This is a genomic window from Paenibacillus campinasensis (assembly GCF_002272015.1).
Classification (GTDB): Bacteria; Bacillota; Bacilli; order Paenibacillales; family Paenibacillaceae; genus Paenibacillus_AQ; species Paenibacillus_AQ campinasensis.
Genome location: NZ_NPBY01000076.1, coordinates 1 through 57,671 on the forward strand (window position 1 = coordinate 1; position 57,671 = coordinate 57,671).

Annotated in this window: 54 protein-coding genes (1 of these 54 running past the window's edge); 14 read left to right on the top strand and 40 right to left on the bottom strand. The window is 45.6% G+C overall.

Annotation, left to right across the window (positions count from 1 at the left end; genetic code table 11):
* Positions 1–146: 146 nt before the first annotated feature.
* The 9 genes from CHH67_RS21520 to CHH67_RS21560 all read right to left on the bottom strand — a co-directional run bounded on the left by CHH67_RS21520 (position 147) and on the right by CHH67_RS21560 (position 10,978).
* On the bottom strand, positions 147–2,000 hold the full coding sequence (locus tag CHH67_RS21520) for a vWA domain-containing protein (RefSeq protein ID WP_095267436.1): 1,854 nt from the start codon (positions 1,998–2,000) through the stop codon (positions 147–149).
* A 226-nt stretch (positions 2,001–2,226) separates the two neighbouring features.
* The gene (locus CHH67_RS21525; RefSeq protein WP_095267437.1) at positions 2,227–3,111 is read right to left on the bottom strand and encodes a glycoside hydrolase family 43 protein; all 885 of its coding nucleotides are present in this window, start codon (positions 3,109–3,111) and stop codon (positions 2,227–2,229) included.
* A gap of 20 nt (positions 3,112–3,131) precedes the next feature.
* A complete protein-coding gene (locus CHH67_RS21530) occupies positions 3,132–3,902 on the bottom strand; it encodes a carbohydrate ABC transporter permease (protein ID WP_095267478.1) in 771 nt (256 codons plus the stop codon).
* Positions 3,903–3,958: 56 nt separating this feature from the next.
* Positions 3,959–4,846, bottom strand: a complete 888-nt coding sequence (locus tag CHH67_RS21535; protein WP_095267438.1) for a carbohydrate ABC transporter permease — start codon at positions 4,844–4,846, stop codon at positions 3,959–3,961.
* Positions 4,847–4,958: 112 nt separating this feature from the next.
* A complete protein-coding gene (locus CHH67_RS21540) occupies positions 4,959–6,359 on the bottom strand; it encodes an ABC transporter substrate-binding protein (RefSeq protein WP_095267439.1) in 1,401 nt (466 codons plus the stop codon).
* 121 nt (positions 6,360–6,480) lie between these two features.
* On the bottom strand, positions 6,481–8,226 hold the full coding sequence (locus tag CHH67_RS21545; RefSeq protein WP_244908290.1) for a cache domain-containing sensor histidine kinase: 1,746 nt from the start codon (positions 8,224–8,226) through the stop codon (positions 6,481–6,483).
* A 20-nt stretch (positions 8,227–8,246) separates the two neighbouring features.
* Positions 8,247–9,842: a response regulator transcription factor gene (locus CHH67_RS21550; protein WP_095267441.1), complete on the bottom strand. Its 1,596-nt coding sequence runs from the start codon at positions 9,840–9,842 to the stop codon at positions 8,247–8,249.
* Between the two features lie 255 nt (positions 9,843–10,097).
* Positions 10,098–10,601, bottom strand: a complete 504-nt coding sequence (locus CHH67_RS21555; protein ID WP_176475588.1) for a DUF2569 domain-containing protein — start codon at positions 10,599–10,601, stop codon at positions 10,098–10,100.
* A 56-nt stretch (positions 10,602–10,657) separates the two neighbouring features.
* Positions 10,658–10,978: a hypothetical protein gene (locus tag CHH67_RS21560; protein WP_095267443.1), complete on the bottom strand. Its 321-nt coding sequence runs from the start codon at positions 10,976–10,978 to the stop codon at positions 10,658–10,660.
* A gap of 595 nt (positions 10,979–11,573) precedes the next feature.
* Between CHH67_RS21560 and CHH67_RS21565 the strand changes: the two genes are divergently transcribed.
* Positions 11,574–12,047: a MerR family transcriptional regulator gene (locus tag CHH67_RS21565; RefSeq protein WP_095267444.1), complete on the top strand. Its 474-nt coding sequence runs from the start codon at positions 11,574–11,576 to the stop codon at positions 12,045–12,047.
* Positions 12,031–12,465 (top strand): hypothetical protein, encoded by a 435-nt coding sequence (locus CHH67_RS21570; RefSeq protein WP_155618385.1) that lies wholly within the window; start codon positions 12,031–12,033, stop codon positions 12,463–12,465. Before CHH67_RS21565 ends, CHH67_RS21570 begins: the two co-directional genes overlap by 17 nt.
* Positions 12,466–12,703: 238 nt before the next feature.
* Here CHH67_RS21570 and CHH67_RS21575 read toward each other — a convergent pair whose 3' ends face one another.
* The 5 genes from CHH67_RS21575 to CHH67_RS21595 are packed head-to-tail and all read right to left on the bottom strand — an operon-like array spanning position 12,704 to position 15,411.
* The gene (locus tag CHH67_RS21575; RefSeq protein WP_095267445.1) at positions 12,704–13,438 is read right to left on the bottom strand and encodes an MBL fold metallo-hydrolase; all 735 of its coding nucleotides are present in this window, start codon (positions 13,436–13,438) and stop codon (positions 12,704–12,706) included.
* 59 nt (positions 13,439–13,497) lie between these two features.
* Positions 13,498–13,845, bottom strand: a complete 348-nt coding sequence (locus tag CHH67_RS21580) for a DUF952 domain-containing protein (protein WP_095267446.1) — start codon at positions 13,843–13,845, stop codon at positions 13,498–13,500.
* 35 nt (positions 13,846–13,880) lie between these two features.
* Entirely contained in the window at positions 13,881–13,958 is a 78-nt protein-coding gene (locus CHH67_RS27235; protein WP_413773624.1) for a hypothetical protein, read from the bottom strand.
* A 23-nt stretch (positions 13,959–13,981) separates the two neighbouring features.
* A complete protein-coding gene (gene asd / locus CHH67_RS21590) occupies positions 13,982–14,788 on the bottom strand; it encodes an archaetidylserine decarboxylase (protein ID WP_176475586.1) in 807 nt (268 codons plus the stop codon).
* A complete protein-coding gene (locus tag CHH67_RS21595) occupies positions 14,785–15,411 on the bottom strand; it encodes a TetR/AcrR family transcriptional regulator (protein ID WP_095267447.1) in 627 nt (208 codons plus the stop codon). The genes asd and CHH67_RS21595 overlap by 4 nt, the downstream gene beginning before the upstream one ends.
* A gap of 118 nt (positions 15,412–15,529) precedes the next feature.
* On the opposite strand from CHH67_RS21595, the gene CHH67_RS21600 reads away from it, so the two are divergent.
* From CHH67_RS21600 to pssA, 3 genes are all read left to right on the top strand, one after another.
* Entirely contained in the window at positions 15,530–16,225 is a 696-nt protein-coding gene (locus tag CHH67_RS21600; protein WP_095267448.1) for an SDR family oxidoreductase, read from the top strand.
* Positions 16,226–16,288: 63 nt separating this feature from the next.
* On the top strand, positions 16,289–17,368 hold the full coding sequence (locus CHH67_RS21605; protein WP_095267449.1) for an MBL fold metallo-hydrolase: 1,080 nt from the start codon (positions 16,289–16,291) through the stop codon (positions 17,366–17,368).
* 56 nt (positions 17,369–17,424) lie between these two features.
* Positions 17,425–18,105 (top strand): CDP-diacylglycerol--serine O-phosphatidyltransferase, encoded by a 681-nt coding sequence (pssA, locus tag CHH67_RS21610; RefSeq protein ID WP_095267450.1) that lies wholly within the window; start codon positions 17,425–17,427, stop codon positions 18,103–18,105.
* A gap of 482 nt (positions 18,106–18,587) precedes the next feature.
* Here the strand turns inward: pssA and CHH67_RS21620 are convergent, their stop codons facing one another.
* Positions 18,588–20,084, bottom strand: coding sequence for a serine hydrolase domain-containing protein (locus tag CHH67_RS21620; RefSeq protein WP_095267451.1), 1,497 nt, complete (start codon positions 20,082–20,084; stop codon positions 18,588–18,590).
* A 636-nt stretch (positions 20,085–20,720) separates the two neighbouring features.
* Here CHH67_RS21620 and CHH67_RS21625 point away from each other — a divergent pair.
* Genes CHH67_RS21625 through CHH67_RS26895 form a run of 3 tightly spaced genes read left to right on the top strand, consistent with a single transcriptional unit; the run spans position 20,721 to position 22,654 of the window.
* The gene (locus tag CHH67_RS21625; protein ID WP_244908292.1) at positions 20,721–21,683 is read left to right on the top strand and encodes a tyrosine-type recombinase/integrase; all 963 of its coding nucleotides are present in this window, start codon (positions 20,721–20,723) and stop codon (positions 21,681–21,683) included.
* Positions 21,683–22,033, top strand: coding sequence for a site-specific integrase (locus CHH67_RS26890; RefSeq protein ID WP_244908293.1), 351 nt, complete (start codon positions 21,683–21,685; stop codon positions 22,031–22,033). Before CHH67_RS21625 ends, CHH67_RS26890 begins: the two co-directional genes overlap by 1 nt.
* A 21-nt stretch (positions 22,034–22,054) precedes the next feature.
* The gene (locus CHH67_RS26895) at positions 22,055–22,654 is read left to right on the top strand and encodes a tyrosine-type recombinase/integrase (protein ID WP_244908294.1); all 600 of its coding nucleotides are present in this window, start codon (positions 22,055–22,057) and stop codon (positions 22,652–22,654) included.
* A gap of 58 nt (positions 22,655–22,712) precedes the next feature.
* Here CHH67_RS26895 and CHH67_RS21635 read toward each other — a convergent pair whose 3' ends face one another.
* The 9 genes from CHH67_RS21635 to CHH67_RS21675 all read right to left on the bottom strand — a co-directional run bounded on the left by CHH67_RS21635 (position 22,713) and on the right by CHH67_RS21675 (position 32,840).
* The gene (locus CHH67_RS21635) at positions 22,713–23,732 is read right to left on the bottom strand and encodes a tyrosine-type recombinase/integrase (RefSeq protein WP_095267452.1); all 1,020 of its coding nucleotides are present in this window, start codon (positions 23,730–23,732) and stop codon (positions 22,713–22,715) included.
* A 1,765-nt stretch (positions 23,733–25,497) separates the two neighbouring features.
* On the bottom strand, positions 25,498–26,361 hold the full coding sequence (locus CHH67_RS21640; protein ID WP_425320450.1) for a nucleotidyltransferase domain-containing protein: 864 nt from the start codon (positions 26,359–26,361) through the stop codon (positions 25,498–25,500).
* Positions 26,362–26,577: 216 nt separating this feature from the next.
* Positions 26,578–27,450 (bottom strand): SDR family oxidoreductase, encoded by an 873-nt coding sequence (locus tag CHH67_RS21645; protein WP_095267453.1) that lies wholly within the window; start codon positions 27,448–27,450, stop codon positions 26,578–26,580.
* Between the two features lie 147 nt (positions 27,451–27,597).
* A complete protein-coding gene (locus CHH67_RS21650) occupies positions 27,598–27,930 on the bottom strand; it encodes a winged helix-turn-helix transcriptional regulator (RefSeq protein WP_095267454.1) in 333 nt (110 codons plus the stop codon).
* A gap of 50 nt (positions 27,931–27,980) precedes the next feature.
* Positions 27,981–28,361 (bottom strand): DMT family transporter, encoded by a 381-nt coding sequence (locus CHH67_RS21655; protein WP_095267455.1) that lies wholly within the window; start codon positions 28,359–28,361, stop codon positions 27,981–27,983.
* The gene (locus tag CHH67_RS21660; RefSeq protein ID WP_217989081.1) at positions 28,358–29,101 is read right to left on the bottom strand and encodes an SDR family NAD(P)-dependent oxidoreductase; all 744 of its coding nucleotides are present in this window, start codon (positions 29,099–29,101) and stop codon (positions 28,358–28,360) included. Before CHH67_RS21660 ends, CHH67_RS21655 begins: the two co-directional genes overlap by 4 nt.
* Before the next feature lie 169 nt (positions 29,102–29,270).
* Complete coding sequence (locus CHH67_RS21665; RefSeq protein WP_095267456.1) at positions 29,271–30,455, bottom strand: MFS transporter; 1,185 nt, start codon at positions 30,453–30,455, stop codon at positions 29,271–29,273.
* Positions 30,452–31,279: a MerR family transcriptional regulator gene (locus tag CHH67_RS21670; protein ID WP_095267457.1), complete on the bottom strand. Its 828-nt coding sequence runs from the start codon at positions 31,277–31,279 to the stop codon at positions 30,452–30,454. The genes CHH67_RS21665 and CHH67_RS21670 overlap by 4 nt, the downstream gene beginning before the upstream one ends.
* A 685-nt stretch (positions 31,280–31,964) precedes the next feature.
* Positions 31,965–32,840 carry a LysR family transcriptional regulator gene (locus CHH67_RS21675; RefSeq protein WP_095267458.1) on the bottom strand — a complete coding sequence of 292 codons (876 nt, stop codon included), beginning with the start codon at positions 32,838–32,840 and terminating at the stop codon, positions 31,965–31,967.
* 97 nt (positions 32,841–32,937) lie between these two features.
* Here CHH67_RS21675 and CHH67_RS21680 point away from each other — a divergent pair, with 97 nt between their 5' ends.
* Positions 32,938–34,131 (top strand): MFS transporter, encoded by a 1,194-nt coding sequence (locus CHH67_RS21680; protein WP_095267459.1) that lies wholly within the window; start codon positions 32,938–32,940, stop codon positions 34,129–34,131.
* Between the two features lie 30 nt (positions 34,132–34,161).
* On the opposite strand, the gene CHH67_RS21685 is transcribed toward CHH67_RS21680, so the two are convergent.
* Together CHH67_RS21685 and CHH67_RS21690 are read right to left on the bottom strand one after the other, a co-directional pair.
* On the bottom strand, positions 34,162–35,163 hold the full coding sequence (locus CHH67_RS21685; RefSeq protein ID WP_095267460.1) for a zinc-dependent alcohol dehydrogenase family protein: 1,002 nt from the start codon (positions 35,161–35,163) through the stop codon (positions 34,162–34,164).
* A 135-nt stretch (positions 35,164–35,298) separates the two neighbouring features.
* Positions 35,299–35,700, bottom strand: coding sequence for a MerR family transcriptional regulator (locus tag CHH67_RS21690; protein WP_095267461.1), 402 nt, complete (start codon positions 35,698–35,700; stop codon positions 35,299–35,301).
* Between the two features lie 171 nt (positions 35,701–35,871).
* Here CHH67_RS21690 and CHH67_RS21695 point away from each other — a divergent pair, with 171 nt between their 5' ends.
* The 4 genes from CHH67_RS21695 to CHH67_RS21710 all read left to right on the top strand — a co-directional run bounded on the left by CHH67_RS21695 (position 35,872) and on the right by CHH67_RS21710 (position 39,898).
* Positions 35,872–37,278, top strand: coding sequence for an MFS transporter (locus CHH67_RS21695; protein WP_176475585.1), 1,407 nt, complete (start codon positions 35,872–35,874; stop codon positions 37,276–37,278).
* 322 nt (positions 37,279–37,600) lie between these two features.
* Complete coding sequence (locus tag CHH67_RS21700; RefSeq protein ID WP_095267463.1) at positions 37,601–37,795, top strand: hypothetical protein; 195 nt, start codon at positions 37,601–37,603, stop codon at positions 37,793–37,795.
* 288 nt (positions 37,796–38,083) lie between these two features.
* Positions 38,084–38,524 (top strand): Rrf2 family transcriptional regulator, encoded by a 441-nt coding sequence (locus CHH67_RS21705; protein WP_095267464.1) that lies wholly within the window; start codon positions 38,084–38,086, stop codon positions 38,522–38,524.
* A 189-nt stretch (positions 38,525–38,713) separates the two neighbouring features.
* Complete coding sequence (locus tag CHH67_RS21710; protein WP_095267465.1) at positions 38,714–39,898, top strand: MFS transporter; 1,185 nt, start codon at positions 38,714–38,716, stop codon at positions 39,896–39,898.
* Positions 39,899–40,152: 254 nt separating this feature from the next.
* Here the strand turns inward: CHH67_RS21710 and CHH67_RS21715 are convergent, their stop codons facing one another.
* The 11 genes from CHH67_RS21715 to CHH67_RS21765 all read right to left on the bottom strand — a co-directional run bounded on the left by CHH67_RS21715 (position 40,153) and on the right by CHH67_RS21765 (position 52,677).
* A complete protein-coding gene (locus CHH67_RS21715; protein ID WP_095267466.1) occupies positions 40,153–41,244 on the bottom strand; it encodes a HAMP domain-containing sensor histidine kinase in 1,092 nt (363 codons plus the stop codon).
* Positions 41,234–41,926, bottom strand: coding sequence for a response regulator transcription factor (locus CHH67_RS21720; protein ID WP_095267467.1), 693 nt, complete (start codon positions 41,924–41,926; stop codon positions 41,234–41,236). The genes CHH67_RS21715 and CHH67_RS21720 overlap by 11 nt, the downstream gene beginning before the upstream one ends.
* Before the next feature lie 34 nt (positions 41,927–41,960).
* Entirely contained in the window at positions 41,961–42,518 is a 558-nt protein-coding gene (locus tag CHH67_RS21725; RefSeq protein ID WP_095267468.1) for a class I SAM-dependent methyltransferase, read from the bottom strand.
* Positions 42,519–43,369: 851 nt separating this feature from the next.
* On the bottom strand, positions 43,370–44,575 hold the full coding sequence (locus CHH67_RS21730; protein ID WP_425320451.1) for a cytochrome P450 family protein: 1,206 nt from the start codon (positions 44,573–44,575) through the stop codon (positions 43,370–43,372).
* 27 nt (positions 44,576–44,602) lie between these two features.
* On the bottom strand, positions 44,603–46,180 hold the full coding sequence (locus CHH67_RS21735) for an MFS transporter (RefSeq protein ID WP_095267469.1): 1,578 nt from the start codon (positions 46,178–46,180) through the stop codon (positions 44,603–44,605).
* Positions 46,181–46,284: 104 nt separating this feature from the next.
* Complete coding sequence (locus CHH67_RS21740; RefSeq protein WP_341036260.1) at positions 46,285–46,863, bottom strand: TetR/AcrR family transcriptional regulator; 579 nt, start codon at positions 46,861–46,863, stop codon at positions 46,285–46,287.
* Positions 46,864–46,953: 90 nt separating this feature from the next.
* On the bottom strand, positions 46,954–47,640 hold the full coding sequence (locus tag CHH67_RS26900; protein ID WP_095267471.1) for a DUF6320 domain-containing protein: 687 nt from the start codon (positions 47,638–47,640) through the stop codon (positions 46,954–46,956).
* On the bottom strand, positions 47,637–48,917 hold the full coding sequence (locus CHH67_RS21750; RefSeq protein WP_095267472.1) for an alcohol acetyltransferase: 1,281 nt from the start codon (positions 48,915–48,917) through the stop codon (positions 47,637–47,639). The genes CHH67_RS26900 and CHH67_RS21750 overlap by 4 nt, the downstream gene beginning before the upstream one ends.
* 572 nt (positions 48,918–49,489) lie before the next feature.
* Positions 49,490–51,676, bottom strand: coding sequence for an NlpC/P60 family protein (locus CHH67_RS26590; protein WP_218832070.1), 2,187 nt, complete (start codon positions 51,674–51,676; stop codon positions 49,490–49,492).
* 25 nt (positions 51,677–51,701) lie between these two features.
* Positions 51,702–52,109, bottom strand: coding sequence for a DUF6075 family protein (locus CHH67_RS21760; RefSeq protein ID WP_095267473.1), 408 nt, complete (start codon positions 52,107–52,109; stop codon positions 51,702–51,704).
* 121 nt (positions 52,110–52,230) lie between these two features.
* Positions 52,231–52,677, bottom strand: a complete 447-nt coding sequence (locus CHH67_RS21765; protein WP_244908295.1) for an RNA polymerase sigma factor — start codon at positions 52,675–52,677, stop codon at positions 52,231–52,233.
* 727 nt (positions 52,678–53,404) lie between these two features.
* Here CHH67_RS21765 and CHH67_RS21770 point away from each other — a divergent pair.
* On the top strand, positions 53,405–53,941 hold the full coding sequence (locus CHH67_RS21770; protein WP_095267474.1) for an RNA polymerase sigma factor: 537 nt from the start codon (positions 53,405–53,407) through the stop codon (positions 53,939–53,941).
* A 69-nt stretch (positions 53,942–54,010) separates the two neighbouring features.
* On the opposite strand, the gene CHH67_RS21775 is transcribed toward CHH67_RS21770, so the two are convergent.
* The 3 genes in view from CHH67_RS21775 to CHH67_RS21785 are tightly spaced (at most 40 nt apart) and all read right to left on the bottom strand, a layout consistent with a single transcriptional unit that may run on beyond the window.
* Complete coding sequence (locus tag CHH67_RS21775) at positions 54,011–56,341, bottom strand: VirB4-like conjugal transfer ATPase, CD1110 family (RefSeq protein ID WP_095267475.1); 2,331 nt, start codon at positions 56,339–56,341, stop codon at positions 54,011–54,013.
* Positions 56,334–56,696: a PrgI family protein gene (locus CHH67_RS21780; protein WP_036623479.1), complete on the bottom strand. Its 363-nt coding sequence runs from the start codon at positions 56,694–56,696 to the stop codon at positions 56,334–56,336. The genes CHH67_RS21775 and CHH67_RS21780 overlap by 8 nt, the downstream gene beginning before the upstream one ends.
* A gap of 40 nt (positions 56,697–56,736) precedes the next feature.
* A protein-coding gene (locus CHH67_RS21785) for an RES domain-containing protein (RefSeq protein WP_095267476.1) crosses the window boundary here: on the bottom strand, positions 56,737–57,671 show its 3' portion. The gene runs 355 nt beyond the window's last position; the window shows 935 of its 1,290 coding nt (coding positions 356–1,290); the start codon falls outside the window, past its right edge; the stop codon is at positions 56,737–56,739.

Genomic DNA, 57,671 nt, shown 5'->3' on the forward strand with positions numbered 1-57,671 from the left:
AACAGGCGGGGCTGGGGGAACGGGCGGAAATATGCTGCATGTTTCGGGGATATACACAGATGCCGGCGGAAAGGATTGACTCATGACCAGTCCTGTCTCCGTCCAGATGGCAGCCGCATTCAGATTCGTCCTCATATCTGGAATCCCTATCCTATTATTCGAAATGACACCCTGGTTTGCCGCGAGTTGAAATTGCAGGATGCTTCTGTAGTATCTGCCTTCCCCCGCTGCCGCTGCTTCCGCTGACCACAGGTCCCCCACGACAAAAGAATGTCATAGCTGTTGGGTTGAAATGATACGGATACAACATCGCTGCTGTTAATATCGACAGGCTGATAGATGACCGGACTGGCGGGCGTTTGGACATAAGCGACCCGGAACGAGGTTAGATCCAGCTCGAAAGTCCCGTCATTTTGAATCGTGTATGGTGATGAACGACGAGGAACACGATCGGTGATGACTACATTTTCAGTAATGGTGTATATTTGTCTGGCGGACGCCACCATTTCATCGCGCAACGCAACCTGCGCGTTGCTAATATCACGCGGAACGATGTAAGCCTGGCCAGAGGAAGCCGTTTGGTCCAAATATTCGGGCAGCCGGACTGCCCCGCCGATCCCAATCGTATTGATCACAATGCCATTCGCACGTGCGGCATCCGCCGCAGCAATCATGAAGCGCTTCGCAGCATTGCTTGCGTACACGTTGCGGCTGGTTAACTCGTAATAATCGATCTGGCGGGTCTGAGGAATTTTTTGATCCGTAGCAAAAATCATAAGTTCGGTCTCAGAGTTATCATACGTCACGGTATCCAGCGACTGGCCCACAATGCTCTGCGGAAAAAATGGATCCGTATATACAGGCTCAAGCGGCACCCCCGAGGCCGACTGGGAATACTGCCATATTCCGTTGACCTTGGCGAAAAAGGGGCTCTGCTCGTAGTAATAATAATTCGCAGCGAAGCCGATCCGCCCGTTGGACCAGTAATACCCATTCAGCGTCACATCATCCAGCATATTGGGAACGGCAGGCACACGTGTGATATTGTCCGCATTTCTTCCGTCAAAGTTATGCCATTCCCCTGCAAAAGGATTGATCGTTAACTGGCCTGCAGTCGCTTCGAAAAATTCCACACTTCTGCTCAAGGCACGCAATTTCAGTCTGACGATTTGCAGCGGTGTAAATGTGGCAGGATCATAATTGTCCGGGTCGATCCCCTCCCGAACCAGGTCTTCACTCGTCACAAGCGCCTGAATCCCGTTATACACAGCGTACAAAAGCGCCCCTTCCTGAACAAGCGAAGCGGCATGGATGTGAGCCGGGATATTCGCTTCATTGTAATAAGCATAGAAAGTAGAAGATGCCGCGCTTTCCCCATCCGTGATGAAGATGATCAGCTTATGGGCATGCTCCGGAACACCCTCCAGCAGCTCGTTTGCGAGCAGCAGCCCCGATTGTGCATTGGTATTGCTGTAGCGGCTGATGTTGTTGACCATGGAAAGAATATCATTCTCATCCTGATAGAAAAATTCCGTTTTATCCGCCACGCTCTGGAAATTGGCGAGTGCGGTTGCTGCTTGTGAAGGGCTGTATGCATTGGCGCCGATATAATAATCCTCGACGGGCGCACCGCCGCCGGCCGGCAGCGTCGAGGGAGCGGGGTTGACCAAGCCGCTGAATTGGCCTTGACCATCGGCTTGGGTGACATGCACACGGGCTCCGTTGCCGAAGGTGACGAGCGCAATATTTTTCTCAATGGCCGCATACTCCTCCGAGAATATGATATCCAGAAATCCTTGTATCGCTTGTGCCGTCACCTGAAAACGAGTGGCCGTGTTGTTGTTAATATCCTGTGTCCCCATGGAAGAGGTAGCATCGACGACAAACACGAGATAAAGAGGTGTGCCTGTTAGGATCGAGCTGCCCTCAGCCGACAACGTTACGGTAAAGGTACAGGGATTATTGGGATTGCTACTCGCTGTTTTTTCAATATTTAGCACGGCATGCAGTCCTCCTTTCTCTGATATTGTCCTTATTTGCCGGTCATTAGGCCTTATAATAGGCATCTTATGTAATAAGACATCTTCACGAGTTGGGTTACCTGCTCATTTTTACCATAAATATACACCCGCCTATGAAACACTCGAAAGAACGCCATCCGAACATGTATCGACTCTACACGTTTAACAAAAAAACCGCCCTTAACGGGCGGCTTATGCGCAATCTTCAAGTCATAACCACTTTCTCAATCTTGCCGCCACCAATCTGCATCCGGTCGATGCAGAGCTGGCGGTGACCCGGCTCGGTGTCGCCGATGATCCGGCGATGGTAGACGATCAGCCATTCGTCGGTATCCGGCAAATGCAGATAACCGTGGTGGCCAGGGCCTTCGGCAAGCGGCTCCTGTCTTTCCAGAATCGTGCCTTTATTCTCGAATGGGCCGAGCGGATTGTCACTTACGCCATAGGCTACACGATATGTTCCGTTCGTCCATCCGCCCATCGACCACATTAAGTAATACAAATCGTCCTTCTTAATCATACAAGGGCCTTCGACATACCCTTCCGGCGTGATCGACCGGAACACCTCGTCGCTGTCCTCCGTGAGCGGAACAAATCCCGTCATATCCTCGTTCATGCGGGCGACATTGCAGTGCCCCCACCCTCCGTAGTACAGATAGATCGTTCCGTCCTCGTCCTTGAACAAATGCGCGTCGATCGGCTGCGCCTTGTGAATGAATCTATCCACCAGCGGTTTGCCCAGATAACCTTTGTACGGCCCTTCCGGACGGTCAGCCACCGCGATCTCCAGCCCGCCGATTTCATCATCGGACTGAATGTCGTTCGACGCAAAGACGAGATAATATTTACCGTTATGCTCGATGTGGGTCGGAGCCCATACAGCCCGCCATATCCACGGAAAATCCGCCATATCGATAATGCCTTCATGCTTCTCCCAGTGAATAAGATCATCTGAGCTGAACGCATCCAGATTCATCTGCTGCGTGTATTCCGTGTATGAGCGGGTCGCATAAATCCAATGCTTCCCCTCATACGTCCGGGCCTCAGGATCTGCATACCAGCCAGGTATGATCGGGTTCTTAATATTCAACTACACGTCCCCTTCCTTTCTTATCCCTTCAGCCCGGTCAACGTAATGCCTTCCAGGAAGTAGCGCTGCCCGACCAGAAATACGATCACGCAAGGAATCACCACCATCGCCGAAGCAGCCATCAGAAGATCCCACTGGGCCGTATACGTGCCCTGGAACATCTGCAGGCCCAGGGCCAGCGTGAACAGCCTGTCGCTCTTCAAATAAATGAGCGGTCCCATGAAATCATTCCAGGAACCCAGGAAGCTGAACAGTGCAACGACAATCAGCGCCGACCGGCTAAGAGGAAAAATAATTTTGCTGTAAATCTGGAAATAGGAAGCACCGTCCACAAAAGCCGCCTCATCGAAATCTCTCGGAATCGTTAAATAGAACTGCCGCAGCAGGAAAATATTAAAGATGCCGCCGCCAAAATAGGCGGGCACTATCAGCGGATAGAACGTATCGTAGAAACCGAGCATTTGCCATCCGAGAAAGCTTGGAATCATCGTCACAGCAAATGGCAGCATCATGCTCGTCATCAAAATGGCGAACACCGTGTCCCGCCCCTTCCAGGAAATCCGCGAAAATCCGAAGGCGGCAATGCTGCTCGTGATGACCGTCCCCACGAGAACGCTTACGACGATGATCATCGTATTGGTGAAAAAGACGTCAAAAGGCAGCGCGGTCAGAGCTCTGTGAAAATTCCCCCACTGAAATGGCTTCGGAATCCATTCGGGCGGCATCGTAAAGATCTGCGATAAATCCATCAGCGAGCTGCGCACCAGCCATACAAAAGGAATAATAAACATAGCCGAAATGACGATAAGAGCCGCGTACCCTCCGGCAAGCGCTAGCTTCGATTGTCTCACGGGCGCTCCCCTCCTTCATAATACACCCAAGACTTGGAGGTTTTAAAGACGATATAAGTAAATATCATAATAATCACGAACAATACCCACGCCAGAGCGGATGCATACCCCATCTCGGTGTCCCTGAACCCGGTTCTCCACAGATAGAATACATAGAACAAGCTTTGGTTATTAGGCCCTCCCTGGGTTAAAATATAAGCCTCATTAAAGACCTGGAATGAGTTGATCAACGTCATGATCGCATTAAAGAACAGCGTTGGCGTAATCATCGGTATCGTAATTTGGCGCAGCTTGCTGAACCAACCTCCGCCGTCCACTTCAATCGCTTCATAGTACGACTGAGGAATGCCGGCAAGACCCGCCAGAAAAATAATAACCGTGCTTCCGATCCCCCACAGCGTTGTCAATACGACCGAAGGAATAACACTGCCCTCCGAGTACAGCCAGTTGCTTGTCGGCAGATTCAACCACTCCAGCATCGAATTCAGCAGCCCCAGATCCGGGTTCATGAGCCACATCCAGATCATCGCTGACGCGACGGCCGGCACAATGCTCGGAAGGTATATAATCGTACGGAAGACCGCTCTTCCCTTCACGTTCATGTTGAGCAATAGCGCGACGGCGAACGAAATGATGATGACCGCCGGCACACGCAGAAGCACAAAATAGAACGTAACTCCTAAAGATTTATAGAACAGATCATCTTCTCCGGAGAACAGCTTTGCATAGTTGGCAAAGCCGACAAACGAAGTTTGATCTTTAAATACATTGTAGTCCGTTAAACTGAGCACTAGGCTGGCGACCATCGGCCCCAAGGTGAATATCAGAAAACCGAGTATGGCCGGTGCCGTGAACAGCAATCCGTACCAGAGTCCCTTGCGCATCTATGCCTCCTATCCCGAATGAGAAGAGGACGGTCTGTGAACAGAATGCCGTCCCCCCCTAATCGTAACTCCCTAAGTCTCTTGGCTGCTTGCCTTACTTGCCTTACTCGCCTTACTTGACGTCCCGGCGTCCCTGCACTTGCTCCTGCGCTTTGGCGGCGATAGAATCCATCGCTTCCTGCGCGGTTTGCTGTCCAAGCCATACTTTATCCAAGGCAGGGTTCACGATATCCATAATCTTGTTGAAGTTCTTCACGTAGCCGGTAGGCGTCTGATGGCCATGGGTCAAAATCACGTCAACGACAGCATCCTTATACCCCGATGGCCGCGCATCCAGATTCTCTGTCCATCTGGCCAACAGTTCCGGCTCAGTGTACCAATCTTTATAAGACGGCATCCAGGTGCCGCTCGTAATCATCTCTAGCGAGGCTTCCGGATCGATCAGCGCTTTCATCAGCTCCCACGCCTCTTGCGGATGCTCGGTGGACTCGAATATCGAGAACATCGCACATACGACCGTGGTCACCGGTTCTTCCAGAACAGGCATCACCCCGACGTTAAAGTTGAATTTGGACTGTGCCAGCCCTGCGCTTGCCCATTGGCCGTCAATGACCATTGCAACCTTCTTCGTTTGCAGCGCTACGTTCGTAGCCGGAATGTTCTTGGCTTGCACCGGCGACGGCGCGACATGATGCACGTTCATCAGATCCGACATTTTCTGAAGCGCATCTACTGCAGCGGGTTCGTTCAGCGTGAAGCGCGTGCCGTCCTCAGACACAAAGTCTCCGCCGTTGGAGTAAATAAAGTTGCTGTATACGCCCCACCAGGTGGAGACACTTACGCCATATTGCTTGATATTCTTCGGATCGAAGTCCGGATCATTGGCTGTCCGGCCTTTCGTATCAATCGTCAGCTTCTTGGCCACTTCTACAAATTCATCCCATGTCCAGGCTTCCGATACCTTGGTTGGCGGAGGGGCAACGCCCGCTTCCTTGAAGATGTCCTCGTTATAGAACAGAACGAAGGACTCCGGCCCTGGCCCGATACCGATCACGTTGCCCGGTTCAAGCGAATACGTAATGTTCGGGACGAAGCTGTCCACGTTGATATCCGGATCATTATCCAGGAACTGTTGCAGATTCAGAAACTTGCCCTGCTCAGCAAGCGGATAGGCAATACTGCCTGATTCCATCATGGCGATATCAGGAACGTCGTTACCGGCAACCATCGTCGTCAGCTTGGTGTCATAGTCAGCGGCGATGTGCTGCAATTCGACCTTTATATGCGGATGTTTCTCTTCAAAACGCTGGATTCCGAACTTGTATGCGTCCACTTCTTCCGGTGCACCCCATACGGTCATGCGCAGCGTAATCTTATCTTTGGAACCGCTTCCGTCCGAATTCGAAGAAGACTGGCTGCTGCCTGAATCGGACCTCACGCAGGCTGACAATACGCTGACAAGCATAAGCATCATAGCGAAGAGAACCACGATCGATTTGTTGGACCTTTTCATTTTGCCGAACCCCTCTCGATTGCTTCTTTTTAGTTCATAGCTGCAGTCTATGATATAGTTTGATTATAGATGGTGGGTAGCGCTTACATAACCCGAAACTCTTTGGAATGGTGGACTAATATTAGGAATGCAGCGGCAGCTTGATCAGGACGCTCGTCCCCTTGCCGGGCATGGAACGGATCGTAATCCCGTACTCCTCGCCATACATGAGCCGGATACGATCAATCGTATTTTTGATCCCCACGGAGGAAGATTCGCTATACATAATCGCGTTGACTGTCTCAGGACTCATTCCCCGGCCATTGTCGGCAATCTCGTAATACCGTAAATCCCCTTCGATCCAGCCGCGAATGCTGATCAGCCCGCCAGTTTCGGTCTGGTCAAAGCCGTGCAGTATAGCATTTTCAACAAAGGGCTGAAACAGCAGCCGAGGCACTTTATAATCGTATAACCGTGGGTCGATCTCATATCTGACGGTGAAACGGTCTTCAAAACGAACAGCCATAATGTAAAAATAGTTGCTCATCCATTCGGTTTCCTCCGACAGCGACACGGCTCCCCAGTGCTTGCGCGACGTGTAGTGCAGCATGTTGGATAGACAAGCAAGCATTCGGCTCAGCTCATCCTGCCTGCTCTCGATGGCCATCCAGTTCATCACGTTCAAGGTGTTGTAGAGGAAGTGGGGATTGATCTGCATCGTAAGCGCCTGAATTTCCGCCTCCTGCTCCTTCAGCTTGATTTCATAATTCTCCGTGACAAGATAGCGGATTTGTTCATTCATGCGATTGAAGCGCTGCAGCAATATGCCGAACTCATCATTCGTGCGCATCGTAATCTGGGTCTGAAAGTCACCCTCCCCTACCGATCGCATGGCGCTCAGCAGCTTCTTCATCGGTTTCGTGATTCGATCCGCGATAAAATAAGCAAACACCATGGCCATAATGCCCATGATGACCGCAATCAGCAGGCTTGACGTCTGGATTACAGGCACGAGGCTGCTGACCAGCGCCGACTCCGGTATCCACACGACCGACAACCAGCCAGTGACGGCAGAACGGTCAAAACAGACAATAACGGCCTCTCCGTTCAGATTGATCCGCAGCGTTCCGCTGTTCTCCAGTTGCAGCTCCTCCAGCCAATCCTGTCTGTACACCGTCGTTACCAGATCCGGATTGCTGCCGGCTACCACCCGATAATGCTCGTCTACAACCAGATAGCTTGAGCTATCAGGAAAGCTCTCTTCATACAAGGCGTTCAGCGCATCCGACTTGAAGCTGATCGTAAGCACCGGGCGCTCCACATCCGCATCCATTTTCTCAAGCGTTGTATCATTCAGATGGGAGAAATCCAGCAGCCGCGTCGCCGAGAATAAATGACGAAACTCCAGCCGGCCATCCTGCAGATAAGGCTGATTGAACATGTCCACGAAATCATAGGTGGGATACCACACAATTTTGCCGCCGGCCTCCTGCGCCTTGCGGTATATGTCCGACTGCGTAGGGTCGCCTTGCGGCAGCCTTTGCCCAAAATTGAAATAGGATGTCCAGAGCTGGTAAGCATAGACATCCTCATTTAAAGAGAAATATTTTCTAAGGACTGACGAGACCTGACGATCCGCTTCGAAAATATCCGCTTGGTTCTTCGGGTCCAATTGATTGAATATTTGAAATAAATCCTTATCCACGAACAGCGCCATGCTGTTCTGCTCGATCATGCCGAGCTTCATGTCCATAATCGCATTGTTCTTCTTCACGATCTCATACACATTCCGCTGCGCTTGCTCCGTAACAACCTGCAGACTTGTTCGGTAATACAAGAGCCCCAGCACAATTAGCGGAATAGCAACCAGGAAAATATAACTTGCCAAAATTCGAGAGCGAAACGTTGTCATCGCTTGCTGTTCCTTTCCGGTAGAGATGTATGCTTATACGCTTCTGGCGATATGCCGTAATATTTCTTGAATACTCGGCAGAAGTATTTCGTATCCTGGTAGCCGCATTCCGCGGAGATATCGTAGATTCGAAGACGGTGGTCAGCAAGCAGCTCCTTGGCGCGCCTCATCCGGACGGCCGTGACATGCTCGGAGAAGGTGCGTCCTGTCTTATTTTTAATGAAGGTGCTGAAATACGACGGATTAAAGAAAAAATGCGCAGCCGCCCGCTCAAGCGTCAGCTCCTCCTTCATGTTGTCTTCTATCCATCGCAAGCAGTTGGCCACAACAATTTCGTGTTTGTCCTGCTGGGTCTGCGCAAGCGTGCTATGCGCTTCCTGGAGGCTCGCTTCGAGCAGCTCAAGCAGCTTCGCATACGAATCGCACTCCTGCACGAGCACGGCTGCCCCTTGCGCAAGCTGGCCGCTCACCTGCCGCTCACCCAGCTCGCGGAGGGTGCTTTTCATGCTCATCAGCAGCAGCAAGGCTTGCTCCTTCATTAGCGCCGGTGCGGCGTATCCATCATCGGCCAGCTGCTCGAAAGCGCTTTTACATTGATCCACCACAATCTGGATCTCTTGGCTCAGCAGCGCCTGAACGAGCTTATCCGTGTCGATCGGTACAGGGCGATGGGAAGAGCGGAGTTCATCATAAAAAAACACCCCCTCCCAGCGTTCGAAGAAGTTTTGCTCGTTGGCCTTTTGAGCTGCCCGATATGCCTGCGGGGCCCCGATAGCCAGCTGCTCGCAATATGGGCCAATCCCGTGTACAAGCCGGCCCGCCGCCGACATTTCCCTGGAAAGGGAATCGGCTAGCTGGCATATCTGTTGCTTCGCCTCCCGTGTAACCGGAGCCGTACTTACGACCGTTATCGCATGCATCCGGCGGTCCTGAATCCCGTTGTGGAGAACCGTCATCGCTTCCCCAAGCCGGGACCAGCTTTGCTCCAGACATTGGGCGAAGGCCAACCCGCTTGTTGTCTCTACATCCTTCCCTTCGTTGTTCAGTTCGGAATAAATAATGAGCCCCCCGCCCTGCAGCCACGCCTCCTTATCCATCTCTGCTTGCTCGGAGGGAGTCAGACTCCCGTTCAGCCAGGACAGGTACAGGCGGCTTCGGTATGCGGAAGAGGCGCGCACGAGCTGGTGCTTCATCTCTTCCTTTACCTTGCGCTGATGCGATTCACTGTTCAATTGAAGCTCAATCCGGTCTAGCAAATGCTTGACGTTCTCGATCCCGACCGGCTTCAGTAAATAATCGTAAGCGCCATGGCGAACCGCCGTCTGCGCATATTCGAACAGATTGTAAGCGGATACCATAATGACTTTGGTTGAAATGCCCTCTTCTTTCAGCTGCTCCAGGAATGCTAAACCGTCCATGCGGGGCATCCGGATATCCGTCAGCACCGCATCCGGGCAATCTGCCCGGATCTGCTCCAGCGCAGCGATCCCGTCCTTCGCGGCCATAACCTGGGCATTCGGTCGTAATTCACGAATCAGCCCAACCATACCCCGAAGATGTCTTGGCTCATCATCGACTACTATTATTTTCACTCGCCCACCCCCTGTTCACTTCTGCCTAACCACGACGAGGATTGTCCAGAGCCAATGGCCCATTTGACTTTCATTATATTATACGATCCCCGCTGATCAACAGGGCGCTTGTTTTGGATAGGTGGACTATTTTTAGATTTCATAAATCAAAAACCGAACCAGGCAAGAGGGAGGCCTCCGCCGGGTCCGGCTATGATGGGAAAGATGTGGATTGCTTTTATCTGACAACAGGTGGTTTACCCACTGTTACCTGAATTATCGTACAAATGTATTTTTGACTCGGACTGACTTCAGGAAATATGGAATCCAGATCAAGCTGGTAAATCCCGCTCTGATTAAAGCTTGAACAGTACTTCCATCTTCCGCTTCTCTGGCTAATGGGATCTGCATGACGAGAATATAGTCAAAGATGCCCAATAACAGGCTTCCTCCATAGAAAATGATCATGAGCTTGGGCACGATCGCTTTTCTGGCATAAAAGTCTATGAGAATAAAAACGCAAAAGGCACTGAGAATGATGCCATATGCTGTTTCATAAACGATAACAGGCCCCCACAAGTAATGATAATACTCGGATTCCTTGGAGGTAATCATATTCCATGTTTCAGGGCTGAATACAGGCATAGTCACCACCAATTCATATAATGCGATTATCAGTGTGGCATAGAGCCCGATCTGGACTAGAATAAGCCAGCCCCCGAGTCCTGATACCCCTGATCTTCCAGTCCCCGGTTGATTTCCTTGAAGCTTTGTTTCCAACAGGCAGCACTCCTTAAACGTCAATTTGTTCGATTTATACACTTTCAGTTATGTACTCATTTCTTATTTCGGTTGCTGCGCCCATTTTCGTTATCTTTCTCTAACTCTTCTTCTATTTCTTGGTTGGTGTTAGACATCCATTCTGAATCCTGATGTAACCTTCGATACGCTTGGATCCCTAGATCGGTCCTTTCCTCTTCACTCAGCAGTCCCAGCTTGCCTTTGATTTGCTTGATATCCTCACTCATTTGCCTGGTTTTTAGATATGTGCTAAAGACCAGTCCGAATAAAATAATGAAAAAGACAGGGATACTATAAGGCATTAAAAAAAAGGACAGTACAACAATCAATGTAGCGATTAACATCCCGGCGATCATTTGATTCTCTCCCTTGTCATTTCTGTTCATGTCATCACGCAAGCAGCGGATAACGTCAATATAGGCCTGATGCTGGAGAGCCTTCTCCCTCCCGCATACACGACGTGGCCCGCCTCAGATCGTTCTGATCTGCCACCCCCTATCCTCACAACGCCAATTAATTTCAAATCTGAAATCATATCACCATGCGCTGATAATTTCCCAGAGACATGAATATGAAGTTATGTACAGCATGAACGCAAATGAACCGATCAATGTCATGAAGGCGATAAACACATCTTCCAGTCCGTGGTGGCTACTTCGCCGATTTCAAACAAATCGTTCGTCAGGCTGGACAGTAAATGCCCTGTCTTATGGATGATGATAATCAGATCATTATCATATAGCAATAGGATATTTGCCATTCACACCACAAATGACTGCTGACTTCCTTCGACATTTGCTGAATTGTGTTCGTCTACTTGCCAATTCGGTTTCAGCAAATGCCCCTAATCTTCCGGTCTGATCAAGAAGAAAGACCGCGTCAATGGTATTCGATAACGACAATAATTCTTCTAGTTGACATTGGAGTTAACTCCAATGTTATTGTGAATGTATGGAAAAACAATATTCAATAACTGAGGTTTCACGGATGCTTGGTATTCCGAAGGATACGCTCCGGTATTATGACCGTATTGGAGTCGTATCGCCGTCCCGGGGACACAATTCTTATCGCAGGTATTCTAGGGACGACATCGTCGATTTGATGAATATTCAAATCATGCAGTATGCGGACTTTTCTCTCGAAGAAATCAAGGGGAAGTTTCAGTTTCACAGAATGCAGAGTGTTGATCCTGCTTATTTCCAGGAGGTCACTGAATTCCTTGATGCCAAGAAAGCAGAAACACGCAAGAAAATCACACATCTTGAAAAGGTCAGTCAGTTGCTCGACGTAGCAGTTAAAACGCTAAGGGACTTTAATCCTGAAAGTGACCAGCGGCTGGCAATGTTCGCTCGGGAGATTTACCGGGATCTTCACAAGAAGGAGCCTGAAATAACTAAGGAGGATTGTGATGGACATCAGATTTAAGAATTATTACTGTTTGATTGCCGGCGTTCTTGCAATACTTTTTGCTGTTACGCACGCATGGAACGGGCATTCCGCTGTATTGCCAACGCTCCTAGTGAATGATATCGCCTTGGATACACGGATAACATTTACGTATGTCTGGCACATTATCACCGCTGAGAATCTGGTTTTCGGCATAGTATTCATTATCCTGTCATTTCAAAGCGAGAAATCTAAGATCCGGTTTGCTGCGTGGATGATCGTGTCACTTCTGCTCATTCGTCTAGTGGTCATTCTCGGTGTAACCGCGTCTTATGATGTGTCGGCACTTACGAATACGTTAATCGATTCGATTGCCATCTTAATCTATTCCGTGTTCATTATACTTGGCACAAGAATAAAGAAAGAGAGTAAGGAGGTCAATCTAACGGGATACTAGTTCAGAAAAAACCGCCTAATGTGGCGGTTTTTCCTTTAGTTGCAAATCAACAATCAAGTCGTGCACCTAGCACGATCTCAACCAGCCGCACGGTGTGGGATGAATGGATGTTTCCCGGCAATCATTTCTTCGACTTTTCCTCCGGGACCGAAGCGGTTTGTCCGCCGATCCGTGAACACATTGTTAGCTGGTGTCGACCCTTCTATCGATGATCATGCTTAATTATCCTTAATTTCATTCACATATATTCTTTAATAAGCTGACGGAGTGCGCTCTTCACATCTCCTTGAAATAGTCCCCCATGATAACAAACAATTCGCGCAATATCATAAGTTAACAATCGTTGAACAGATCTAACTGCTTCATCTAGATCCCATACATATTGGGGATTAGCAATATTCAGTTTTCCATCTTCGATTACGATGGCATCTCCAGCAATAAGTGTTTTGTTAGCAGGTAGATACAAAGATATATGCCCTTCTGTATGACCTGGCGTATGTATAACCTTAATGCCTCCACACCAAGGTAAATATTCATTAGTATGTAACTTTCGATCAACATGAACGGGTTCGACTGACCGGAGGAAGTGAATAAAATGTTCAGCATTTCGTTTTTCTTCTCCTGTCATTTCGTGAAGACTTGACTCTGCTTGTACTAACCTCAACGGTTTTTTAGTGCCGTTAATGTACTGAATTTCCGCGTCAAATGCACTAATCTCAATGTGTGGGTATTTTCTTATTAGTGCTGCAGCCGAACCGACATGATCCACATCATGATGTGTCAGAATCAATTTGGTAATCGTATCAAATGTGATATTATTCTGTGTAACAGCTTCTTCAAGAAAATGCAAAAAGTCAGGATACCCGCAATCAACAAGAATTACGTCCGATTCATCATGAATAATGATAGGCCACAATGTTTGTTCTTGACCATTAAATTTAAATTGAATATCTAGTAGACGATAATTATACATATGTTCTCTCCTCTATCACATACATCGAGTGCGTTGTGCCTGCCAGTCTTATTCTATCTTTACTCTCCCTTTAACGCTGCTGGTAATTGAAAAAGTCCATTCGCTAGTGGCTTGAAATCATACGTATTTATTACTGCCTCTAAATTGAGGACTCCATAGATGTGAGGATAAAGTTCATTCAAGTTATAAAGATCTTCCCATATCACTTTTGCGTTCACCTTATCTTCATCAATCAGAAGGAGCAGCAAATTGCCTTGTCCTTGATATAAGTTGTTCGCCACCTTTAATACCTGTTCCGGTGAAGAACAGTGAATAAACCCTTCACTGGCTATACTATCATGATCATAATGCCCTTTGTCTTTTGCTTCTTTCCATTTCTCTTGTGTTGTGATATGCAGTATTTTCATATGGTTTTCCCCTTTACCAATGATAATCCGTGTCTTTAGCCCAAAGGCAGCCTGACTGTAAAAATTGAACCTCGATGAAGCTCGCTTTCTACCTCAATCGATCCTTCACACAAATCGACGATGCGCTTTACAAGTGTTAGTCCGAGACCGTTCCCCGCCGTTGTCTCAACGTGCCAAGTGACTCGCCCATGCGAACCTTCTTGCCCGGAATCAAATCTCCGCGAAGAGTAAATGTGTGATCCTCGGTGAGAAGCACCACGGTGGAGCCGAATTCGAAATAAGCCAGTTCCTGGCCTTTCTCGACATCCTTATTCAGCGGCTCCACGTATTTGATGCTGCTGACGTTCATAGCGCCTACCTTGATGACGGCGATCTCGCCGCCGGAATGGCGGATATAGGTTGTCAGTCGCTCATTGCGGCTCAGCACCCGCTTCGCGTGTCGAAGACCAAACTCGTTCACCGGGTAAACCTTGCCTTGGATGTGCACACGCTCGACGATCGTGCCGTCGACAGGGATATGAATCCGGTGATAGTCAGTCGGACTCAAATAAAGAACGAGATAGAAGCCCCCGGTATATTGGGCTGCCCGGGGAGAACAGCCCAGCAATTCTTCGATGGCGTAGTCCTGCCCCTTGATGTTAAATATCATGCCTGATTTCACCGGGCCCGCGCCCATAATCAGTGCGTCTACGGGACTGACAAGCGCAGCGGGATCGTTGTCGATAAGGCGCGCTCCGGGCTTTAGCCGCCGCGTAAAAAAATCGTTCAGGGAGCGGTATTCGTCAATCGGCTTCTCCGCTTCCTGAATCTGGATTCCATATATTCGAGCGAATGAAGGTATAAACCCCCGACTGATCCTAGACTGAGCCAGCTTCCCCGTTATACGGGAAATCCATTTGCGCGAACCGAGCTCGGTCATGGATCGCATCAGCCATCTCATCATAAAGGTTGCTCCCCGTCCTTCCTGCATTGATTCCACCCGCTGATAAGCAGTTTGGCAGCAACAGCTGAGCGTTTGGAGATCTGATCCTTTGTCAAATTCAACTGAGAGAAATAACCTTGATAAAACATATCTGCGAATCCCTGAACGAGAGCGAGCAGCGCTTCCATAAGCTCGAGCAATTCATTCCATGTTGCTTCAGGTGCGGCTTCCTGCGTTATTGTAAAAAGAAAATTGATCATCTCGCGACTTTGTTCATGGAATGCGGGTAGCCGAGATTCTCTGGCTGCAGAAAACAATTGAAAACTGACATTATGGTCAAGTGCATATTGGACATAGGCGCCAGCTACAGAAGCCACACGCTCAATTGGATCATTACCTGCTTCGGTTGCGGCAGTCCGCATTCTCGACGTGAGTTCCGTAAGAAAAACGATGCCGGTTTCCGCAAGCAAACTTTCTCGATTGGGAAAATGACGATAGGGAGCGCTGATCGCAACTCCTGCTTTTTTGGCGACCTTGGCCACGGAAAAACCTTGAATGCCGTGTTCAGCAATCATTTCAAGGGAGGTTCGAATTAGCGTTTCCTTTAAGTTTCCATGATGATAATTTCGCTTGTCACTCTGCATGTTTACATCCCCTTTTTTCATCATTATATCACAACAACAAATAATGTGATAGACGTATCACATTCGTTGTGTTATTATGTGATAGGTATATCACATTAAAGACGAGGAGTTGGTTGAATTGACAGTTACATTAATTACAGGTGGAAACAAAGGTCTGGGCTTCGAAACCGCGCGACGATTGATCGCATATGGTCACATTGTGTATATTGGTGCTCGCAGTGTAGAACGCGGCAAAGAATCGGCTGACAAGCTTGGCGCAAAGTTTGTACGGCTTGATGTGACCGATCATGCATCTATACATGAAGCAGTTGCCGAAATTAAACAAAATGAAGGACACTTGGATGTCCTTATCAATAATGCGGGAATAACAAGGGGACTCCTAGGCGCTGATGATGTGACTGCAGATGACTTCCGCACCGTTTATGACACCAATGTCTTCGGTATTGTTCGTGTGACACAAGCCTTTCTTCCTCTGCTGCACAAGTCGACGATGCCTGTTATCGTTAATGTCAGCAGTGGATTAGGTTCCTTTGCTCGTGTGACGAATCCTGAAAAAATTGAATCCCGAGTAAACGATTTGATTTACTCTTCATCCAAAGCGGCAGTCACGATGCTGACTGTGCAATATGCCAAGGCTTTGCCCGAATTCCGTATTAATGCCGCAGATCCCGGCCCGACAGCAACCGACCTTAATGGACATCGCGGCTTCCAAACCGTCAGTGAGGGTACAGATGTCATTGTGAAGCTTGCAACTCTTGACGACAATGGACCTACGGGTACTTTTATGGATCGGAGTGGGATAGTTCCTTGGTAAATCATCATCCGATATGTATAGAAAAGGTGCCATGTATTTCGTATTAGGAGAGGAGACTATGTTGTGAGTAGCTTTATTGCGGCAATGCTCCTGATGCTCTTTATCCCGGCGTTCGGTAGAAGGCCGGACAGAGAAACGCAATTACGCATAAAAGGATCTGTTCATTATAAAAATAACAAGTTTGTGAATGATATCCCTACTTCAACCAGAATGTCTATGCTCAACCAACTATCGGTTCTTTGGGATTTTGCTCGCGGAAAGCCTGCCGATGGCAGGCCTTCCTCGCCAATTGAGCTGGTTATGACGGATATCGAGAATACGAAACCATTGTCTGATTTCAATCAGGCCATCTGGTTCGGTCATTCCAGTGTACTCATTGATTTAGACGGCGAACGCTTACTATTCGACCCGATGTTTGGACGGTCTCCATTCCCTTTTCCTAAGCTGGGAAGCAAACGATTTAACGACAACCTGCCGATTGATGTTAAAAATATGCCTGCCATTGATGCAGTATTTCTTTCCCATGATCACTATGATCACCTGGATTATTATTCAATACAACATTTAAAAGATAAGGTTGGTCATTTTTTTGTCCCGCTGGGAGTTGCGGGCCATCTTGAACGCTGGGGTGTCCCTCGCTCAAACATCACCCAGATGGACTGGTGGGAGGAACTAGAGTGGGAAGGGTTAAAGATCGTCTGCACGCCTGCACGTCACGTGTCGGGGCGAAGCTTCTTGCATAAAAATCGAACCTTGTGGTGTTCATGGTCAATCATCGGGTTATCGGGAAGCGTGTGTTTTAGCGGGGACAGCGGGTATGGCCCTCACTTTCGTCAAATCGGGGAAAAATACGGACCCTTTCAACTTACTCTTGTGGAGTGTGGACAATATGACGAACGTTGGCCGGATCTCCATATGTATCCAGAAGAATCAGTACAAGCCCATATGGACTTAAGAGGTGAATTAATGCTTCCGATTCATTGGGCTGCCTTTCAATTAGCACCCCACGGGTGGCTTGATCCAATCCATCGTGTAATGATTGCGGCTAAAAAACAATCGATCACAATTACAGTTCCTCGTATGGGGGAATCTGTATCGCTACAAGGAGACAACTATCCCGTTAATGAATGGTGGAGTCAATAAATACGTATCACGGCTTAAAACGGACTGGAAAGAGGTGATGACTCATCACTAAAATCATACCGAGCCTACTTACTCTTGGTAATCTGAGCTTAGGTGTCATTTCTATCGTGCTAGCATTTAACAATAATACGGGCATGGCTACGCTTCTAGTTTTTGTTGCGATATTACTTGATGGCGCAGATGGATGGGCGGCACGTAAATTGCATGTACAGAGTGAGTTTGGAAAGGTTTTGGATTCCTTGTCGGACATGATTACGTTCGGCGCAGCACCAGCCTTTATTCTATATGAGGCAGCATTTCATGAGCTAAGTCCAGCGTTAGGCTTGGGGATCACGATCCTGTTTCCTGTTTGCGGTGCTTTGCGCCTGGCAAGATTCAATGTTGAGAACGGAATTAAACAATACTTTGTTGGATTGCCGATTCCTACTGCGGGCGGGTTGCTGGCTTTACTGTCTTTTTTCAAAGATGATATTCCCGTCATTGTATTATTGGCCGCCTCACTTCTGTTATCACTGCTAATGATCAGTTCAATTCGTTACCCAGGCTTTAGAAATTTTCATCCCTCCCGCAGAACGATTTGGGTTGTTCTTCTTATCCTGTTGATACTATCGGGGGGAGGATTTTTATTCGAAAAACAATTATATGAACTCTTGTTTGCTCCACTTTTTTTGTATGTGGCGTATGGCTTTATGACTTATATGGTGCACGGGTTTTCTGATAATAGGAAAAATAAATAGATAAATAGATAAAGGACGTGGAATGCCGGCTTGCTAAAGTCAAGCCGGCACTTTACTGAAGGTTATGTTAATTTCCGATGTTTACCAGCCAAATATATAACCGCCCTGTTAAGGGCGGTGTCGGAACCGAGGGCGAATGGCCCGATGCGTGAATACTGTAATATAGATTCTAATCGATTTATTCAAATGCAGAAATATATGCCTTGTCACAGGCATTGGTATTAATCCAGCTATTGTCTTATTTCCCCAATATTCAAGCAACCAAGCAGCCTCTTTCTTAACTGCATTTTGCTCTCTAAGAATATTAATCCTTCTTGCATCTACTTTGTTCCTAAATTCTCCTGGTAATAAATGAGCTACCATTTCTCGAGTTTTCCGTCACTTAGCATGTTGAATGTATCGATTGAATAAACTTCTTGGAAGTCCTTCTTAGCGATCAAGGGCGATTGCCCGCTGTAGGCATGCTGTGTTATCGAGTTTTTTTATTCACTGCTTCTAATGATCCCTATTTTTTTAATATTAATGATTATCGATAAAATACAATTGATAGCAGTAAGACCCATCCACATATATACTGAATATGACATCCATACCCCTATCATTACATAGTTATAGTTTAATAGATAAGGCCAGATCATGACCAACACCAAAAGCATAATGCTTAAGATTAGTGCGATCCTACTTCCTGTCATTTTTTTGAATCTTGTCTTTTCTTCTTCAATGTTTAGTTGTATTCCTCTAAAAAGTTTAATTACTTGGACACATAAGATCGCGACGGCTATGATTACCAAGAATGAAAATACCAAATCAATTAATAAATACACGTCAGCATAATTATATTTATGCATGTGATTTCCATTCATATTCTCATATAGGTTATTAGCAATTAGCGATGGTGCAGATGAATTCAAGTTAGCCAGAACAAATATGGCCTGCTGCTTCTCTAAATGAATCATAACGTGCGAGGAATAATTAGGATTACTTCCACTATGACTAACAACCCTATTGTTCGTATCAATACTCCATCCGAAGGAATAGTATTGATTTTCATCTTCGTATCCCGCCGTTTTGATGTCGACTTGATGAGATCGTTGTATCGCTTTCCATAAATGATTTGGTATGTCGCCTATCCCCATTTGAGCATTAATCCAGCGTTCTAAATCTTTTGAATTCGTTACCAGATATCCTGCAGCGATATTCCCATAATATCTAGGGGCATCATATTCTAAGCTTCTTCCAAAAAACACACGATATCCTTTGGTAAGTTTATCAGATTCCTTCTCCTGACCTGTTGAAAAATAACTGTCCGTCATTTTTAATGGAACGAGAATATTTTCAGTTACATAATCCTGATAACTATCACCTGTAACTTGTTCAATAATCATCGCTAAAACATCATAATTCACGGTTGCATAAGTATGTTCAGTCCCAGGATATGTATCTAATGCTATGTTTGAAATATTAAGTATGGTCTTTTCAAGCATATCCTCCGTGGTGCCTTCAGGAATTAACCGAATACTCCATGACGGAATTCCACTTGTATGTGCTAACAACTGATGAATCGTAATATTAACCTTCTCACCCTTAAAGGTTGGCTCAAACCAAGGAATATAATCTGAAACATTGTCTGAGTAAGATAAGTACCCCTCATCTGCTAACAAAATGACGGCCAAAGCCGTAAACGCCTTAGTAGTCGATCCCAATTCAAACAATGATTCTTCAGTAACCATTTTATGATTATTAACATCTGCATATCCGTAGACGTTATATTCTGTCTCGCCCTGCTCTGATACTACTATAGCCACTCCTGGAGTCGCTGATTTGGCCATTATAGTTTCCACCATATGATCCTCATCATCATAATTTCCTGCTTTAAGCAAAGTTCCGAGTGCATTCCAACACGCTATAGTAGTAATGATTGCGATAAGTAGGATAACACATACTGTTAATGTGCCTGTTGTACTTAGTATTTTCTTCAATGTGGTTCTCCCTAATTGTAATCTTTCCACTCATCAGATTTCATGCCATAAATCATTCTATCCAGATATTTACCATTGATATATTCATAATCCCTAAGAGTACCTTCATGTTTGAATCCTAGTTTCTCTGGAATGACCGAGGAGTGTATGCGACGACGCGTTTTACGATTCTTTTTTTATCATTTTTTCAACATTTTCACTTGTGATGTACAACCACCTAACTCCACTCATTCTATCCCTCCCTGTTTCTTCGAGAATTATCTTGTGCTGATTTCCGATAACGTTATTGTATTCACGAAACGATCCAGCCTTTAATAGATCTTATCTTAGGCTGGATCGTTTGTTGTCCTGAGCTTCTTCCATGATTATAGACCTGACAACCGAGGGGCATAGCCCAGATGCGTGAATACGGTGTTATACGAACCGGAAGGAGGTGACGCACACCCTCCGAAATGCCGATAAACCCTTATGTATCAAGGGATTATGGCGTTTGTAAAACAATCCCAATCAACTGCAAATATCCCGGTTTTTCGTGAAAGTTATACGAAACCGTATATCCCGTAGTTATACGAAACCCTCCCTCCTACTTCGTATATCCGTTTTGGTTCGCATAACTTCATAAGGAGGATATGCGAAGTGCAAAACCAAGATCACTTCATTATGAACGTCAATTGGAACGATGCTGTGCAGTTCTTTCTTCAGGATTGCAAATCTCGAAACTTAACCAAGGAGAGTATTCGTCGTTACCGCAACGGTTTGGAAAAGTTCCACCAGCATCTGGTTACTCAAAAATTGCAATGGTCTGATCTGGCACCCACAATCCTTACCCATTACATCATACCGAGCATGCTGGAAGAAGGTCTTTCGCTTCGGACAGTCAATTGCAATCTATGCATTTACAAGGAGTTTTTCAAGTTTCTCTACGAAGAAGGACTGGCAAAGGCCAATATTGGAATGGGGTTAAAGCCGTTTAAGCTTGAACCTTCTATGGCTCATACCTTTACGGATAAGCATTTGCATCGATTGCTTTCCCAACCGGATCGGGCTACCTTTACCGGCTTTCGCAATTATGTCATGATGCTGACGCTGCTTGACACCGGAATCCGACTGAAAGAATTGGCTGGTCTTCAAATCACGGATTTTTTACCGGAAGAAGGCGTACTCCGAGTCCAGCAAGCCAAAGGCAGGAAAGCTCGACTGGTCCCGATTCAACGTGTTGCCGCCGATGCCCTGCAACGCTATTTACTTGAGCGAGGGGCATTGAGTCACAATTATATTTGGGTCACCTTGGAGAATGAACCTTTTCGAGCTGGCGGCATCCGAATCATGATTTCCCGCTATTGCGATACGGCCAAGATTAAAGGCATTCAATGTTCTTGTCATACGTTCCGACATACGTTCGCCAAAAAATACATCTTGAATGGCGGCGACATGTTCACGCTAAAAAGCATCTTGGGGCACGAACGAATCGAAACCACTGAAATGTATGTGGAACTGTTTGCGCGTGACTTGAACATCCAGCACGAGAAGTTTAGCCCGATCGAACATTTGACCGATGAACTCTCCTTTTATATGGAGGAAAGCGAGGTGCAAGTTTAATGAGCACCAAGCGTCGGCAAAATATTCTCACCAGTGTAGAACACTCAAGCACCGTAAAGCAGCAATTGAGCTTCGACGATCTGCTTCAATCATTTATTCTCGACTGCAAGGCCAAAAACCTTTCGCCATTGACACTTCGTTTTTACCAGGACAGTGTCCGTCAAATGAAAGAAGCTTTTCAGGAGCAACAAGTCCCACTGGATATGTATACGATATCGGTCCGCGACATTAAGAATTATTTTATTGCTTACCTCTTCGATCAGGGGAAATCGGACAATACGGTGAACGGACGAATTAAAGCTGTGAAGCAGTTTTTGAAGTATTTGTACGAGGAAGGCTGGCTCAACTAAAACATCGCCGAAGAGCTTCATGTGGTCAAAGCTGAAAAACTTATGCTGCAAACCTTTACCAAAGAGCAAGTCGCCGCTTTGCTGGAACAACCGGATCGAAAAACGTTTACCGGCTACCGCGATTTTACGATGATGACGGTACTTCTGGAAACGGGTATGCGCATCAGTGAGCTTTGCCATTTAAAAATAAGTGATATTTTCTTCAGAGAAAAGGAAATTCGGATTACGAGAGGAAAGGGCGGCAGAGCGCGGAGAGTACCCTTTCAACAAACATGCGCCAAAATCATTCGCCGTTATTTGGACATCAGGGGCGATCTGGAGACGGACGCCTTGTTCGTCAACATCAATGATGAGTCGATCAGTACTCGCGCATTGCAAGATAAAATGAAAGCTTACGGTCACGCCGCAAACATTTCGGGAGTCAGGGTTTCTCCTCATACGTTCCGGCACACGATGGCGAAGTTTTACATTTTGAACGGAGGCGATCCGTTCACTCTGCGGCGCATTTTGGGACATGCCACCCTCGGTATGGTCGATTACTATGTCGAGTTATTCAGCAGCGATATCAAGCAGCAACATAAAAAATATAGCCCGGTGGAAAACATGAAACGCATCATCTAAAATGGCAATGAGAAGGCAAAAAAGGCACTTATACAAATCGTGCCTTCTCATTTCTTGATTACAACACTCTTCCCTTGTACAAATGCCGCATAGGAGAAGATTTCGTATGCTTGGACCGCATTTCTGGCCGCCACAGATTAACATAGCGTTTTACCATATCTTGTGACGTGTGGCCAAGTATGTCCTGTAAGCTATAAGGATCTCCGTCATTTAAAATATACATCTTGGCAAACGTATGCCTAAGCGTATGCGGACTCACGCGTACGCCCGTAATGCCTGCGTCTTCACCATATTTACGAAGTGAAGACTGAAACGCACGCACGCCCAGTGAACGCCCGTCTAATGTAACAAAGAAATACTGTGAGGACAAATTCCCTCTTGCTTTGATATACCGGATGAGCAACTTACGAACGTCATCACAGAACGGGATGTCCCTCGGCTTCTTGCTTTTTCCAATGACCCCGAGGAGCTGACTCTCCTTAATGTCCACCTGATTGATTTTCAGCTTGGTCAGTTCCCCGACGCGCAAGCCACAATCCAAAATGAGGGATAACATAACGAAATCTCGAAATCCCGTAAACGTGCTTTGATCTGGTTGCTTAAGCAATGCCACCACCTGCTCCTCAGTAAATGATGGTATAGTAGGTCGGTGGCCTTTTCGCAATTTTAAGTATTCCGCCGGATTATAAGGAATCCAACCTTCATCGAACAAAAACTGATAAAATCGCTTAATCGCTTTAATTCGGTTATTGATGGTGTTAAGTTTATAGCCTTTTTCCTCTACCATAACCATGATAAAATGATTCCGTAAAAAATCCGGCGTCACATCATAAATTTCTGCTTCAACTTCCTGCTCCTGCAAAATTCGCTGATAGCTTCTCAGACTGCTTTGCTCGAATTTGATGGTATCGTCACTTGATGTTTCCGCTCTACGAGCCTGAAGGAAAAGCTTGACCGCCTCTTCCCAAGTTAACCGGTAGCCAGAACTTGAGAATGACGCTACGTCATATAGCTCATTGCTGCGCCTCGTATTTCCAGAATCACTTTTGCGAAAAAGGCTGACAACATTTCCATTCATCCGTATCCCCTCCAATCTTGTATGGGTCAGCTTCCTAAAAAATGAACGAAGACAAAACACCCGTCTATTATCTATTTCATTTACAATAAAAAATCGGACCCTTTTGGGCGGAATACGGCTCCCCTTCGTCTTATTATCACGATCAGTGTAATAAGAGTTAAGCAGACCAACAATTGTGCGAATCAAGAAGTCAGGTCTGAAACGACATCCTATTCCTTCATGGTTTTGCTTTTGATAAGAGTAAACTCTTTTTCCGTAATCAGTGACCGAGCTAATTCGACTCATCATAAGCCCCCGTTTGGTTCATTACAACTAAAATAGAGATGCGACAAAGACCGATCACCTTATACGCATCTCTGTTCTTCCTTGTTTTGGTTGTATCGCATAAATCCAATTCCAACGGTCGGTGGTTAACGGCCTCATAGGTATACTCTCCCAGGATCGCTGCAAGCCGCCCTCATTGCGTGATCTGCCTAAAAGCAGAGCTGTGACAGGACGGAAGTATCATTATCCCCCCCGCATGGGTCATCGCCTTAAATGGAACCACCAATTATTATTGCACGGACAAACACTGCTCTTACCCTGCTACTTCAAACACAGATCGAAAGAACAAGCAGAGTGGTCTTGGCGTACCTGCAATTTGACTTTCCTAGACATGCGGGGAACGTACTGGAATGGATGATCTTTAATTTTCAAGGTACGGAAAAACAGCAGGGGACATACCCCTCTATCATCCGTTTCATTTTGAGGTCAAGATCGGCCTTACTGCGAAAAAATAAATAGGAGAGGATAGAAAGCTCTTGGTACAGAGATTAGTAATCTCCGGCAGCGTGAGCAATAATGATGGCGTGGTGATTACATTATGAAAAGAAATGGTCCAAACAAGAGAGGTGCTGAGCTTTGTCAGAAAGCTTGAAAAAATGATGAATCAATTTGAGGGAAAAGATCGTGAAGTATTTCGAGATATCATCATTCGCATACGCCGAAAGTTAATCTCGGTTACAGAAAAGATGGGATGTATCTGTTGCCGAAAAAAATCAAAAATAACCGCCCTTCTAGAGAGCAAATGCCATTCCTTCAATTAAAGACTTTACTCCCTATCTCCTCAAACATGTGGAGGTGACAGTTGAGTCTTGTATAAATCAAGAGAATCGCCGAAAAGCGAACGTGTACTGTTGAACAAAGGAAGTAAGGAACCTTCCTAATTTGGCATATGTGCTAGGATTCTGTTATGATCGCTATCTAGGCCTTGATTTATTTGTCCATGTACAGAAGCATTAAAACCAGTCTTGATTAACTTATAAATAAAAATACATCAATCACGATTAAAATACCGCTTACCATTATAATCATTGCAGAATAAAAATACATCTAGTTTGAATGGAAACCAGGCTCCACTTTCACATCTTACATCATCCTCTTCAAAATTAATAACCTGTTCGATCGTTCGTTGTGTTAAATACAAGTGCAGTATTATGAGCAAGCATTATTGATAGGTTGTATCGTCCTCTTTCCAACGAATAATCGTCTGCCGTGAAACGCAAAGGAGGTAAAGGGCATGCGGTATAGAAATTGATCGGAAGGCCCAATCCCCGATGATGGCGTGTTTCAGGGTCATTTAACGTTCTGACTGATGTATAATTTCGTGTTGTCGTCACTGCCGAGGGGCCGCCGGAGAGCAGCCCTTTTTCGCAGTAAATAATTAAAGTGACATCACGAATGAAGGTATCAGACATATCGAGATGTGTAAAACCTCTGCAGTCCTCTATTTATTTAACCCAGGAGACACCCTGCTGATTAAACTTTCCGTTTCTGAAATGAGCTCATGTAAGATATCAAGGGCTTGACTTGTACTGTCTTTCTTTGTCGAAAGGAATGAAAAAACTCGGTCTACTCTTTCCTTATATTTTGAAGGTTTCACACCAAAGCCATCAATCATGCGAACCGCCTTTTTTTCGTTAATACAATATTGTTTATTCACTGCAAACAATACCTGATTAAGACATGAAATCGTGCGAAAGACGTGACCCGCAACATAGGAAATGTCATCTTTATCTGCATTATCCTTCGCAAACATATAAGAAAAGGATGCTTCAAACATGAAAAAACGGGTCAAGGCATTTTGTAATGATTTCGGATAAGGCACCGTTTTTGCTTTAAGTTTAGCAATTTGATTTGTTGGATCAAACAATGGTCTACAAATGGATATTTCCCCCATATACACAACATTAAGGTAAGCGTGTGGATGCCCCGTATGATAATGAGACGAAATTTTACCTACTAAACAATCATCAATGACTTGTGAAACTCTTCTTATATCGCGATAAATTAAATCTACATGGAATCCTTGAACAACAATCCACCCACCACCATTGATCCAAGAACCCCAATCACCCAGGGCTGTAACCAAATTCTCTCTGTGGTCATCGTCCAATTTTGTTGCAGCTTTGTTAATTGCTGCGATATCCAGACTGGCAGCATCCTCATAATAGATCCCAATATCGATATCTGAATGAGAATGGTGGGTTCCCCTTGCTCTCGAACCGCCCAAAACGACTCCGACTATACCGTTTATCCCTTCGAGTTCTTGGCAGATTTGGTCAATAACGACTTGGACATTCATCAACATTCCCAACCCCTTTGTTAACTTTCTTCCTCCAAACTTCCATAAATCATTTCGTTATCGCTGTGTTGGATCATGTAACAAGTCCACAGTAAGAAATGAGCGCATGTCCGTAGCCGGAACAAATGAAATTAAAGCGTCACAGAGTCTATTATGAATAGGAACCTCATGGGACAACTGCAACATGATCCCAATGATTTCAATCCTATCTTGACCAACCTTTTAAGCAAATCCTTGCTCTGCCGCATAATTCCCCCAGTGAGGCTGGCTGCCATCCCGATCGGTGAAACCGTACTCTTCGGACAACGACCAGGTACTGAGTGCCTGTCCGGATTTTTGCGCCACCTGCGGATCTGAAGCCAAAGCCACAACCGCTCTGCCTATATATGTCGGAGTTTCGGACATGAGAAAATGTGGATCTTGCTTCCCGGCTTCCCTCCAATTGTTTTCGGTTACGCCGAAATGATCCAGCATAGCCTCCGAGCGCAGGAATCCTGGAGTTAGAGCCAATGCCGTCACGTTATGGGGACGCAGCTCAGCCGACATCGACTGGGCAAGATGGATGACCGAGCTTTTGGCCAGGCTGTAGTACAGATTGCCCCGATACCGGTAATCGGTCCCATCGGTTATCTCGATAAGCAAACCTTGTTTTCTTGCAACCATTAACGGCACTCCATAATAGCTTGTAATCATGTGGGAATGTACCGCTCGCCGCTGCATAAGCAAACCATTATCCAGTGAATGCTCCCAAAATGACGTGTTCCACTCGGTTAAAGGGTCTCCGCCCCATATATCATTGACCAGAATATCAAGTTGTCCATCCTGCTCACTCCGGATCCGTTCGAATAGCGCTTTGACCTCTTTCTCCACGGTGTGGTCAACCCGCACTGCTATCCCGTTGCCTCCCGCTTCGGTTACCAGTTCCGCCGTTTCATCGATCGTTTCCTTACGGTTCATGTTGGATAGTTGTCCTCTAGTACTGCGTCCTGTACAATAGACCGTTGCCCCTGCTTCTCCTAGTGAAACAGCAATGCCACGCCCGGCTCCCCGGGTTGCTCCAGCCACAACGGCCACTTTTCCCTGCAATGGTTTCAAAGAAATCAGCTCCTTACTATAGAGTCTCTCCAACTGTCTTCTGTTCTACTTAATCGTAACAAATTAATATGACATCTACTGTCATAATACTGAAGAGAAATCCTCTTTAACTTCCGCTCTTGCTCTTTCAAAGATCAAACGTAACCACTATCGATTTAAGCAACGTTCATTATGTTTGAAGCCCCAATCACACATGAACGATAACACAGTGCCCAAAGTTCGTCCGTAGTCTGTTAATGAATACTCAACCTTAGGAGGGATCTCTTGATAAATGACCCTTTTAATTAGGCCATCCCGTTCAAGCTCGCGCAATTGATTGGTCAGCATTCCCTGACTGACATCTTGAATCGTTCTCTTCAGTTCTCCGAATCGCATCGTTCCTTCATGAAACAATATAAACAAGATAAGGGGCTTCCACTTACCACCAATGACCTTTAAGGTTGTAACGATTCCCGTAATGTCTACCGGCAAATTATTCATACAGATAGGTCCACCTCCACTTCTACTTCATTATAATTATAAAAAGAAGTCTAGTGGAAAGTTTTTTCCTGTACCTGTTCATTCGCAATTTGCCGAGCATTCTGTTCCGGATTTCCCTCGATCATTTTTAATCCGACCATTCCTGCAAAAATTAAAGCTAAAAAGATAAACTTCTGCAAGGAAGGCTTCTCACCAAGAGCTATGATTCCCACTATCGCCACTCCGAGCGTACCTGTCCCGACCCATATCGCATACGCTGTGCCGACAGGTAACGATCTTAGTGCTAGAGTCAGCAAATAAAGACTGATACCTGCAGTCGAAATGCCAATGATACTGGGCCATAGTCTCGTGAGGCCAGATGATTGTTTTAATGCAATCGCCCATACGATTTCCAATAAGCCGGCGATAATCAGTAGTATCCAAGCCGTCATACTGCGTATCCACCATCAACGGCAAATGCCGAGCCTGTAATAAACCTCCCGGTTTGTCCGGCTAAATGCAGTGCCATGGAAGCAATATCGTCTGTGGTGCCGTAATGCCCTAGAGCAGTGAGACTTTTCTCTCCTTCCGAACCTTCGCCGTCCGCCGGATTCATATCCGTGTCAATCGGTCCCGGATGTATGACATTCACCGTAATGCCAAGCGGACCGAGGTCTCTTGCAAGGCCTTTCGTTAATCCGGTAAGAGCGGATTTGCTCATGGAGTAAAGACTAAATCCGGGACCTGGGACTCGATCCGCCAGACAGCTTCCAATACTGATGATACGCCCCCCAACACTCATATACGGAACAGCAGTCTGAATGGCGACAAACACCGCTTTGGCATGAATCGCCATCGTTCGATCGAATTCGTCTGCAGATACATGTTCAATGGGTCCAAAAGGAAATATGCCCGCATTATTTACCAAGATATCGAGCTTTCCGAATGTTTCAGCAACACGTTTCACGGCCTGCTCCACATCAGCAGATATTGCGCTGTCTGCTTGGATGGCAAGGCCGCGTCGACCGACTGACTCCATGTCCGCTAATACCTCGTCTGCCTTTGTCCGAGAATTTACGTAGGTTATGGCCACATCCGCCCCTGCCCTGACCAGCTTTCTGGCAATCGCTGCTCCAATTCCACGGCTGCCTCCCGTAACGAGTGCCACTTTACCAGCTAATGAGTTCATCATCCCTTACCCCTCCAAAAAATATGATGTAAATCTTGATTACGATTATCGTTGGTCTTTGCAATTTTGAAAAGTACGCTCTTTTTTCGTACTAGGTACGGTTTTTCGTACAATTAGGTGTTATAAGTGAGAGGAACGTGATTGTGAAATTTATTTCAATTACTTTTGGCAATTAGAGTCTGATTTTACCAAACGCTGTGTCACGACGTGTTCTTTGATCATAGCTAAATAACCATACCGCCAACAACAGGGCGGCCAATGCCATGAGTAGGCTGGACCAGCCTAGATCATCTACAGAGGAGCTATTAATTACCCATCCTCCAATTCCGGAGCCGAGCGCGAAGCCAAATTGAATAAACGACGTATTGATGCTGAGTGCAATATCCGGCGATTGTTTCACCTGGGTAACCAAATATAATTGCTGGGCCGGGGAAGTCATCCATGTTGCCGCCATCCATACCATGATCAAGGGGATGACAACATAGATCAAGCTATTGGTCCAGGCCAGCAGTAGCAGCGTTCCAGCCTGAAAGGAAAGTCCGGCATAGATGGTGAACTTGGGCCCCCTCCTATCCGCTACACCCCCTCCGAATCTTGAACCGATAAAACTGCAAATTCCTGCCAATAACAGAATGGTGGACAGCCCCGTCGCCGAGAGATCGAAATTTGATTGCAGGAATGGTGTTATATACGTAAATAGTGCGGAGTAACCACCGATATAAAAAAGCGTTATAAAAACCGCCAAAACAATCTTTTTATCCTTCAAAACAGACAGCTGCATGCCGAGCGTCACGGCTCGTTGCTCTGCAATGGTAGGAACTCTGGTGTAGACAGCAATCATAGGGATCGCAGCTAGCAGGCCAACGATGATGAATAGGCTTCTCCATCCTAGCGCTTCGCTTAAAAACGTGCCAACAGGTACGCCGAGAACGAGTGAACTGCTAAGTCCCATCAAGATCGTGCCAATCGCTCGCCCTCGATTCCGCTCATCGACCAGACGCGTAGCGACAGCCATGGCGATAACAGTGGCTGCACCTCCACTAAGCCCTTGGATCACCCGTGTCAACAGCATCAGCTCAATCGAAGGACTAAAATATACCAGGATACTGCTAAAAATAAAAATTCCGAGCATGACAATAAGCATTTTCTTACGGTCCACTCGGATCGTTGCTGCGATCAAGATGGGGGAACCGACCGCAGCTGAGAGGGCGAATGCCGTGACGAGCATCCCAGCAGCAGAAGTTGTAATTCCGAGATCACTCGCTACTAAGGGAAGAATGCCGCTGATGATGTATTCAACAGTACCGATAAGAAACACCGCCAGCGCAAGCAAATTAACGATCCACTTATTGCTCATGAGAGACCCTCTTGATCTACTATCGGAATTTGGATTTCGATCAGTTTAACCCCAGATTCCCCTGCCAAAGGTACATAGGTTTCTCTGCCAGGCAGATCGCCGCGAATAGTGCAGCCCCGCCGCTCAATCCATTCAGCAAGATATACACATGCCGTCTCCAAGTATACGGCATCAGAACGGAATAACAACGTGGTCAACGTCACCGGTGACAGGAAACGAAATTGTAGATGCTCAGGCAGCTTTAATGTTTCCGATCTCACGGCATATCCCACCTCGAGCTCAAACTCATGTGCCGCGCCACCGGATGCGTTCCACAACACTGTCTGCGGACCGGATAGAGCGGAACGGGTCCGGCTATCCAGCAGACGATCGAAAATCCCGAAAAGGTTTGGAATTTCGTCAACAGTTCCTACAGATGCGTAAGTGACCATTTGCATAGACTCAACCCGCTTCACAACGACCTCCAATTCTTTATCCATCTTCCCTTTATGTTCCAAAAGCTGCATACGCTCTTTGATCCGTGCAAGCCTAGATTGTTCCGTACTAAGCCGCTGCTCGATTTCGCTTTCTTTGAGCCTCAGCATACCACGAATCTGTTCAGCCGAAACGTCTTCTTGCAAAAGCTGTGCGATTTGCTGCAAACTAAATCCTAAATCCTTAAGAATGACGATTCGATTGACTCTTAATAATTGTTCCGCGTTGTAATACCGATACCCTGTCACCTCGTCCGTTGCGGCCGGCTTTAAAATGCCAATCTGATCGTAATAGCGCAGCGTTTGTAACGGTATACGACTCAGGTTGGAAAATTCGCTAATTTTAAACACTGTCCCACCTTCTTTCTTATTGATGAGTTAGAGTATACACCCTCAAGTCAGGTATAAAGTCAACGGTTTATCTGTTCCGAAGTGATGCGAATATGAAAGATTTCAGGATTACTTGACTGTGGAATGCTGTTGAAAAAGGTTCGAGCATTTATAAAAAATTCTCGGACTACCGTCTGCTTCAATCTTCAATACGATTCATTGAACTCGTTTTTTGGCATGTCTTCCGTCAAAGTGGATCGACCCCGATGTATGTGTAAACAAGCCTAGAGTAGTGTAAGGGAAGGTTTAACAGCCACGAATCGGTGCTGACTGGGGCATATTAGCATCTGCATGTTACTCCTGTTCCTGATCCTTATAAATATATCGAGACTGGTTTGATCAGAACAAAAGACAAGTATTTGAGCTATGCATATAAAGCTTTTGCAGAGTTAGTGAAATCAGTCGGTTCAAGCTCGCTGCAGGAAATTCAACTTTCAATCTGAAGATTCTAATCCAGTAGCCCAAGCTGTTCAATATAATGATAAAAACAAAGGTGACCCTCAAGGGAGTCAGATTTGAAGTATCCATCTTGCGGGTTATAGTCGGGTATTTTTCTAATGACAACACGGACGATTACCCATTGCCAACCTCTATACCGAATACAGTAATAAAGAAATCGCATCGACCTTCATGCTTTCCTTTGTTTTTAAGACTTATTCAAAACATGGCTGGCTACAGCAAGAAAAGCTTTTACGGCAGGAGAGGAAGCGGCAATCGAGGGGCAAGCAAGGGCGACAGTTCGCCAATGCTCCACATCCAAACGCCTGATTTGAAGGTTGGGTTGTGTCTTCAAAAACAGAGCAGGACCAATGGTAATACCAAGCCCTTCTTGTACCATATTGGCGATGGTATTGCAGTCCTTCACTTCGAAACGGATACAAGGCGCCACCTTCGCTTGCTGAAATATCTCTTGAACATGGGACTGGTACATTCCCGTCGGCATAATAAACGGTTCATCCTGCAAAGACCGAACCGGGACGACATCATCCTGGTTAAATTTATGTCCCTTGGAAAAAGCAACAACCATCTCGTCTTTCGCCAGCGGAATCCATTCGACGGCTGATTTCGCGTCTGGCTGTACGACGAACCCGATATCGATCACACCAGTAGATAACCATTCTATTATCTCTTCATACGTTCCCTCAAAAAAGCGAAACTCGATTTTAGGATGCTGCTTCTGAAAATTAGCCAGGATTTTGGGCAGCAAGCAGGCCGAAGCACTGGCAAACGTACCGATGCGGATCGTTCCAACCTCTAATTTCGCGGCTCGTGCGATCTCCTGCTGGATAATTTCCATTCGGTTTAGTATTTCCCTTATGTGAACAATCGTTCTTTGTCCTACCTCCGTAAGCAGTAGTCCATTCTTCCTATCCCGAATCAGCAACGTTGTAGACCATTCGGACTCCAAGTTAGCGATCGCATGGCTGACAGCTGATTGCGTCATATTCAATTGATCCGCGGCTTTTGTGAAACTCCCCAATTCAACCACTTTGGAAAACACTTCGAAACGGGCAATAGTCATGATCTTTTGCTCATCTCCTATATGAACAACATTAATTTTACTAATCTTAACACACTGTTTAAAATAAGGGCAGGATCATGAGAAGGGAAGAGAGATAATGAATCGATTCGCAATTTTTTTACTTGCATTAGGCGCGTTTGTAACGGGTACGGCCGAATTTGTCGTTTCCGGCATTTTAGAATTGATCGCGGAGGATCTGGATGTATCGATCGCCGCTGCCGGTCAATTAGTTACGTTTTTTTCGCTTTCTTATGCTTTCGGGGCTCTTTTTCTAGTCATGCTGACATCCAAGTTTGAACGTAAACGAGTGTTACTATTCGCCATGCTTACATTTATAGCGGGCAACCTGATCGCATTCTTTAGCAGTTATTTCGGCCTCCTGATGTTTTCACGTATTGTCTTAGCGATGAGCGGCGGGCTGTATATCGTCATTGCCACACATTATGCAGCCAGGCTTGCACAACCGGATAAACGTGGTAACGCAATCGCCATCGTGATGACGGGCTTTTCGGTATCTTTGGTGCTCGGGGTGCCGTTCGGAACGCTGATGGCTGCCTATATGGACTGGCGATACATTTATTTAACGATTGCGGTCATAACGCTGGTCACCTTCCTTTTGCTTTATCGATTCATTCCGAAGCTGGATGGAACTGAACCTACGCCATGGAGACAGCAATTGCATTTGCTGCGAAGCAAACCTTTGATTACGGGTTTGTTGATCACTGTGTTCTGGATTCTCGGTTACACGATGATATTTGCCTATATTGGTCCATTTCTGGCCCGTTTGGCTGGCTTTTCTATCGAAGGGATCAGTACGGCGTTGTTCGTTCTAGGTGTGTTTGCCTTTATCGGGGCGCGGTTCGGCGGGTATGCCGTGGATAAGTGGGGGCCCGTTCGCACGATATTTATAAGTCTGCTGTTACATGCGGCAGCCTTGATTGCACTTTCGGTGATGCAGGGGACATCGCTCGGTGTCTTCGTGATCTTGATGATCTGGGGAGCAGCGGCATGGACGACCACGCCTGCCAGCCAGTTTTATTTGATCTCATTAAGGCCGCAAGCCTCGGAAACCGTCTTAAGCTTTAATACGGCATTGATGAATATCGGGATGACAGCAGGTGCCGCTCTGGGAGGTGTAGTGATTGACAACGTATCCGTGCTGCATCTGGGTTGGCTAAGCGGAATGGTTGTCCTCATTGCGTTAGCTACAGCGATATATTCATTTACTTCGCGTGAGAAACAGCCCTGCAACTATGATGACACGCTTACCCAGATAGCTTGCGATAAATGAGCGATTGACGTTATCGGTTCCATCGCTCATTTATTTAACGTTGCCACTGGTTAAGAAGATCTTACCTTGATAGTATTCGAAGCTTGAAGCAACACGCACCGCTTCTTTGATGTCCATTAGATTAAAGTGAGATGCGGGTTTCATAAGTGTCAGTTTTTTATCAGCGATCAACGAAATGAGATGCGATAATGTTTCTTGCCACGTCTGTACGGATACTTGTTGGTTCCAATGTCGCAAATGAAACATCTTAACGTTGACTTTGGCTTTACTTGTAATGTCTGCCCAGTTGACTTGCGCGCCTGATAAAAGTCCAATGCTTAAACAAATTCCGTTGGGCCGCACGCAAAAAGCCAGCTCTGTGCCCGATGACCCGCCGACGGAATCAATTGCAGCAGTTGCGCCAACCCCTTTCGTCAACTCCATCACAGTTTCATGCAAGGACATGACGGCTGTATTGATCACAAAAGAAGCGCCGAGCCGCAGCAATTCCTCGGTATAAATGCCGCTCCTCGTAACGGCAATCAGCTGAAAACCGATGATCTTGGACAGCTGTGCGAATATGCGGCCAATGGAGGATCCGCAGGCGTTGACTATCACCACATCATCCGGTTTTAACGCTAATATTTCTTGGCAGGCAAGCCACGCAGTTAATGGATTGATATATGACTGAGCCGCTAAGTGAATCTCCATCGAATCGGGTATTGGAACAGCAAACGCTGCCGGTGTCTTCACATATTCCTGCCAAGTACCTTCCCCTCGCAGCGCCAGAACACGCTGGCCAACAAGTTGTCTACTGACGAACGGACCTACCTCCACGATTAAACCCACCCCTTCATAACCGGGGATCATTGGCAACGAGGTTCGGTGAGCATATGCCCCGCTAATAGGGATCAAGTCTGATGGATTAATCGGACGGGTGATCATGCGCACCAAGACTTCTCCGTCCCTTGGATCTTCAATGGTTTTGTTCTCGACTTTCAGGACATCTTGAGGAATTCCAAACTTACAGAATTTAATACATTTTGCTTTCATACATCCTCCTGGTCCTTGTTTATTTGAAATTTTTCTCGTCAAATAGTACCGATGTAAAAAATTTGCAGCGGTATACGGTTTTGTCGTTTCGATAAGTCCTGTATGCATAGTGAACAATGGGAACGTGAGGGGGATTTAGCTTTGGAGCTGTCGGTTGTTTTCAACCTCTAGCCAATAAGAAAGCAGATGGCTTAATTTTGCTTCGGTTTCTTTCAATTTTTTGATTTGTTCCTGCGTGTTTCTTAATTTTTCACTATACATCGATATTGCTTTCGGTGCGCATTGAGCGGGTGCCATCTCAAATATCTCGGTCGGCGAAGGTGAATCCGATGAACAGTTTAATATCGGACTAATTTCGTCTGTGCTGAAGCCGATATCCAGTAACAGCTGAATAGTCTTCACCCGTTCGATGTCCGATTGTTGATATTCGCGATATCCATTTTCCAAACGTTGCGGTTTTATGAGTTCTTTTTCTTCGTAATAGCGTAACGATCGAATGCTCACTTCCGTTTTCTCCGATAACTCTCCGATTCTCATCGTCTTCAATTCCTTTCTTATCCTGCTCTTTCTCCAAAAGAATTGGTATCTTCATTAGATGGTAAAGCATGACATTACGTCAGGGTCAAGATTCTGCTTTCGGGGATTGACCCTAACACGGTGTCATGTTTTAAGGTGAGTTTATCACAATTTCGTAAAGGGATGAAGACGATGAACAACTTGAATAGGAACACGGACCGAGCGGGGATACGAGAGTGGATGGGGCTTGCAGTGCTCACGCTGCCCGTTTTGATTCTCGCCATGGACATGACCGTTCTGTATATGGCGCTTCCGCATATCACCCAGGATTTGAATCCGAGCAGTATCCAGTCGTTATGGATTGTCGATATTTATGGGTTTATGGTAGCCGGTTTTTTAATGATGATGGGAAATTTGTGCGACCGCGTTGGACATCGAAAAATGCTCGTATTTGGGGCAATTTCGTTTTGTATCGCTTCACTGCTTGCAGCCTATTCCAATAGCACGGAAATGCTGATTGCAACTCGTGCTTTTTTGGGAGTCGCCGGTGCAGCCCTCATGCCTTCCACCCTTTCTTTAATAGGACATATGTTCAAACTAGAGAGGCAAAGAGGCATTGCGATAGGTATATGGATGAGTTCTTTTGCAGTGGGGACTATCATTGGTCCGATGGCAGGCGGGATCATGCTTGAATTCTTCTGGTGGGGATCGGTATTTCTGTTAGCAGTTCCTGTTACCATACTGCTGCTGGTATCCGCTCCGTTCTTACTTCCTGAATATCGGGGGGCGCTGACGGTTCGGCTAGATCTACCTAGTGTGATCCTATCATTGGCTTTTATTATGGCGCTCATCTTCGGAATCAAAAACATAGCCCAATCCGGATTGAATGCGCTCCCTCTGGTTTCGATTGTGGTCGGATTGCTGCTCGGTCTGATATTCGTACTTCGACAGAGGCGTTTGCCGAATCCGTTGATGGATTTGCAGTTGTTCCGACAGCGGCCGTTCAGTACTGCATTAGCCGTTTTGTTATTATGCAATTTGGCTATAGGCGGGGTTTATCTCTTTGCCACACAGTTTCTGCAGTTGGTGTTGGAATTATCACCCCTACAAGCCGGCTTATGGCTTCTCCCTTCTGCATTCGCTGTTATTTGCGGCTCGATGCTCGCCCCGAATCTCGCTCAGAAAATGAATCCGGGTTTCGTAGTCGGATCCGGATTGCTGGTCTCCGTGGTCGGATTTCTGTTCTTAAACGGGGTTAAAACGGAAGCCGGGTTGCCGTTGCTCATCACAAGTCTGGTCATTTCGTTCTTAGGAGTAGGTATGGTTCAGTCGCTCGGTGTAAATCTGGTTGTCGGGTCGGCACCGGCTGAAAAATCGGGTACAGCCTCTGCCTTATCTGAAATGAGTACGGAGCTTGGAATGGCACTTGGAGTTGCGGTATTAGGAAGTGTGGGCTCTGCTGTCATGGGAAGCACCAACATGTTAAACGCAACCCATGATTCCTTTACTTTCGGACTGCACGTAGTCGGTGCGACCAGCGCAGCAATTACATTTGGAATAGCTGTTATCACCTTTGCCGTTTTTCGGTATAAACATTGACCAGGGCAGACTCACCAAAGATCATTCATCCGCTTGAATGGCTTGGCTCATTTATACTATAATTTAATGAAACCGCTGTGCGATTAGGGGAGCATGTGCATATGAAACGCGCAAACATGCCGGAGTTAATCAGCTGGCGGCGACTTTCGCCGCCAGATACATCCCCCCCTCCCGTGCATCGTGTCCGTCTCCAAGCAAGCGAGTATTACTGTATTCTGTTCGGTGGAACAGTGGGAAGAAGTTTCCCTGACTTAAATTCCGATCAAAGCACCGCATTAAATGCTGCATTGAAAATAAGCCCTAAACGAAAGGAGTAATAAATATGCCCCCAATTATTAAGTTTTTCGTCTTACTTGCTTGTGCAGGTTTTGTGTTATTTATCATGTATGCCAATCGAAATATGCGTTCAAAAAACTTAAATGGCGATGTTGGTCCGGTCGGCAGCAGTTCAGTTGGTGAAAAAAATCATACAGATCCTGGGGCCGACAGCGGTTCTGATGGTGGTGGCGGAGACTGATTAAATAGGCTTCTTCTGTAAACATTCCCCTGCAAGGCCCCCACGCTTTTGTGCTCCATCCAATATTTCAAACATGAGTCAGCTAACAGACTCTAAAATCTAAATCATTTCCGTCACCTGTATTTTTCGACCACAGCTTAAGTTCCTTGGCGCCATATTGTACAGCATGATAGCGAATTTTTGAAATGCAGAACCTTGATCCCTTTAATAGAATACATCATTTGTTAACGCTTATCGTTGACATACGCAAGCAATGTAACTAAAATGGTTTTATTGGGAGGGATTTCAATGGCAGTCGCTAGCAGATTTACGGTTGCACTTCATGCATTGACCTGGATTGCTGAAATGAGTAAAGAGAATACGGAGCATGTTCCTTCTGATCGGATAGCGGAGAGTGTGGGCACCAGTCCCGTATTTATCCGTCGAATTTTGGGAATGCTTGGCAGGGCGCATCTTGTCTCCGTAAAACACGGGGGGAAAGATACTGGGTGGAAGCTGGCAAGACGTCCAGAAGATATTACATTGTTACAGGTATATGAAGCGGTGGAGCAAAAGCCGTTGTTCGAGCTACATCACAGCACCCCGAGCAATACCTGTCTCATCGCCAAGGGAATACGTCCGGCATTAAATACGATTTATGGAAAAACAGAGAATGCAATGAAGAATCAGTTGTCTGAATATTCGATAGCCGATTTATTAAAAGAAACGCTTACGCAAGCCTCATTATAGTGTGCGTGTTCAACGTGTTCAAAACGTAATGAATTTTCAATGCGATAAAGGATGGTTTGCTGTCGTTATGATCAAGCAGCCACCTTTTGAACACGTCTTTTTTTAATAAAAAAATGATTAGACAAAAAATTTTGACCATCAATGTAACTGGTTTAGTTGTATTGATAAAATGCGAAAGGGAGTTTTATAATGAATCGTTTGATTATTTTACTTTTGACCATCGGGGCTTTCCTGGCAGGAACGGCTGAATATATAATTGCAGGCGTAGTTGATATGGTAGCGTATGATCTCCAGGTTAGTATCGCGCTAGCCGGACAGTTAGTGACAGCCTACGCTCTGGCTTACGCCATTGGCGCACCATTAGTCGTTATGCTGACTGCGCGTATGGAACGAAAAAAAGTAATGGTTGCGGCTATAGGTCTATTTATTATCGGTAACCTGATTGCTTGGTGGAGTCCAAATTTTATCATGTTGTTCGTTTCGCGCTTATTATTAGGCGTAAGCGGTGGAGTGTACACCGTTGTTGCCATGAGCACGGTCTTCAAACTCGTCTCCCCGGAGAAGCTTGGCAATGCGATCGGCACACTGACAATGGGAATCAGCGGATCGCTTGTATTTGGCGTGCCGCTTGGAGTAGCGCTTAGCGGCTGGATCGGTTGGCAAGGTTCGTTTGCTGTATTGGCCACTGCAAGCTTTATAGTCATGCTTGGCATCGTACGCTTGATTCCTGCCATAGCCGGTGGTGAAGCCATACCTTTCAAGCAACAATTCGCGGTATTTAAGAACCGTAAGATTGTGAGTGGTTACTTTATCACGTTATTCTGGATTGCCGGTTATGCGATAACGTATACGTTTTTGATTCCTTTTCTTCGGGAAACAGTGAACATGGATACCGCTGCCGTAAGTCTTACGTTGTTCATACTAGGTATTTTCGCGATGGCAGGCTCACGCTTGGGAGGCTATGGTGCAGATCGGTGGGGTCTTGTCAAAACGGTTGTGATCAGTATGTCCATTCATGCGCTTGCTTTGCTGCTCCTTCCCATTATGAACATAGCGATGCTGTCCACAATCACAATTGTCGCGGTCTGGGTTGGCTCTGCTTGGATGACCTCCCCTACATTACAGACGTATTTCATACAACAAACACCAGCGTCTCCTGATTTGGCTTTAAGCTTAAATACTTCGGTGCTGCAGTTTGGCATTGCCGTGGGGGCCGGTTTTGGAGGAGTTGCTGTAAATGCCGCAGGCTCGGTAGCCGTCACCCCCTGGATTGGAGGGGGGCTGGTTATTCTAGGCATGATTGCCGCGTGGATTTCCTTTTCTATGCAACACACACCATCTGCTGGGCAGCATGAGAATAGGGAAACCGTTTAATTAGATTTCACGGATAGGTCCGGTGAGAGTCAGCTAGCCAGCGTCACTGCCATACCCTCCCTTATGAGTCTTGATCGCATTAACGGTGAGTGCAGGAGTATCACGATCGGTGTCTTCGTTATCTTATAAAAGTGTGAAGTCGTGGCACGGACGAACATGCCCGCCTATCAGCCCTTATTTGATCTATTTGATTGACATCGTATCCGTGCCCATCGGGCTTGATTAGTGAAAGGGTTGTTTTTAATTGCAGAACATTAAAGATGCTCTGAGCTGCACTTTGCAATCGGTAAAAGTATTGAGAAAACAAAACGCCCATCGTTGTGCTCGAATGCAATATATCCTCCATGCTGCTCAACGATATTCTGGACAATGGAAAGACCTAAGCCCGAACCTGCAGGAAGTTTTGGATCAAGATGACGACTGACTTGATAAAAACGATTAAACAGCTGTTGCTCGTCCTCTTTTGTAATCGGGGTTCCAAAGTTTTCAACCTCTAGAACAGCATAACCATCTTCGACCATGTACAATCTAATGTTGATGGTCCCGGGCCTATGTGAAAACTTCAATGCATTCAAAAGCAAATTGTCTATTGCTCTGACCAATTTTTCTGCATCAATGGACACAATCACGTTTTTCTTTTCCCATTTGGTTGTAACCGCTAACCCTTTTTCATTTGCCAGCGGCTCAAACTCATGCACGATTTGCTCGGCCAAGTGCTGAAAATCTAACGCCTGCAAGGAAAGGCGAAGATTCGGATTCATTAATCGGGTGTTCTCAAACAAATGATCAACAATTTTGTTTAACTGTTCAAGCTTGCGGCAAGCATGATCTACAAACCGCTGATATTCCTGCCGGTTTTTAAAAGATTCTGTCCGAATCAGATCGAGGTATGCATTAATACTTGTTAATGGTGTCCTGACATCGTGAGATAGACCTGTAATCAGTTCCATTTTGATCTGCTCCTGAAGGCGTTCCCGTTCAATTGTTTGTTGAAGCTGTTGCGCCATACGGTTCATTGCCAAGGCTACCTCGCCTAGCTCATCCTTTCTTGTGACCGGTATCCGGTAATCCAGTTTGGCATCGCCTATCTTTTTTAGTCCATCCGTTATTTCATGAAAATACATTCGAATCCGATAGGTGAACAAGGAAAAGCAGAGAAAAAAGGTGCCCAGAAAAGCGAATATCGGGACGTAAAAAAAAGTGAATCCATACGGCGTCGCATTCAGCAAGCTGCCAATCACTGACATGACTAGTAAAGCTAAAGCGGCACTGCCCAGAGCTGCCGCTAAAATTTGATAGCTGAGATTCTCCCTGAGGTTTAATTTGTGAAACCATTTATTGTTCAATTTTATATCCAACTCCCCAAACCGTCTTAATATACATCGGCTTTCTCGGGTCCTTCTCAATTTTTTCCCGCAAGTTGCGAATATGCGCCATGACCGTATTTTCGGTATATGACAAGGATGGGTCCTTCCAAACGCGTTCATATATTTTATCCGTATTGAAAACAATGTTGGGGTTTGAAGCCAGTAACTCCAAAATGGCAAATTCAGTCGGCGTCAGTTTAACGTCCCTTCCGTCAACCGTTACCTTGTGTCGGTCGGGATCAATGACGAGGCCCCCAATTTGAATGTTATCTTCTTCCTGTGCCGATTTCACATACATGCTATTTCTTCGCAGTTGTGCTTTCACTCGTGCCACTAATTCCAAAGGATTAAAAGGCTTCGTCATATAATCATCGGCTCCACTCGACAATCCTGTAATTTTATCCAAATCCTCTGTTCTGGCCGAAAGCATGATAATGGGCACGTTCGATTGTTGCCGGATATTCAAGCACGCTTGCACTCCATCCAAGTTTGGCATCATGATGTCCATAATAATGACATCAAATGCTTGTCGCTTCAAACATTCAACAGCCTCATGACCGTTTTCTGCCTCAATTACATCGTATCCTTCATTTCGCAGATATATATGAATGACATCCCGTATTTCCGGATCATCATCAACAACGAGTATATACGTGCTCATGCGGATTTACCTCCTTTCGACTCTTCCTTCAACATCAGTTGAATTTCTTTCTGCACACATACAAAAATGCTGGCGGTATATTTAAAGGGATAAACTTAATCTGCTGCAGATTGAACTTTTCACTTAACTCTTTTTTCATCTGAAGCGAGTACTGAAAAGCAACAAACCAGCCGCCGGGTTTAAGACAAGTTGAAATTTGCTCTAAAAGCGTCTCTCGGACGGATTTGGAAAAATTAAAAAAGGGAAGTCCGCTCCATATGCAATCCAATGCACCGATCCCTGACTGCTGAAGCATTGCCTTCATTTGAAGCGCATTGGGATAGCATCTGAAATCCGGATACGCTTTAGCCAAATTGTCTCGAAGCCGCTCGTCCTGTTCAAATAAGACCAGTTCCCGCAGTTGGATTTGCGAAAGATACTTCGTAATCGCACCGGTACCCGCACCCAGCTCTGCAGCATAATGAATTTCCTTCCACGGAACGCTATTCGCCATCTTTTGCCCTAAAAAGCTTGAACTTGGCACAATGCTTCCTATTAATTTGGGAGATTGCACAAATGTCTGAACAAATAACAATGCTTCTTTATATTCCATCGAAATCCCTCCTTGTCTTTAAGGATGATCATAGCGAATACACTTAAAGAAATATTAAGGGATTTTCTGAATAAATTCTGAAGGTAAGAAAGCACTTCGTCAATAACATTCCCACCCCTGTCGAGAGGTGTTCATTAATGCTGTTTAATGGTCAAGTTCTAGAATACTTCACACCATGTCTTCTTCACTTTACTTAAAAAATTCATTCAATCTTAGGGTTTATTATATGATTGACACAACGAAAGAGCTTTAAAATCAAAGCTTAAAACAATCGGATCAGCATACTACAAATGTCATTTTCATACTCAATATGATCACATCAGGACAGACCATTCCCTTATTTTCCTTGAAAAGATTATCTTTATTCAGTTGGAGAAAAAATCATATAGATCATGATACCGACAGCAGATCTGATGGCGGTGGCGGAGACTGATTCAGGAAAGGCTACTTCTGTCCATATCCCACTACTAATACCTCCAATTTTCATACGCTTGTAATGAATAACGGCAACAATGCTCAAAAATTATGTACTATGTAATTGTAGCAGGTAAATGTAGGTTGATCTGGTTGTTTGAATCATGGAATCACACTTGTTCCTCGGTAAGCGAGGATATTGCGGGCTGATGACCTCTACGCAGACTCAAGTGTTTCGAGAGATTGTGAGGAATCCAACTTGCATAATCGAACAGGTGTATCGTTAACTGAAAACAAGAGCATTCTGTAAAATTTGTATGTTACAATAAACGCTGCAGCCTGTGAACTGCAGCGCCGATAAGATGTTATCAAACGGGCCAAGTTTCAAATAGATTGTCCGCTCTCGGGTATAGTAGTCATCGCTCTGTAATTTAAAGCTAAAACAAAACAGGTAATTCTTCTAGACCACGCATCAGCATTCCAGGTTTCCACTTCAAATTCTCTACTTCTGTAGCTAGCCGTATTTCTGGCATTCGTTTCAACAATGCTGTAATGGCAATTTCTCCTTCTAATCTCGCTAAAGGAGCCCCAAGACAGTAGTGAATGCCTTTACCGAATGCAAGATGTTTATTTTGTCCACGAGTGATATCAAAAACTTCGGGATCTTGAAATTGCTCAGGATCATGATTCGCAGAATTTAAAGCAACAAGGACTTGATCTCCTTCATGAATTGTTTTATCTCCTAATCTAATTGTTTCAGTAGCCCATCGGTTTGTGCTGAATTGAACAGGCCCATTATAGCGTAGAATTTCCTCAAGGGCTGACTTTATTAAATTTGGTTCATTTTGCAACCTTACCTTTTGATCGGGATGTGTTAATAAAGCATAGACTCCATTAGTGATCAGATTAACGGTCGTTTCATGTCCTGCGATAATTAAAAGCGAGACAATTCCATACAGCTCTTCTTCTTTTAGACGATCACCATCTTCCTCAGCTTGAATTAGTTTACTAATTAAATCATTCTGAGGGTTTTCCCGACATTGCTCAAACCACTGCTGCAAGTATGCAACGAATTCCTCCAAATGAGTTTGTAATTCTTCTATTCGTTCTGGTTCTTGGGGTGGATCAACAAGTGTATTAGACCATTTACGAAATTCATTTCGATCTTTGCTTGGTACACCAAGCAGTTCACATATAACAATAATGGGCAATGGAAATGCAAAGTCATTGATTAAATTCATGTAACCTTTATTTTGAACTGCATCGAGTAACTCATGTGTGATTTCCTCAATACGCCCCCGTAAACTTTCAATCATACGCGGTGTAAAAGCCTGATGGACCAAGCCGCGTAGACGCGTATGATCGGGAGGATCAGAAAATAACATATTTTGTACTAAAAGATTTGCTGACCCCTTGTCCTGCTTGTCTTCAGTAGCGAAATAATTGAAGTTCTTTGTAAAACGAGGATCCTTTAATATTGCTACTGCATCTTCATACTTGGTAACAACCCATGTGTATTGACCATTATTCATCTTAGCGAGGTGAATAGGCTCATTTTCACGTAGGTTTTTAAATGTTGGGTAGGGATCTTGGCTAAACTCAAAAGAAAATAAATCTTTATTTCTGGAACTCAAAATACTCAATCCTTTCCTAATGTTTTTTTGGATACATCATTCAGTTCTGGCGGATACGTTACGCAGCAGAAAAACGGTTAACCCAGCCACTAGTAAAGCAAGCACGGCACTAGTGGCAGCAATCGTATTCAAGCCCACTGTGAATGCCTCGCGCGCCAATCCGACTACCTCTGCTGCCAGCTCTGCGGGCAAGGCTGCGCTCGCCTCCACAGCGCTTGGGAGAGAGTCCTTTACAGCCTGTACTGCGGAAACGGGAAGTTCCTCGGGCAGCGAACGGCTTATTTGGCGATCATAAACCGCTGTTGCAATACTTCCCATTATGGTAATTCCTAATGCTGCTCCCAATTCGGCACTTGTTTCCGATATCGCGGAGGCAGATCCGGCTTTTTCCGGCGGGGCTGCTCCGATAATGAGGTCGGTCCCCAGCACCGTTAACGGCGCTATGCCTATCGAAAAGACCACACTGCCAACAACCAGGACAGACAAAGCTGAAGCAGCCTCTACCTGGGTAATGGCAGCCAAGCCTGTACAGGAGATGAATAGACCCGTCCCGATCACATAAGCTGGGGGAAAGCGACGGACAAACCACGGGGCTGCCACTGAGCCCATAATAATTCCCCCTGCTGACGGGATCAGCCAAAGCCCTGCCATAAACGGGGACAGATGCTGCACAAGCTGCAAATATTGGGCAATATAAAAATTAAGGCCGCTTATGGTAAGCAAGCCAAGCAGCATCATGCACAGCGCGCCGCTAAAAACAGGAAGGCGAAACAGCCTAATATCCACTAAAGGATCCTTCACATCATTTTGTCGATACACAAACCCCCACCCAATGAGCAAACCGGCGGCTATGATCAAGATGGACAACACATCGAGCCCTTCTTTGGCCATACTCTTAATACCATAAACCACGCACAGGATGGCTGCCAGGGACATGATCGCGCTAAGCAAATCCAGACGTTCGTTTGTCGGCTCCCGATATTCAGGCAGCAAGGACGGAGCAGTAACAAGCAGCAACAGCATCACGGGTACGCCCAGTAGAAAAACAGAGCCCCACCAGAACCATTCCAGCATCAATCCCCCGACGACCGGACCAAGCACACTCCCCGCCACTAGGCACATCATCCATACGCCAATCGCACTACTGCGCTGCTGAGGGTCCAGGAACATATTTCTTAATAAGGATAATGTGGAAGGCATCAAGGTTGCACCTGCGATGCCCAGCAGTGCACGGGTTGCGATCAGCATTTCCGCACTGCTCGAATAGGCAACAAGCACGGAAGCCACACCGAATGTAGCTGCACCGATCATAAGCAGCTTTCTGCGTCCAATGCGGTCAGCCAGTTTTCCCATGATAATGAGGAAGCCAGCCAGTGTGAAGCCATAGATATCCACCATCCACAGCATTTGCGTGCTGCTCGGAGCAAGATCTGCCGCCAAATGCGGAAGCGCCAGATAAAGTACGCTAATATCCATAGACATGAGCAAGGTTGGCAGCGCAAGTACGCCTAATCCGAGCCACTCCCTGGCCCCGGCTTTAGCCGGAGCTTCTATAGCCGCAGCCTCCCCCGTCCTTTTCTGTTCACCTGTCGTTCTGTTTTCAATTTTGTCCATAGCGTTCCCCTCCTCTATAATTACTTTAAGTCACTTTTAACCAAAAAAACTATTATTGTTTTTATAGTTTCGACAAAAAAAGAAAGGCGTGGAAGTACCCTTCTTTATTTTTCCTTGGAGATCAGCCCGAACAAGATAATATCCGTAATTTGCATGACAGCTTCTGTAGTGGAAATATTGTTTTGCATGTAGAATCTTTGATCATGCACGGATTGGATCGCTTCTCTTATCAACTTTACAATTAATGTGGCATTTTTGTTAATGATGACTCCTTCGTGTATCCCTTGCTCGATTAAGGCTTGCAGTTCGTTCCAGTCCTCCGTAAAAACTTTTGAGACCTTGCTCCACTGTTCTGGATAAGATCGCTTGATTTGCTCTAATAGGACTCGATCGTAAAGCTCTTTATGCGTTGGCAAGGCATTTATAACGCCTTTGATCTTCTCGACAAGCGTTAAATTAGAATTATTCAATATTTGCTCCGTTATATTGTCCACTTCGGAAAAGGTCTCTTCAATTAATGCATCTAATATCTCCGCCTTGGATGAAAAATGCTCGTAGAGCGTCCTTTTACTAATTCCTAGTCTGCGGGCCAAATCATCCATGGTTAACTTTATGCCACTTTCCTTCAATTCTTCAGCGAATGCCTCAATAATACGATGTTTGATTGTTACGCCTCCTTCGATACTAAAGAGCCAATAATGGTTTTATCAGTTTCGATTTATTATATAGTCTTGTATTATATTTTTGCAATGCAGCCACCGCCTCCTGATCCATCAAACATGAAATTTTAGCTTAATTTCTTCGCGAAAGCTGTTATCTGCGAGTAGCAGCATGCCGCCAAATGTTATCAACGAATGCAAGGCGGCCGCAACGGCAGTCCACAAAACTTGTGACAATTCTAATAAATATAACAGCAACGGAACAAAACTTAGGAAATGCAGGTTCAGTAAGCAACCTATAAGCCCTCGCCATTTTGACCTTCCCGTACAACAAATGAGAGTAACAAGCAGTGTTGCCGCTATCAGTACAAATGGAATCACATACTCTGTCGACCAGTAATGCGAACCCCCCACCACATCGATCCACAACAGCATAATCGACAGCCCAAACAACTGGACTAGGATTTTACGGCCGAGATGGGCGGACCCTACAATGGTATGCCTAATGGAAAGCCATATATACAGCAAACAAGGTAATAGATACAAACTCCACATGTTCTCCCTAGAACTCAGTATGTTAACAATAAGAAGAACGCTAATGACGGATACCACGATAAAAGAGAGCCACTTGGATATGTTCTCGCTAGACTTCTTATGTTGCCTATCCGACATCAAATAGAATGGGTACAATTGATTAGTTAAAGTAGAGATTCCAGCAGTCTCTCTGCCAAATTTCCTTCGACACAATGGGCATGTAGCATGCGAAGGATCTACGATAACGCCACAGCTTTCACACTTCATGTTTCCATCCCCCAATCATTGCTGACAATCTTCAACTCCAGTCCGCTTAGACCGCTAAGCAGTCGAAAAAAATGCATTATAACATCACTTTCTAAAATATTGCGTGCAAAGGTTATTGTGAGTGTTTCATTGACTGAGCACACGGCACAATTTATTGGAGTTTTAGAGGTTGGATACATCGTCGTCTCCATCGCTTCAACATATTGTGTCATACTGGACGGAATACTGATTCTGCCTAAATTCGTAAGCGTCATCGTCTTGACAGCCTCACTGTACCTATCAAAACCATACCGCATGGCTAGGTTTTTTAACTTGAGTGGTACAAACCTAGACAACCAGTTTTTCTCATATTTCATACTGTTTGCTATCGTCTCATATAAATACGGTTTCTTTGTTTTTTTCTTCATTTGCTCACTTACCGCTTCAAGCACTTGTTCAAATGTCAGTTCTTGCTTCATATATATTTCAATGTTGATTACAGTAAAAAAATTTCGCAAACTGATTGAAGGGAATAATTTCCTCAAATTGACGGGTAGGCTGATTACAATTGACTGTTGGCTCTCGCTGTTAATAGTCATAGTAGCGGCATGAACCGCCATGATCAGAATGGCCGTCAGGTAAGCTGTAACAGTTACTCCTTGTATCTTTGCTGCTGCATTTAACTGGTTAGCGTGAATAAAACCGTGCACGACATTATGTCCGTAAGGCATGAAGCGTGTGCCCGGAATTTTCAGTGCATTTGATACCTCGTCTTTCAAGTGTGATTGACTATTCGTGTAGTAAGCTCTAAAGCTATCCTGCGCTTCAGCATAGCGAGCAAATGAATCAGGAGGAAGAATTACCCCTTCCCTGTCATCTATCTGAACACCACTTGTATATAAATACTGGAATACTAATGTTTTGAGAAATTCAAGTGCCCCCCCACCATCCGTTATAGCATGAAAAACTTCAATGCTGATCTTGTTTTTGTAATACAGCACCCGTACTAAGCTTCCATATTGTTCTGACAGATTCACTGGCGCACAAGGATAGTTCGTTTCTTGCTCGACTATGAGCCTCGATTCTTTCTGGCGAAGAAATTTCCAGAACAAACCGTTTTGAAGTTCTACATTCAAATTCGGAAATCTAGAAATCACTTTGTCCAAGGCCTTTTGCAGTAGCTCAGGGTCGATCGGGCTAGTAAGAATCATCGACAATCGATAGGTAGAAGAATTTTCTTTCCCGGCTACTGCTGGAAACAGCTTACCTGCGTGATCAAGTTTACTCCAATCCTCCATTAATCTGTCTCCTTATACGCGACTTGAATTTGAAAACTAAAAAAACCTTAATAGTTTCCTCGTTTTAAATTATTATAAAGCGGCATACTTTTATTTGCAAGCTCAATATTTTTTCGAACCGATTTGACCAGAATTAAGGCTCAAAAAAATCTGTGACCATTGAATCAAATGTCGTTGATGCAACCTCTTCATACTCCACTTTGTCCCTCACTGAATTCGCTACAACGTTGGGAAAAAGACTGATCGATTTGCTGAATTCGATATGCTTTTTCGATGTCATTTTGTGAAAAGAAGCGAGACGGTACATAATCATTGTGAACCAAATCAAATGAATTCGGATAAGCGCCCGACTGCCTTTCCTTGCACCGATACTCGGTTAATTATAGAACTTTATGTCAAAGCTACGCCTTAATCACATTTAACATTTGGCGAAGAGTCCGAGATGGTATGCTGAATGGGCCAAAGTAGCTACTGCTGTGACAGATTGTTCATTCCAATCAATAGCGTCAATAGATTCCAAAAGTGTTAAGTATTCATTTTTCAATCCTTCTTGAATTCGGTTCCATTGCTGTTCATCTACTGAATGAATATCCCAATTCTTTCATTTGAAACGGCCGCCCATACAGCACCTGCTGATCGGCGTCAAACAAATTCCGGTAAACCACTTGTCCGCGAGTGGATGAAGCATCGACGACCTTGCCGTTTCCGGCATAGATGCCAACATGGGTAATGTCCATAAACCGACCATTGCTGGCATAGCTCCAAAAGACCAAATCGCCCGGAGCCAAATCTTCAAAACGGATTGTCCACCCGTTATCGACACAATGTCTGGCTTGTTCAGCCGCCGTCCGCGGCAACTGAATGCTCAACTGCCGGTACACCCATTGAACAAGATAACTGCAATCTGTATAGCGGTCTTGCCCGGCCAAAACTTGACTGTATGGATCGCCCAAGCGAGTCAATGCCAAGCGGACAGCTTCACCGCCCCATTCCCCTTCCGGCAGATCGTGATAAACGATTTCAAGCTGCTCAGGCGTTAACCCTACATCCATATCTTTACCGAGAAGCGCGAACATAAGCGGTCGGAACTCCGCCGACAACATTTCATGCATGATCTCTCTTTGTTCGATTGCAAAGTCGTAGATGTCGGCCTGCTGCCCAGCAGTGTGACTGGCAACTGTAATGTGCAACACCGACTCATACCAGGTAATCGTTTCCTCACTCGTGCTCCCATCTTCATGTTCCACCGTAATCGTTTCCCTGTGTTCAATCGTTTCCACGTAAGAGTCCAGTTCATTCATGTCCCAAAAGACGGAGCGAATCACATCCACCCGAGTGGCGTCCAGTGTGGCTACGTCCATGCCGTTTTCGCTGTCCATTACGGTACGAACCGCAAAGACCGCGATGACGTCCATCCAGTTATCGATGCGAGTATTATCAGCGCTTCCGAGATAATGGATTTCTACACGATCCACTGAGCCTGCATCCCGACGTATGTCCTCCAGTCGGACAGCAAATTCGTTGTCCATGTCTTGTACGATGTCAGAAAGCGGTAATACATCGCTATCCGTATTATCACTGGAGACAAAGATGCCAAAAGGAGATGATACAACCGCAGCAACAGCCATCATGATGCATAGCAAGATGATCACCGTACCGCTAACACCTAAAAGAGCGATCATGCCTTTGGCGAGTACCGCAGTCATTTTGGCCGCTACACGAATCATGCGAATGTTCCATCTGGCAACAGCTTGCAGCCGCTGCTTTGAACGGTGCATGGTCATCAATCGAAAGGCTGCTCTTTGCGCTTCCCTGGCTTTATGTTTCATCCTATCTGTTGGATTATGGACCTGTCCTTTTTCTTGGTTAGACTGATGAATCGGCTTTACTGAATGGGAAAGCACCTTGGTGACTTTACCGCCCGTTTTGGCACGCCTGGATACACCTGCATGCGGCTTCACCAGCTTATGAGCGGAAGAACAAACGGGGGCGGGAATTCGTTTCCTCCCGATTGTCATTTCACGGGGTTGTAGACTCGAACGTTTGTCACGAGAACGCACGGTAGTCTTGAATAGGGTGTTCGTGGTCGTGACACGCTTCTCGACAGGTTTTGACATCGGGTTTAACTGTGTTTCACTTTTAGCTTGAGCCTGGGGTTGTTGAGCTAGTCTCCGACTAACAATCCTGGCCCGTACCATTTGATGAATATGCCGCTGTTTTCCTGTCACTGTCATGGAAAACAAAGGATATTTCCCGCCAACAGGCTTCCGCAAACGCAATGGTCGCTTGGTTTGGGAAGATGAATGTATAGCCTGACGATTATCTCTTCCTTGTATGACACCTGTTGAATGAGCGGACAGCGTTTGCTGTTTATCAGAAACAACCGAACGTTTGCTTGCTTGAATGCCGCTTTGCTTACCTGAACGCCGACCGCTTGACGTTTCCCCCGATTGCTGAGGCATGGTTTCTTTCTCTTTCTCCGTCCCTATCAAGCGCTCCCGTTTTTTCCAAAGAAGACGAATTGCTCCTTTGCTCACACCTGCACTGATGCGCATCCCCTTGCGCAGCGTGGTTTTTGCCGCCCTCACGGATTGGTTTTGCGCGTGTACCACAGAGGAACCTGTAGATTCCGATTCATGACGATTAGATGACCTATGTTTAGAACGCAAATCTACAGGCTTTGCTTTTGCCATCAAGTTGGAGAATCGATCCAGCTTTTTTATGGTTTTCACACGTGTCCTTGTCTTTATGTCCTTCATCAAGGTTGCCCTCCTGGCATATCCACTAGCGGGTTGGACCGTTCATTCGTTGGGGAACCCGGTCGTGACTCCTGCAATATTCCGGATAACGCAAGCGAATCGCCTCAAAGAAATAAGGCGCATAACGACAATCAAACAACTCGTGCGGCGTGGAATCCCGTTCCTGCTGTTCTTCTGCCCATCCGTTCCACAGATTAAAGGCCAAGCGGCTTGCTCGAAGGGAAGTACCTGTTTGCCAGAAGGCCTTTAAACCTTTCGGTCGGATGCTGTCGTTTGAAAAGTCAAACAAGTCCTGAACATGCGTCCTCGTTTCTCGCGTCAAGCCTAACGTGTAAAACAACGCACGATGATAGGCATCTTGGCGATGAAAACGGCTCAGCATATCACTGTAAAACTTTTCGTGTTCCACATCACAAAACATACCGGGAAACATAACTCTAGCACTCCTTTCATAGTGGCGACGATTAGTCATATAACCGCCAATCGTCGCCTTGAACATCACCCTCTAATAGCCCTTTCATTTTGGGAATAAAATCGGACCCTATGATTCAAAATCACTTATTCCCGAGAATTTGCTTCAACTTCTTCAGCCCGCTTTCGATGGACTTGCGTACAGCCTTTTCATCCACCTGCTCTACACGAGCGATAGCGACCTTACTCATCCCTAAAAAATAATGTGCGTAAATACGTCGAAACGACTTTTTCGGTAATCGACACATCGCTGCGTAAAGCTCTCTTCGAAAGGCCATCTCTTCATACTCCGTTTCAGTTGACCGAGAAGGAAACAGAATATCGTTTTCGATGCCATCGTTCCGATCCAGAGAATAATATGCCCGATGACGATAAGCACGTAATTTATAAGCGCTTTCAAGCAACTCAAAACGTCGCATCTCCTGTACGATTTCCTCATCCACCTCAACCCAGAAATCCGTTTGATAGAAAGGATACATGTCGCGAAGATTGATTTTTTTCTCATCCCTCTCCCTTGTTTTGATTGCCAAGCAAACCAAAACAAGGAGGAGGTGAACGGCAGCCTGTGCCGCCTTTAAACTTGATGCGTAATAAAGAAAAACAAAAAAGACCCTTCGAAAGTACACACGAAGGGTTCGAACTTTGATCCACTGAACGTGTAACACCATTCTGCAAGCATGGCAAACGCGTCAGCGGCACATCTTCAATGAGCCTGATAGCGAATTCAGTTAGGGCCTGTTCTCTGGCAGCACGAGCTGCACGCGACTTGATATTAACCAACAATATCAACTCCCGCTCTCATGGCAACACCATGATGAGAAGCAAGCCCTGTTGTTCAGTTATGTATGCAGATTAGGTGCTACCATCCGTATTTTGAAAGACCGATAATGAAACAACTCCTCTCAATGGAAAACAGATTAACCCGACAGTCGTAGAACTAGAGTAATTTAAATAGTCTTGTAATCGAGTACTAGAATAGTAAAATATACCCTCACTCTTCATATCGCCTGAAATGCCAAAAATCACGTTCTATCTCCAAATTTCATTCAAAATGTCACAATTCACACCTACATCCCTATTGCCATCTGTAGAGTAAAGGTCTATTGGAATGGTAAGATATTGATAATCAGGACATATTTCCTGAGTCTCATATCTCAGTAGAGGAGGGGATGAAAAAAAGAGGTTTGACAAGGGATCAAAACGTGTCGATTGATAAGAAGCCCTGGTCACTCTTAATCAAGGAAGGAGGATGAAAGGATGTACAAAGGTAATCAGGAATTCTTGGAAGACATTTTTCGCAGATACTTTGAGAAAATCTATACTTATTGCAGAAGGCTGCTCAAAGGACACCCTGCCGATCTGGCAGAAGATTGTACGCAAATTACATTTCTGCACGCTGGCAAGCAAGCTGCCAAATTGAAATCACACCCGAACATTGAAGGCTGGCTCTATCGAACATCTCGAAATCAGGTCAACTCCACATTCCGAAAACAGTACACCAAAAGAAAGTATGAGATCATCCTTCACGGAAATCTGGCCGAACGATTGACAGCCGTGAGCTACGATTTGGATGAAGCCTTTCTCGCCACGGTTGACATTGAGTCCTTGGTGGAGTACGTATTAAGTCAGCTTGATCCGCGTGAGCATCAGTTATATACCGATTACTTCCAGCGCCAATTAACCATCACTCAATTAGCCAGCAAGTACCACTTGTCTCAGACGGCTGTGACCAGTCGAATCTACAGACTAAAGAAAAAAATCAAAGTCATTGTGTATGAGAACATTGGTACATAGCTCGTGATTCCAAATAGATATGATCGGCAAGCAGCTGATGAAGCATCCCATCAGCCGCTTGCCAAGGGTTTACAGTGATTCTCCCGGCTTCGTGGTCATCAAACGGTAAAGTTTTGTATGCCTTGGAAAGCTATCTGTAAATGGCACGAGAGAACTGCCGACCTTTAACAGCCCATTCCCGGCATCGACGTTTGTAATATAAGAAAGCTGGAGATCCGAAATATTAAGCAGTTCCGCCAACTCCTTGCGATCCGTACTGGCCTGATTCAGCATCACGATAAATTCGCTATTGGCCAGCATCGTTCGGGCCGTATGACTTTGCAACAAATCATCCACGTTTTGCGTAATCCCCGTACAAAAAGCGCCATACTTTCGGACACGTTTCCATAACGTGAACAAAAAGTTGGCGCTGTACTCGTGTTGGAAAAGCAGATAAATTTCATCGATGAAGATAAACGTGTTTTTCCCCTTGGCGCGATTTTGTGTAATCCGGTTCAGAATGCTGTCCAATACAACCAGCATGCCAATCGGCAACAGTTGCTTGCCCAAATCCAAAATATCATAGCAGATCAGCCGGTTATGAACGTTGACGTTAGTCGGCTGGGCGAACGTATTCAAACTGCCAGCGGTAAACAGTTCAATCGCCAGCGCGATGTCCTGCGCCTCCGGCTCGGATTGCTTGAGCAGTTCCGCTCGAAAATCCTGTAAGGTAGGCGGTTGCCCTTTGTAATTGCTTTGCAGATATTTTCGATACACACTGGCCGTGCAACGGTCGATAATCGACTTTTCCTTCGCTCCCAACTGATAACCGCCAATGAGTTGCTCGCATAACGAAAGAACAAATTCGGATTTTAAAATGATCGGATTTGCTCCGTCACCGTATTGCCGGTTTATATCCATCGCATTGATATGATTGGGTGACGTGGCCGAGATATGAATCGTCTCGCCTCTCAGTGCTTCTACCAAGGCGGAATATTCACGTTCCGGGTCAATCAGAATAATGTCATCACCACTGGCCAGTATTTGATTGACGATTTCTCTTTTTGCCGTAAAGCTTTTTCCGGAGCCCGATACCCCCAAAATAAAGCTGTTTCCATTGAGCAACTGCTTGCGATTGGCAATGAGCATATTTTTACTGATGACGTTTTGTCCGTAGTAAATACCGCCTTCATGCATGATTTCCTGCGCCCGAAACGGGATAAACACCGCTGTGCTTTCTGTCGTCAACGTTCTCAAGGCATGTACTTTCCGTAAACCATAAGGCAACACGGTATTCAGACCGTCCATCTGCTGGTACGTAAGGGGCGAGAACTGACACAAATGTTTGCGGGCTGTCGTCAATATCGCTTCGGTATCGTTGTCGAGCTGCTCCTTGCTTTCGGCCACATGCACCATCGTCAATAAGCCAAACAGCATGCGTTGGTCGCGAGTCGTTAGGTCATCCAGAAATTCCTTGCTCTCTTTTCGCTGCTGCTCCATGTCATATGGGATAACAGCGGAGAAGTTGTTGTTATTGTTTTGCCGCCGCTGCCAGTTTGTAATGTTCGTTTCCACGCCCAACAAACGGTTTTCGATTTCGCGAACCGCCTCATCCGTTGGTATCGGAATGATGTCAAGGGACAGAAATAAGTTGCGGTGCAGGTCGCAAAGCTCGGATATCATGCTGTCCTTGATATAGCTGGCATACTCACGCAGGAAGATGACCCGGCCATAAAGCTTCCCCATCCGAAAATGATCCTTTTCAAACTCAAACGTATCCGGACAAATATAATCTTTGAAATCATGTCCTTTGCGCATCGTTTCCGATAAGTCGAAACGAAAGTCCGTTTCCTCTCCCTGGCGGAAGAAATGGTGAAAAATACGCAACCGCTCAGTGGCGTCCAGTTCCGTACATTTGGAGCCGAGACGGGAAAAATGGGCGATCAGATCGGTCCCAACTCGAGAAAAATAATGCCGGGCTTCTTCGATATTGGGTTTGGCAATGGATATCGTTATATACTTCTCTTGAATCGTACCGTTGGCCCCAACGGATTTTTCCAGCAGCATCTGATTATACTCTTGTCGATATTCGTCCAGTTCATCTTGCTGCAGCGGAATGAAGACCGAGCTTTCAAAATCCGCTCGATTCAGCCTCCGGTTATGAATGGTGATTTTCGTTGTCGCCCCGCTGTCAAAGGAATTGAGCAATTCGGAATACGACAGGAACATCGCTTCCTTATCTTCGCGGGAGGCGACGGAATAATTGATGTCCTCGAATCGATACGTCTTGGAAAACTTATTGCCAACTAAAAAAATCCCGTCCGCCCAAATTGAGCGAATCGGGATCACTTGTTGTACGCCTTTCGGTATGACAAACCGTTCCTTATCCTGCTTGATGATACGACTTAACGTCTTAATCATGGCGTTTCATTCCTTTTTCATACTGCTCTATGGTCTTGCTTAACGCCGCCGCATACGTGTTCGTCGAGTGGAAGACCAAGCGCCGCGGCATTAAAAATTCCGATTTGATATACGCCCATAGCAATTGCTCGGCATTCATACCGTGGTACCGGATAAAGCCCAGGGCGGCGAATGGGGCCGCACCCAAGACGCATACCCAACTGAGTGTCTCGATGCCGAAACGACTGCGCAGCATAAAGTACAGCGCTATCGCCACACCTACGGCCAAAACAGAAAAAAAGAACTGTCGCAAGGACAGTCCAAAAAAGATGCTTTCCGTATATTCCCGGATCTCCCGGTTGATTTTCACTTCCACATGTCATCCCTCCCTTAGCCTTTAAAATTTGATATACGTGTTAGAACAGAAAGGAATCTTCATTCCCTATATCTTTTGTACTTTTAGCTTCTGTCTTCAGGTTATATATAATTTCCACTTCAAAACTGACAACTTCAACAATTCGTATTTCATTGTTCTTTTCAAAATTAAACAATGCATAGTTTGTATATTTTCTATCGCTTACACCTTGATAAGCCACACCATGAAATCCAATTTCAGCACAACAATTACCAATATAATTGGTTAGTAGATAAGCCTTTTTTAAGGGCTTACTCTCTTCGTTTATCTCATTAAAAAAACCCTGGAAACTATGATCAAACAACCCGATGTTAAACAACTTCAATTTTTTTCTCGTTTTAAAAAGAGCAATGTCAATATTTTCATCGTTTAACGGATGAATTTCATACGGGATGGCTTTCATTCGATTACTCAGATATAAAACGGATATGCCAACAGCATTATAACGTCCGTGCTGAGGCAACCCCTCAGGCGGATTCCAGATTTCATCTTCTCCAAATACATGTTTCCTATCTTTTTTTCGTGCCCTTCCTCTAAAAAGCTGAGTCCCACTTCTTAATTCTATATAGTCTCTCTTTTCATAATGTTTTTGTAGAAGATCATAGACTTTTTTTCCCGTTTCATGCTTATATGCCAGAAGAGGATATTTCAAAAGATGCTGTTTAAACTCATGGAGTTCCTGCCAACTAAGATCAATATTATATTTTTGGGCAAACTGAGAAAACTCAATAAAGTCAAAGTCATCTAATCCAAATACCGAATTTGTTTCATGTTCATCATAAACTTGATCATAAGATTCAAAAGTACCTCCATCGGGATTATGGGAGTAATCAATTGGATCTTCACCGTAGTGGCAAGTTTGACAACGTAGATGTTTAAGTATTAGCTTATGGAACTTATCGTCTATTCCTTTCTCCCACAAAAAGCTTTCAACAG

Excerpts from the sequence above, each read along its gene's own strand:
- CHH67_RS21530 (WP_095267478.1), bottom strand. The coding sequence starts at position 3,902 with ATGTTTATTATTCCTTTTGTATGGCTGGTGCGCAGCTCGCTGATGGAT.
- CHH67_RS21535 (WP_095267438.1), bottom strand. The coding sequence starts at position 4,846 with ATGCGCAAGGGACTCTGGTACGGATTGCTGTTCACGGCACCGGCCATA.
- CHH67_RS21540 (WP_095267439.1), bottom strand. The coding sequence starts at position 6,359 with ATGAAAAGGTCCAACAAATCGATCGTGGTTCTCTTCGCTATGATGCTT.
- CHH67_RS21560 (WP_095267443.1), bottom strand. The coding sequence starts at position 10,978 with ATGATCGCCGGGATGTTAATCGCTACATTGATTGTTGTACTGTCCTTT.
- CHH67_RS21565 (WP_095267444.1), top strand. The coding sequence starts at position 11,574 with ATGGAAAAACAATATTCAATAACTGAGGTTTCACGGATGCTTGGTATT.
- CHH67_RS21570 (WP_155618385.1), top strand. The coding sequence starts at position 12,031 with ATGGACATCAGATTTAAGAATTATTACTGTTTGATTGCCGGCGTTCTT.
- CHH67_RS21575 (WP_095267445.1), bottom strand. The coding sequence starts at position 13,438 with ATGTATAATTATCGTCTACTAGATATTCAATTTAAATTTAATGGTCAA.
- CHH67_RS21580 (WP_095267446.1), bottom strand. The coding sequence starts at position 13,845 with ATGAAAATACTGCATATCACAACACAAGAGAAATGGAAAGAAGCAAAA.
- asd (WP_176475586.1), bottom strand. The coding sequence starts at position 14,788 with ATGATGAGATGGCTGATGCGATCCATGACCGAGCTCGGTTCGCGCAAA.
- CHH67_RS21595 (WP_095267447.1), bottom strand. The coding sequence starts at position 15,411 with ATGCAGAGTGACAAGCGAAATTATCATCATGGAAACTTAAAGGAAACG.
- CHH67_RS26890 (WP_244908293.1), top strand. The coding sequence starts at position 21,683 with ATGAGCACCAAGCGTCGGCAAAATATTCTCACCAGTGTAGAACACTCA.
- CHH67_RS21635 (WP_095267452.1), bottom strand. The coding sequence starts at position 23,732 with ATGAATGGAAATGTTGTCAGCCTTTTTCGCAAAAGTGATTCTGGAAAT.
- CHH67_RS21640 (WP_425320450.1), bottom strand. The coding sequence starts at position 26,361 with ATGTTGATGAATGTCCAAGTCGTTATTGACCAAATCTGCCAAGAACTC.
- CHH67_RS21650 (WP_095267454.1), bottom strand. The coding sequence starts at position 27,930 with ATGAATAATTTGCCGGTAGACATTACGGGAATCGTTACAACCTTAAAG.
- CHH67_RS21655 (WP_095267455.1), bottom strand. The coding sequence starts at position 28,361 with ATGACGGCTTGGATACTACTGATTATCGCCGGCTTATTGGAAATCGTA.
- CHH67_RS21660 (WP_217989081.1), bottom strand. The coding sequence starts at position 29,101 with ATGATGAACTCATTAGCTGGTAAAGTGGCACTCGTTACGGGAGGCAGC.
- CHH67_RS21665 (WP_095267456.1), bottom strand. The coding sequence starts at position 30,455 with ATGAGCAATAAGTGGATCGTTAATTTGCTTGCGCTGGCGGTGTTTCTT.
- CHH67_RS21675 (WP_095267458.1), bottom strand. The coding sequence starts at position 32,840 with ATGACTATTGCCCGTTTCGAAGTGTTTTCCAAAGTGGTTGAATTGGGG.
- CHH67_RS21680 (WP_095267459.1), top strand. The coding sequence starts at position 32,938 with ATGAATCGATTCGCAATTTTTTTACTTGCATTAGGCGCGTTTGTAACG.
- CHH67_RS21685 (WP_095267460.1), bottom strand. The coding sequence starts at position 35,163 with ATGAAAGCAAAATGTATTAAATTCTGTAAGTTTGGAATTCCTCAAGAT.
- CHH67_RS21690 (WP_095267461.1), bottom strand. The coding sequence starts at position 35,700 with ATGAGAATCGGAGAGTTATCGGAGAAAACGGAAGTGAGCATTCGATCG.
- CHH67_RS21695 (WP_176475585.1), top strand. The coding sequence starts at position 35,872 with ATGAACAACTTGAATAGGAACACGGACCGAGCGGGGATACGAGAGTGG.
- CHH67_RS21700 (WP_095267463.1), top strand. The coding sequence starts at position 37,601 with ATGCCCCCAATTATTAAGTTTTTCGTCTTACTTGCTTGTGCAGGTTTT.
- CHH67_RS21705 (WP_095267464.1), top strand. The coding sequence starts at position 38,084 with ATGGCAGTCGCTAGCAGATTTACGGTTGCACTTCATGCATTGACCTGG.
- CHH67_RS21710 (WP_095267465.1), top strand. The coding sequence starts at position 38,714 with ATGAATCGTTTGATTATTTTACTTTTGACCATCGGGGCTTTCCTGGCA.
- CHH67_RS21720 (WP_095267467.1), bottom strand. The coding sequence starts at position 41,926 with ATGAGCACGTATATACTCGTTGTTGATGATGATCCGGAAATACGGGAT.
- CHH67_RS21725 (WP_095267468.1), bottom strand. The coding sequence starts at position 42,518 with ATGGAATATAAAGAAGCATTGTTATTTGTTCAGACATTTGTGCAATCT.
- CHH67_RS21735 (WP_095267469.1), bottom strand. The coding sequence starts at position 46,180 with ATGGACAAAATTGAAAACAGAACGACAGGTGAACAGAAAAGGACGGGG.
- CHH67_RS26900 (WP_095267471.1), bottom strand. The coding sequence starts at position 47,640 with ATGAAGTGTGAAAGCTGTGGCGTTATCGTAGATCCTTCGCATGCTACA.
- CHH67_RS21750 (WP_095267472.1), bottom strand. The coding sequence starts at position 48,917 with ATGGAGGATTGGAGTAAACTTGATCACGCAGGTAAGCTGTTTCCAGCA.
- CHH67_RS26590 (WP_218832070.1), bottom strand. The coding sequence starts at position 51,676 with ATGAAGGACATAAAGACAAGGACACGTGTGAAAACCATAAAAAAGCTG.
- CHH67_RS21760 (WP_095267473.1), bottom strand. The coding sequence starts at position 52,109 with ATGTTTCCCGGTATGTTTTGTGATGTGGAACACGAAAAGTTTTACAGT.
- CHH67_RS21770 (WP_095267474.1), top strand. The coding sequence starts at position 53,405 with ATGTACAAAGGTAATCAGGAATTCTTGGAAGACATTTTTCGCAGATAC.
- CHH67_RS21775 (WP_095267475.1), bottom strand. The coding sequence starts at position 56,341 with ATGATTAAGACGTTAAGTCGTATCATCAAGCAGGATAAGGAACGGTTT.